This window comes from Micromonospora sp. NPDC050980, assembly GCF_040653835.1.
Classification (GTDB): domain Bacteria; phylum Actinomycetota; class Actinomycetes; order Mycobacteriales; family Micromonosporaceae; genus Micromonospora.
Map to the genome: position 1 here is coordinate 55,196 of NZ_JBFAGS010000018.1, position 55,199 is coordinate 110,394.

The 55,199-nt window shown below is 75.0% G+C and carries 55 protein-coding genes (1 of these 55 cut by a window edge); 17 read left to right on the forward strand and 38 right to left on the reverse strand.

The annotated features are described in order from the left end of the window. Positions 1-50: 50 nt before the first annotated feature. Entirely contained in the window at positions 51-1,049 is a 999-nt protein-coding gene (cydB, locus tag AB0H28_RS23535) for a cytochrome d ubiquinol oxidase subunit II (RefSeq protein WP_358043953.1), read from the reverse strand. Positions 1,050-1,064: 15 nt separating this feature from the next. Beyond that, positions 1,065-2,477, reverse strand: a complete 1,413-nt coding sequence (locus AB0H28_RS23540; protein WP_358043956.1) for a cytochrome ubiquinol oxidase subunit I — start codon at positions 2,475-2,477, stop codon at positions 1,065-1,067. A 159-nt stretch (positions 2,478-2,636) separates the two neighbouring features. On the opposite strand from AB0H28_RS23540, the gene AB0H28_RS23545 reads away from it, so the two are divergent. Next, on the forward strand, positions 2,637-3,407 hold the full coding sequence (locus AB0H28_RS23545; RefSeq protein ID WP_358043959.1) for a lysophospholipid acyltransferase family protein: 771 nt from the start codon (positions 2,637-2,639) through the stop codon (positions 3,405-3,407). Positions 3,408-3,424: 17 nt separating this feature from the next. Here AB0H28_RS23545 and AB0H28_RS23550 read toward each other — a convergent pair whose 3' ends face one another. Together AB0H28_RS23550 and AB0H28_RS23555 are read right to left on the reverse strand one after the other, a co-directional pair. Next, the gene (locus AB0H28_RS23550; protein WP_358043962.1) at positions 3,425-3,793 is read right to left on the reverse strand and encodes a DUF4180 domain-containing protein; all 369 of its coding nucleotides are present in this window, start codon (positions 3,791-3,793) and stop codon (positions 3,425-3,427) included. After that, positions 3,786-4,232 (reverse strand): helix-turn-helix domain-containing protein, encoded by a 447-nt coding sequence (locus tag AB0H28_RS23555; protein ID WP_358043965.1) that lies wholly within the window; start codon positions 4,230-4,232, stop codon positions 3,786-3,788. The genes AB0H28_RS23550 and AB0H28_RS23555 overlap by 8 nt, the downstream gene beginning before the upstream one ends. Before the next feature lie 88 nt (positions 4,233-4,320). Between AB0H28_RS23555 and AB0H28_RS23560 the strand changes: the two genes are divergently transcribed. The 3 genes from AB0H28_RS23560 to AB0H28_RS23570 all read left to right on the forward strand — a co-directional run bounded on the left by AB0H28_RS23560 (position 4,321) and on the right by AB0H28_RS23570 (position 7,281). Continuing rightward, positions 4,321-5,088, forward strand: a complete 768-nt coding sequence (locus AB0H28_RS23560) for a glycerophosphodiester phosphodiesterase (RefSeq protein WP_358043967.1) — start codon at positions 4,321-4,323, stop codon at positions 5,086-5,088. Positions 5,089-5,107: 19 nt separating this feature from the next. Beyond that, a complete protein-coding gene (locus AB0H28_RS23565) occupies positions 5,108-6,499 on the forward strand; it encodes an MFS transporter (RefSeq protein WP_358043970.1) in 1,392 nt (463 codons plus the stop codon). A gap of 107 nt (positions 6,500-6,606) precedes the next feature. Continuing rightward, the gene (locus AB0H28_RS23570; protein ID WP_246412247.1) at positions 6,607-7,281 is read left to right on the forward strand and encodes a thymidine kinase; all 675 of its coding nucleotides are present in this window, start codon (positions 6,607-6,609) and stop codon (positions 7,279-7,281) included. Between the two features lie 3 nt (positions 7,282-7,284). Here AB0H28_RS23570 and AB0H28_RS23575 read toward each other — a convergent pair whose 3' ends face one another. Then, complete coding sequence (locus AB0H28_RS23575; RefSeq protein ID WP_358043972.1) at positions 7,285-7,743, reverse strand: hypothetical protein; 459 nt, start codon at positions 7,741-7,743, stop codon at positions 7,285-7,287. A 108-nt stretch (positions 7,744-7,851) separates the two neighbouring features. On the opposite strand from AB0H28_RS23575, the gene AB0H28_RS23580 reads away from it, so the two are divergent. Together AB0H28_RS23580 and AB0H28_RS23585 are read left to right on the forward strand one after the other, a co-directional pair. Next, positions 7,852-8,976 carry a PQQ-binding-like beta-propeller repeat protein gene (locus tag AB0H28_RS23580; protein ID WP_358043975.1) on the forward strand — a complete coding sequence of 375 codons (1,125 nt, stop codon included), beginning with the start codon at positions 7,852-7,854 and terminating at the stop codon, positions 8,974-8,976. Between the two features lie 36 nt (positions 8,977-9,012). Beyond that, the gene (locus AB0H28_RS23585; protein WP_358043977.1) at positions 9,013-9,384 is read left to right on the forward strand and encodes a VOC family protein; all 372 of its coding nucleotides are present in this window, start codon (positions 9,013-9,015) and stop codon (positions 9,382-9,384) included. Between the two features lie 163 nt (positions 9,385-9,547). Here AB0H28_RS23585 and AB0H28_RS23590 read toward each other — a convergent pair whose 3' ends face one another. Next, positions 9,548-10,534, reverse strand: a complete 987-nt coding sequence (locus AB0H28_RS23590; RefSeq protein ID WP_358043979.1) for a tyrosine-type recombinase/integrase — start codon at positions 10,532-10,534, stop codon at positions 9,548-9,550. Between the two features lie 82 nt (positions 10,535-10,616). Between AB0H28_RS23590 and AB0H28_RS23595 the strand changes: the two genes are divergently transcribed. Beyond that, entirely contained in the window at positions 10,617-11,642 is a 1,026-nt protein-coding gene (locus AB0H28_RS23595) for a YafY family protein (RefSeq protein WP_358043982.1), read from the forward strand. 7 nt (positions 11,643-11,649) lie between these two features. Here AB0H28_RS23595 and AB0H28_RS23600 read toward each other — a convergent pair whose 3' ends face one another. The 5 genes from AB0H28_RS23600 to AB0H28_RS23620 all read right to left on the reverse strand — a co-directional run bounded on the left by AB0H28_RS23600 (position 11,650) and on the right by AB0H28_RS23620 (position 14,381). Then, positions 11,650-12,084 (reverse strand): Hsp20/alpha crystallin family protein, encoded by a 435-nt coding sequence (locus tag AB0H28_RS23600; protein WP_358043985.1) that lies wholly within the window; start codon positions 12,082-12,084, stop codon positions 11,650-11,652. Between the two features lie 74 nt (positions 12,085-12,158). Further along, positions 12,159-12,668, reverse strand: a complete 510-nt coding sequence (locus AB0H28_RS23605) for a GNAT family N-acetyltransferase (protein ID WP_358043988.1) — start codon at positions 12,666-12,668, stop codon at positions 12,159-12,161. Then, positions 12,665-13,195: a DUF2087 domain-containing protein gene (locus AB0H28_RS23610; RefSeq protein WP_358043991.1), complete on the reverse strand. Its 531-nt coding sequence runs from the start codon at positions 13,193-13,195 to the stop codon at positions 12,665-12,667. The genes AB0H28_RS23605 and AB0H28_RS23610 overlap by 4 nt, the downstream gene beginning before the upstream one ends. A 155-nt stretch (positions 13,196-13,350) precedes the next feature. Continuing rightward, positions 13,351-13,917 (reverse strand): isochorismatase family protein, encoded by a 567-nt coding sequence (locus AB0H28_RS23615; protein ID WP_358043994.1) that lies wholly within the window; start codon positions 13,915-13,917, stop codon positions 13,351-13,353. Positions 13,918-13,985: 68 nt separating this feature from the next. After that, positions 13,986-14,381, reverse strand: coding sequence for a cupin domain-containing protein (locus AB0H28_RS23620; protein ID WP_358043997.1), 396 nt, complete (start codon positions 14,379-14,381; stop codon positions 13,986-13,988). A 121-nt stretch (positions 14,382-14,502) separates the two neighbouring features. On the opposite strand from AB0H28_RS23620, the gene AB0H28_RS23625 reads away from it, so the two are divergent. After that, positions 14,503-15,321 carry a TIGR04222 domain-containing membrane protein gene (locus AB0H28_RS23625; protein WP_358044000.1) on the forward strand — a complete coding sequence of 273 codons (819 nt, stop codon included), beginning with the start codon at positions 14,503-14,505 and terminating at the stop codon, positions 15,319-15,321. Positions 15,322-15,337: 16 nt separating this feature from the next. On the opposite strand, the gene AB0H28_RS23630 is transcribed toward AB0H28_RS23625, so the two are convergent. Beyond that, the gene (locus AB0H28_RS23630; RefSeq protein WP_358044003.1) at positions 15,338-16,138 is read right to left on the reverse strand and encodes a hypothetical protein; all 801 of its coding nucleotides are present in this window, start codon (positions 16,136-16,138) and stop codon (positions 15,338-15,340) included. A gap of 397 nt (positions 16,139-16,535) precedes the next feature. Here AB0H28_RS23630 and AB0H28_RS23635 point away from each other — a divergent pair, with 397 nt between their 5' ends. Both AB0H28_RS23635 and AB0H28_RS23640 read left to right on the forward strand, forming a co-directional pair. Beyond that, complete coding sequence (locus AB0H28_RS23635) at positions 16,536-19,292, forward strand: LuxR C-terminal-related transcriptional regulator (protein ID WP_358044006.1); 2,757 nt, start codon at positions 16,536-16,538, stop codon at positions 19,290-19,292. A 184-nt stretch (positions 19,293-19,476) separates the two neighbouring features. After that, a complete protein-coding gene (locus AB0H28_RS23640) occupies positions 19,477-20,028 on the forward strand; it encodes a hypothetical protein (RefSeq protein ID WP_358044009.1) in 552 nt (183 codons plus the stop codon). Positions 20,029-20,044: 16 nt separating this feature from the next. On the opposite strand, the gene AB0H28_RS23645 is transcribed toward AB0H28_RS23640, so the two are convergent. From AB0H28_RS23645 to AB0H28_RS23730, 18 genes are read right to left on the reverse strand one after another with little or no spacing between them, the layout of a single operon-like run. Beyond that, positions 20,045-20,596: an NAD(P)H-dependent oxidoreductase gene (locus tag AB0H28_RS23645; RefSeq protein ID WP_358044012.1), complete on the reverse strand. Its 552-nt coding sequence runs from the start codon at positions 20,594-20,596 to the stop codon at positions 20,045-20,047. Then, positions 20,596-21,723 carry an LLM class flavin-dependent oxidoreductase gene (locus tag AB0H28_RS23650; protein ID WP_358044015.1) on the reverse strand — a complete coding sequence of 376 codons (1,128 nt, stop codon included), beginning with the start codon at positions 21,721-21,723 and terminating at the stop codon, positions 20,596-20,598. The genes AB0H28_RS23645 and AB0H28_RS23650 overlap by 1 nt, the downstream gene beginning before the upstream one ends. 4 nt (positions 21,724-21,727) lie before the next feature. Then, on the reverse strand, positions 21,728-24,508 hold the full coding sequence (locus tag AB0H28_RS23655; RefSeq protein ID WP_358044018.1) for a cytochrome P450: 2,781 nt from the start codon (positions 24,506-24,508) through the stop codon (positions 21,728-21,730). A gap of 24 nt (positions 24,509-24,532) precedes the next feature. Continuing rightward, positions 24,533-25,270, reverse strand: a complete 738-nt coding sequence (locus AB0H28_RS23660) for a class II aldolase/adducin family protein (RefSeq protein WP_358044021.1) — start codon at positions 25,268-25,270, stop codon at positions 24,533-24,535. Continuing rightward, positions 25,263-25,958, reverse strand: a complete 696-nt coding sequence (locus tag AB0H28_RS23665) for a DsbA family protein (protein ID WP_358044024.1) — start codon at positions 25,956-25,958, stop codon at positions 25,263-25,265. Before AB0H28_RS23665 ends, AB0H28_RS23660 begins: the two co-directional genes overlap by 8 nt. Then, positions 25,958-26,863, reverse strand: a complete 906-nt coding sequence (locus AB0H28_RS23670; protein WP_358044026.1) for a thioesterase family protein — start codon at positions 26,861-26,863, stop codon at positions 25,958-25,960. The genes AB0H28_RS23665 and AB0H28_RS23670 overlap by 1 nt, the downstream gene beginning before the upstream one ends. Next, positions 26,860-27,669 carry an alpha/beta hydrolase gene (locus AB0H28_RS23675; RefSeq protein WP_358044029.1) on the reverse strand — a complete coding sequence of 270 codons (810 nt, stop codon included), beginning with the start codon at positions 27,667-27,669 and terminating at the stop codon, positions 26,860-26,862. The genes AB0H28_RS23670 and AB0H28_RS23675 overlap by 4 nt, the downstream gene beginning before the upstream one ends. After that, positions 27,666-28,691, reverse strand: coding sequence for a beta-ketoacyl synthase N-terminal-like domain-containing protein (locus AB0H28_RS23680; RefSeq protein WP_358044032.1), 1,026 nt, complete (start codon positions 28,689-28,691; stop codon positions 27,666-27,668). Before AB0H28_RS23680 ends, AB0H28_RS23675 begins: the two co-directional genes overlap by 4 nt. Next, positions 28,688-29,800, reverse strand: a complete 1,113-nt coding sequence (locus AB0H28_RS23685; protein WP_358044035.1) for a beta-ketoacyl synthase N-terminal-like domain-containing protein — start codon at positions 29,798-29,800, stop codon at positions 28,688-28,690. Before AB0H28_RS23685 ends, AB0H28_RS23680 begins: the two co-directional genes overlap by 4 nt. Continuing rightward, positions 29,778-30,830, reverse strand: coding sequence for a beta-ketoacyl synthase N-terminal-like domain-containing protein (locus AB0H28_RS23690; RefSeq protein ID WP_358044038.1), 1,053 nt, complete (start codon positions 30,828-30,830; stop codon positions 29,778-29,780). The genes AB0H28_RS23685 and AB0H28_RS23690 overlap by 23 nt, the downstream gene beginning before the upstream one ends. Beyond that, positions 30,827-32,032 (reverse strand): beta-ketoacyl-[acyl-carrier-protein] synthase family protein, encoded by a 1,206-nt coding sequence (locus AB0H28_RS23695; RefSeq protein WP_358044041.1) that lies wholly within the window; start codon positions 32,030-32,032, stop codon positions 30,827-30,829. The genes AB0H28_RS23690 and AB0H28_RS23695 overlap by 4 nt, the downstream gene beginning before the upstream one ends. A gap of 3 nt (positions 32,033-32,035) precedes the next feature. Then, entirely contained in the window at positions 32,036-32,290 is a 255-nt protein-coding gene (locus AB0H28_RS23700) for an acyl carrier protein (protein ID WP_358044044.1), read from the reverse strand. A gap of 15 nt (positions 32,291-32,305) precedes the next feature. Beyond that, positions 32,306-32,779 (reverse strand): 3-hydroxyacyl-ACP dehydratase FabZ family protein, encoded by a 474-nt coding sequence (locus AB0H28_RS23705; protein ID WP_358044047.1) that lies wholly within the window; start codon positions 32,777-32,779, stop codon positions 32,306-32,308. Continuing rightward, positions 32,776-33,252 (reverse strand): hypothetical protein, encoded by a 477-nt coding sequence (locus AB0H28_RS23710; protein ID WP_358044050.1) that lies wholly within the window; start codon positions 33,250-33,252, stop codon positions 32,776-32,778. The genes AB0H28_RS23705 and AB0H28_RS23710 overlap by 4 nt, the downstream gene beginning before the upstream one ends. After that, on the reverse strand, positions 33,249-34,001 hold the full coding sequence (gene fabG, locus AB0H28_RS23715) for a 3-oxoacyl-[acyl-carrier-protein] reductase (RefSeq protein WP_358044052.1): 753 nt from the start codon (positions 33,999-34,001) through the stop codon (positions 33,249-33,251). Before fabG ends, AB0H28_RS23710 begins: the two co-directional genes overlap by 4 nt. Positions 34,002-34,012: 11 nt before the next feature. After that, on the reverse strand, positions 34,013-35,257 hold the full coding sequence (locus AB0H28_RS23720) for a CoA transferase (RefSeq protein ID WP_358044055.1): 1,245 nt from the start codon (positions 35,255-35,257) through the stop codon (positions 34,013-34,015). Positions 35,258-35,263: 6 nt separating this feature from the next. After that, a complete protein-coding gene (locus tag AB0H28_RS23725; protein ID WP_358044058.1) occupies positions 35,264-36,403 on the reverse strand; it encodes a steroid 3-ketoacyl-CoA thiolase in 1,140 nt (379 codons plus the stop codon). A 45-nt stretch (positions 36,404-36,448) separates the two neighbouring features. Next, positions 36,449-37,723: a cytochrome P450 gene (locus tag AB0H28_RS23730; protein ID WP_358044060.1), complete on the reverse strand. Its 1,275-nt coding sequence runs from the start codon at positions 37,721-37,723 to the stop codon at positions 36,449-36,451. Positions 37,724-37,801: 78 nt separating this feature from the next. Here AB0H28_RS23730 and AB0H28_RS23735 point away from each other — a divergent pair, with 78 nt between their 5' ends. The 3 genes from AB0H28_RS23735 to AB0H28_RS23745 are packed head-to-tail and all read left to right on the forward strand — an operon-like array spanning position 37,802 to position 42,486. Then, positions 37,802-39,013 (forward strand): cytochrome P450, encoded by a 1,212-nt coding sequence (locus AB0H28_RS23735; protein WP_358044063.1) that lies wholly within the window; start codon positions 37,802-37,804, stop codon positions 39,011-39,013. Next, positions 39,010-40,218, forward strand: a complete 1,209-nt coding sequence (locus AB0H28_RS23740; RefSeq protein ID WP_358044066.1) for a cytochrome P450 — start codon at positions 39,010-39,012, stop codon at positions 40,216-40,218. Before AB0H28_RS23735 ends, AB0H28_RS23740 begins: the two co-directional genes overlap by 4 nt. A 24-nt stretch (positions 40,219-40,242) precedes the next feature. Further along, complete coding sequence (locus AB0H28_RS23745; RefSeq protein WP_358044069.1) at positions 40,243-42,486, forward strand: xanthine dehydrogenase family protein molybdopterin-binding subunit; 2,244 nt, start codon at positions 40,243-40,245, stop codon at positions 42,484-42,486. A 48-nt stretch (positions 42,487-42,534) separates the two neighbouring features. On the opposite strand, the gene AB0H28_RS23750 is transcribed toward AB0H28_RS23745, so the two are convergent. The 3 genes from AB0H28_RS23750 to AB0H28_RS23760 are packed head-to-tail and all read right to left on the reverse strand — an operon-like array spanning position 42,535 to position 44,806. Beyond that, on the reverse strand, positions 42,535-42,729 hold the full coding sequence (locus AB0H28_RS23750) for a ferredoxin (protein ID WP_358044072.1): 195 nt from the start codon (positions 42,727-42,729) through the stop codon (positions 42,535-42,537). Between the two features lie 3 nt (positions 42,730-42,732). Next, positions 42,733-43,758 (reverse strand): methyltransferase, encoded by a 1,026-nt coding sequence (locus AB0H28_RS23755; protein ID WP_358044075.1) that lies wholly within the window; start codon positions 43,756-43,758, stop codon positions 42,733-42,735. Positions 43,759-43,768: 10 nt separating this feature from the next. Further along, the gene (locus AB0H28_RS23760; RefSeq protein WP_358044078.1) at positions 43,769-44,806 is read right to left on the reverse strand and encodes a methyltransferase; all 1,038 of its coding nucleotides are present in this window, start codon (positions 44,804-44,806) and stop codon (positions 43,769-43,771) included. Positions 44,807-44,897: 91 nt separating this feature from the next. On the opposite strand from AB0H28_RS23760, the gene AB0H28_RS23765 reads away from it, so the two are divergent. Then, positions 44,898-46,490 (forward strand): AMP-binding protein, encoded by a 1,593-nt coding sequence (locus AB0H28_RS23765; RefSeq protein ID WP_358044129.1) that lies wholly within the window; start codon positions 44,898-44,900, stop codon positions 46,488-46,490. A gap of 43 nt (positions 46,491-46,533) precedes the next feature. Here AB0H28_RS23765 and AB0H28_RS23770 read toward each other — a convergent pair whose 3' ends face one another. From AB0H28_RS23770 to AB0H28_RS23780, 3 genes are read right to left on the reverse strand one after another with little or no spacing between them, the layout of a single operon-like run. Further along, positions 46,534-47,667, reverse strand: a complete 1,134-nt coding sequence (locus tag AB0H28_RS23770) for a class I SAM-dependent methyltransferase (RefSeq protein ID WP_358044081.1) — start codon at positions 47,665-47,667, stop codon at positions 46,534-46,536. Continuing rightward, positions 47,664-47,969, reverse strand: coding sequence for a phosphopantetheine-binding protein (locus tag AB0H28_RS23775; protein WP_358044084.1), 306 nt, complete (start codon positions 47,967-47,969; stop codon positions 47,664-47,666). Before AB0H28_RS23775 ends, AB0H28_RS23770 begins: the two co-directional genes overlap by 4 nt. A gap of 24 nt (positions 47,970-47,993) precedes the next feature. Then, entirely contained in the window at positions 47,994-49,721 is a 1,728-nt protein-coding gene (locus AB0H28_RS23780) for an AMP-binding protein (RefSeq protein ID WP_358044087.1), read from the reverse strand. Between the two features lie 91 nt (positions 49,722-49,812). Here AB0H28_RS23780 and AB0H28_RS23785 point away from each other — a divergent pair, with 91 nt between their 5' ends. Beyond that, complete coding sequence (locus tag AB0H28_RS23785) at positions 49,813-50,964, forward strand: acyl-CoA dehydrogenase family protein (protein WP_358044090.1); 1,152 nt, start codon at positions 49,813-49,815, stop codon at positions 50,962-50,964. A 32-nt stretch (positions 50,965-50,996) separates the two neighbouring features. Here AB0H28_RS23785 and AB0H28_RS23790 read toward each other — a convergent pair whose 3' ends face one another. Further along, on the reverse strand, positions 50,997-52,370 hold the full coding sequence (locus AB0H28_RS23790) for an LLM class flavin-dependent oxidoreductase (protein ID WP_358044092.1): 1,374 nt from the start codon (positions 52,368-52,370) through the stop codon (positions 50,997-50,999). 59 nt (positions 52,371-52,429) lie between these two features. Between AB0H28_RS23790 and AB0H28_RS23795 the strand changes: the two genes are divergently transcribed. Both AB0H28_RS23795 and AB0H28_RS23800 read left to right on the forward strand, forming a co-directional pair. After that, entirely contained in the window at positions 52,430-53,488 is a 1,059-nt protein-coding gene (locus AB0H28_RS23795) for a methyltransferase (protein ID WP_358044095.1), read from the forward strand. 10 nt (positions 53,489-53,498) lie between these two features. Beyond that, on the forward strand, positions 53,499-53,975 hold the full coding sequence (locus AB0H28_RS23800) for a VOC family protein (protein WP_358044098.1): 477 nt from the start codon (positions 53,499-53,501) through the stop codon (positions 53,973-53,975). 45 nt (positions 53,976-54,020) lie between these two features. Here the strand turns inward: AB0H28_RS23800 and AB0H28_RS23805 are convergent, their stop codons facing one another. Further along, positions 54,021-55,199, reverse strand: partial view of a carbamoyltransferase C-terminal domain-containing protein gene (locus tag AB0H28_RS23805; protein WP_358044101.1) — the 3' portion only. Its footprint extends 510 nt past the window's final position; 1,179 of the gene's 1,689 nt are visible here — the last part of the coding sequence; the start codon falls outside the window, past its right edge — the gene reads right to left on this strand; the stop codon is at positions 54,021-54,023.

Genomic DNA, 55,199 nt, shown 5'->3' on the forward strand with positions numbered 1-55,199 from the left:
GGTGCGACCCCCTCGCACCGGCCCCGCGCACCCCTGCGCCCACAGGTCCATCAGTGTTGCGGAATGTTCTGTACCCCGATCCGGCGGCGGAAAACCCAGTAGGTCCAGCCTTGGTAGGCGAGCACGATCGGGGTGAACACCACCGCCACCCAGGTCATGATCTTCAGGGTGTAGGGGGTGGACGCGGCGTTGGTGGCCGTCAGCGTGCCGGCCGCGTCGAGGGTGGACGGCAGCACGTTCGGGAACAGCGCGGCGAACAGGGTGGCCACGGCCAGGGCGATGGCCGCCGCGGTGCCGGTGAACGCCCAGCCCTCCCGGCGTACCTTCGCCGCGGCGAGGCCGCCGAGCAGGGCGAGGGCGGCGCCGGCGGCGAGCACGACGGCGGCGGCGCTGGCGCGGATGGTCAGCGACCAGCCGAGGAACGTCACCGCGGCCACGGCGGTGCCGGCGCCGAGCTTGACCGCGAGGGCGCCGGCGCGTTCGCGGATGTCGCCGGTGGTCTTGAGGGCGAGGAACACCGCGCCGTGGGTGAGGAACAGTCCCAGCGTGGTCAGGCCGCCGAGCAGCGCGTACGGGTGCAGCAGGTCGAGCAGGCCGCCGACGTACTCGTGGTCGGCATCCAGCGGCACGCCGCGGAAGATGTTGGCGAAGGCGACGCCCCACAGCACGGCCGGGATGGCTGAGCCCCAGAAGATGGCGGCGTCCCAGCGGCGTTTCCAGGACGCCTCGGTGCGCTTGTGCCGGTATTCGAAGGCCACGCCGCGGGCGATCAGGGCGAGCAGGATGAGCAGCAGCGGCAGGTAGAAGCCGGAGAACAGGGTGGCGTACCACTCGGGGAACGCGGCGAACATGGCGCCGCCAGCGGTGATCAGCCACACCTCGTTGCCGTCCCACACCGGGCCGATGGTGTTGATCAGGACGCGGCGTTGCCGGTCGTCGCGGCCGAGCACGGGCAGCAGCATCCCGACGCCGAAGTCGAAGCCTTCGAGGATGAAGTAGCCGGTGAACAGCACGGCGACGAGGAGAAACCAGACGGTCGTCAGTTCCACGGTCGGCTCTTTCGGTCAGTAGGCGAACGCGAGCGGGCGCTCGGCGTCGTCGGTGTCGTCGTCGGCGGGCTCGGGGGTGAGGTCGGGTACGCCGGCGCGGGCGTAGCGGACCAGCAGCTTGAACTCGATCACCGCGAGGGTGGCGTAGATGAGGGTGAAGGCGGTGAAGGAGGTGAGCACCTCGGTCAGGGAGACGCTGCGGGACACGCCGTTGCGGGTGAGCATCTCGCCGAAGACGATCCACGGCTGGCGGCCCATCTCGGTGAAGATCCAGCCGAAGGAGTTGGCCAGCAGCGGCAGCACCGGCATGACCAGGCCGGCGCGCAGCAGCCAGCGGCTGGTGGGGGTGCGGCCGTTGCGCTGGCTGAGGAGCACCAGCAGGGCGATCGCGGCGGCGGCCAGCCCGAAGCCGATCATGAAGCGGAAGCTCCAGTAGGTGACCGGGATGATCGGGGCGTAGTTGCCGGGGCCGTACTGGCTGGCGTACTGGGCCTGTAGGTCGTTGATGCCCTGTACGGTGCCGTTGGGGTCGCCGGTGCCGAGGAACGACAGCAGGTAGGGGATCTTGAGGGCGAAGATCTCGCGGCTGCCGTCGAGGCTGCCGACGGTGAGCACGGAGAACGAGGCGGGGCTCTCGGTGGTGTAGAGGCCCTCGGCGGCGGCCATCTTCATCGGCTGCACCTCGGTCATGATCTTGCCCTGGATGTCGCCGGTGAGGACCACCAGGGCCGAGGAGACCAGGACCACCCAGGAGCCGAACTTCGTGGCGAAGCGGTAGGCGCCGGTGTCGGCGCTGCCGCGGTTGCGCATCACGTGCCACAGCCCGACGGTGACCACGAGGGAGCCGGCGACCAGGAACGACCCGGCGAGGGTGTGCGGGAAGGTGACCAGGGCGACCTTGTTGGTGAGCACGGCGACGAAGTCGGTCAGCTCGGCCCGGCCGCTGTCGGGGTTGATCCGGAAGCCGACCGGGTTCTGCATGAACGAGTTCGCGGCGAGGATGAAGTAGGCCGACAGGTTGGTGCCGATGGCGGCGGCCCAGATCGCGGTCAGGTGCAGCCGCTTGGGCAACCGGTCCCAGCCGAAGATCCACAGGCCGATGAACGTGGACTCCAGGAAGAACGCCACCAGGGCCTCGATGGCCAGGGGCGCGCCGAAGATGTCGCCGACGAAGCGGGAGTAGTCGCTCCAGTTCATGCCGAACTGGAACTCCTGCACGATGCCGGTGACCACGCCCATCGCGAAGTTGATCAAGAATAGTTTGCCGTAGAACTTGGTGAGTTTGAGATAGCGCTCGTTGCCGGTGCGGTGCCACATCGTCTGCAGGATGGCGACCAGCACGGACAGGCCGATGGTCAGCGGCACGAACAAGAAGTGGTAGACGGTGGTGACACCGAACTGCCAGCGGGCGACGTCCAACGCGTCCACCTGAAACCCCCAGCCTTCATACTACGAAACGTAGTAAATACTACTCGTCGTCGTAGAGAAAACGTGAGGGTCGCACGACCCGAACCGACCCGGGACCAATGACCCTGATCACCTGCCGCAGGGCCCGTCCCGGCCCCCGGGATCTACCATCCACCACTGATGGACACCTCCCCCTGGCGCGCGCCGCTGCTGTGGCGCGGCGCGCAGACGCTCGCCCGCGCCGTCGTCGGGCTGGTCGGCCGCCTCGAGGTCACCGGCGACGTGCCGGCGGACCTGCGCCGCGGGCCGCTGATCCTGGCCGCCAACCACATCAGCCCGTTCGACCCGGTGGTGCTCGCCACTGCCTGCCGCGCCCGGCGGATCGCCCCCCGGATCATGGCCACCGGCGGGCTGTTCCGCGCCCCGGTGATCGGGGCGCTGATGCGACGCGCCGGGCACATCCGCGTCGACCGCGGCACCACCGGCGTGCACCGCTCGCTGGAGATCGCCGCCGCCGCGGTGTCCGGCGGCTCGGTGGTGCTGGTCTATCCCGAGGGGCGCATCGGCCTCGCCCCCGGCATGTGGCCCGAGCGGGGCAAGACCGGCACCGCCCGGCTCGCGTTCGCCAGCGGCGCAGCCGTCGTCCCGGTCGCCCAGTGGGGCTCGCACGAGGTGCTGCCCTACCGCGCCCCGAAGGGGATGCTGCGCGGCCTGGCCCGGGCGCTGCGCCGCCGGCCGGTGATCCGGGTGCACTTCGGCGCCCCGGTGACATTGCACGACCTGCGCCCCGGCACGCCCGGCGCGGCGCGGCACGCCACCGACCGGATCATCGACGCGATCACCGACACCCTGGCCCCGCTGCGCCCGTACGAGCCGGACCTGCCGCGCCACGTCGACCCGGGCCGCCCGGTGGATGCCAGCCGCGCGCACCGGCGGCACCGCGGCGGTTGAACGCGGCGCCGTGCCGGTCAGCCGGCGGCCGTCAGGCGTTCGTCGAGCGCGGCCAGGTCCGGCACGAACCACACCTGGTCGTGCCGGTTGGACTCGGCGACCAGCGCGCGCAGCGCGCCGCTGGCGGCCAGGTGCGCGGAGATGTCGCCGACGACCACCAGGCGCAACCGGTAGGTGGCGAACTTCTGCATGACCTCCCCGGCGAAGCGGGTGCCCAGCGCGAAGAAGCTCGGGTCGAGCCGCCCGGCGGGCACCGCCACCACCGACGCGCCGAGGAACGCCGCGCCGATGAGGTCCAGCGCGTCGGCCTCGGTGGCGATCGGCGGGCCGGCCGGATCGCAGATCAGCACCGTCGCGCCGGCCCGCTCGCGCAACTCGTCAGCCACCGTCGACCTCCCCGGTGAGCAGGCCGTTGTCGCCGTCGAGCACGGCGTCGAGCAGGCGTAGCACCTCGGCGGTGGCGGCCAGGTCGCCCAGGATCACGATCGTCATGCGGTGACGCTCCTCGTCGTGGACCGTCTGCACCCGCAGCGGACGGTCCGGGTCGTGGTGGGTGTTGACGCCGGCCAGCACCAGCGTGGCGAGCCGGTCGGCGGCGGCCCGGTCGACACCGTCGAGCGCCACGATGCTCGACGCCTCCGCCGCCGCGCCGGGCGGCGACCCCGGTCGGCCGGTGAGGGCGTCGAGATCAGCGCGGGCGATCCGATACTGCTTGCCGATCCGCGTCGCGCGCAGCCGGCCGGCGCGGATGTAGCCGCGCACGGTGCGCACGTGCAGCCCGAGCAGCTCCGCCACCTGCTCCACCGAGTACATGTCGTTACCCATCGTGCCGCATGTTAGCGGAGACAAGTAAGGATTGGGAAGTTTACCGACCGGTCACCCGGAGGTCGTTTCCGCCCGGCATACTGCCGGCGTGCAGCCCCGTCACGGCTACCTCGACGCGCCCGCGCCGCTGGCCTTCGCCCACCGCGGCGGCGCGGGCGACGGCGACGAGAACACCGCCGCCGCGTTCGCCCGCGCCGTCGCCCTGGGCTACCGGTACGTGGAGACCGACGTGCACGCCACCGCCGACGGGGTGCCGGTGGTCTTCCACGACCCCACCCTGCGCCGGGTGACCGGCCAGGCCGGCCGCATCGCCGAGCTGCGCTGGGCCGACCTCGCCTCGGTGCGCGTCGGCGGCGCCGCCGTGGTGCCCCGCCTCGACGACGTCCTCGCCGCCTGGCCACAGATCAGGTTCAACGTCGACGTCAAGGCCGACGGGGCGGTCGCGCCCACCGTCGCCGCGCTCGAGCGGGTCGGCGCCGCCGACCGGGTGCTGCTGGCGTCGTTCAGCGACGCCCGGCTGACCCGGTTGCGCGCGTTGGCCGGCCCGCAGGTCGCCACCAGCCTCGGCATGCGCGGCGTGGCCCGGCTGCGGATGGCCTCGCTGCACGGGCGCGCGCTGCGGCTGCCGCCGTCCGTGGTCGCCGCCCAGGTCCCGGTCTCCTACGGACGGATCCCGGTGGTCGACCGGCGGTTCCTCGCCTACTGCCACCGGATCGGGTTGCAGGTGCACGTCTGGACGATCGACGAACCCGCCCGGATGCACCACTTACTTGACCTCGGTGTGGATGGCATCATGACCGATCACGTCGGCGTGCTCCGCGACGTCTACCGCAGCCGCGGCCACTGGGCCGCCTGAGCCACCCGAGGACCGCCCGATGGCCGATCCGGTCACCCCCGCCGTCGCCGAGCCCGCGCCGCCGGGCAGCACCCGCCGCGAACGCACCGGCTGGTACTTCTACGACTGGGCGAACTCCGCGTTCCAGACCACGGTCATCACGGTGTTCCTCGGGCCGTTCCTGACCACCGTCGCCGAGCTGGCCGCCGGCTGCGAACTGGGCGCCGAGCGCTGCGACGGCGTGGTGCACCCGCTGGGCATCCGCGTCGCCGCCGGCTCCTACTACCCGTACCTGATCTCGCTGTCGGTCTTCCTCACCGTGTTCGTGCTGCCCGTCGTCGGCGCGATCGCCGACCGGTCGGCGCACAAGAAGCGGCTGCTCGCCGCCGCCGCGTTCACCGGCGCCGGCGCGACCATCGCCTTCGCGTTCGTCACCGGCGAGCGCTACCTGCTCGGCGGCGCGCTGTTCCTGATCGCCAACATCTCCTTCGGCGCCGCCGTGGTGGTCTACAACTCGTTCCTGCCGCAGCTCGGCGGCCCGGACGACCGCGACGGCATCTCCAGCCGCGGCTGGGCCATCGGCTACCTCGGCGGCGGGCTGCTGCTCGCGCTCAACCTGGTCGCCGTCACCGCGCTCAGCGAGGAGGGCAACGCCCAGCGCACCCTCGACCTGGCCCGCTGGTCGATCGTCTCGGCCGGCGTGTGGTGGGCGGCGTTCACCCTGTTGCCGCTGCGCTGGCTGCGCGAACACCCCACCGCCGCCGCCCTGCAGGCCGGCGGCAACGTGCTCACCGACGGGTTCCGGCAGCTCGGGCGCACCCTGCGCGAGATCAAGGCGTACCCGCTGACGCTGTTCTTCCTGCTCGCCTTCCTGGTCTTCAACGACGGCATTCAGACCGTCATCACGCTGGCCAGCCAGTACGGCACCGAGGAACTGCGCCTGGAGCAGAGCACGCTGATCGTGACCATCCTGCTGGTGCAGTTCCTCGCCTTCGGCGGCGCGCTCGCCCTGGGCGCGCTCGCCCGGCGCATCGGCGCCTGGAAGACCGTGCTGCTGTCGCTGGTGCTCTGGACCGGCGTGATCATCGCGGCGTTCCGGTTGCCCGCCGAGGCCCCGGTGCCGTTCATGATCCTCGGCGGGTGCATCGGCCTGGTCCTCGGCGGCAGCCAGGCGCTGAGCCGGTCGCTGTTCAGCCAGCTCATCCCCGCCGGCAAGGAGGGCGAATACTACGGCTTCTACGAGATCAGCGACAAGGGCACGAGCTGGCTCGGCCCGCTCGCCTTCGGCCTGGTCTTCCAGCTCACCTCGTCCTACCGGGTCGGCCTGGTCTCCCTGCTGATCTTCTTCGTGGTCGGCTTCGCGCTGCTGGCCGCCGTGCCGATGCGCCGGGCCATCCTCGCCGCCGGCAACACCCCGCCCCGGGTGCTCTGAGCCCGGCCGGTCGATCATCGCGGCCGGTATGCGGCGGCGTCGATCGGCTAGGCTGCCCCGACGTGACCGACGACGCCGCTGCCGCCCCGACCTGCCTGGCCCGCCCCCTGCCGGGGCCCGGCGACGACCGCGCCGGCGGCTGCGCCGCCGCCCGGGGCGTCGACGGCCGGCCGCTGCACGCCGCCGCGCTGAAGTTCTTCTGGGGCCCGATGGACTGCGGCAAGTCCACCATGGCGTTGCAGATGAACTACAACCACGCCCGGCAGGGCCGCCGCGGCCTGGTCACCACCCGCATCGACCGCTCGCTGGGCCCGCAGGTCACCACCCGCATCGGCCTGGCCCACGAGGCCATCGAGGTCACCGACGGCCTCGACCTGCGCGACCTGGTCCGCTCCGCGTGGGCCGAGGGGGTACGCGTGGACTACCTGATCTGCGACGAGGCGTCCTTCTACGACCTGGAGCACGTCGAGCAGATGGCCGAGCTGGTCGACCGGTTCGACGTCGACGTCTACGCCTTCGGCCTGGCCACCGACTTCCGCTCCTGCCTGTTCCCGGCCGCGCAGCGGCTGTTCGAACTGGCCGACGAGGTGGCCCGCATCCAGGTCGAGGTGCTCTGCTGGTGCGGCCGGGAAGGGCTGCTCAACGCCCGGGTGGTGCAGGGCCGGGTGGTCCGCGAGGGCGCGCAGGTCGTCATCGGCGACACCGTCGACACCGCCGACGTGCGCTACCAGGTGCTGTGCCGGCGACACTACCGCTCCGGCGACCTCGGCCCGCGCGCCTGAGCCTCAGAACGGATCCCCGCACACCCGCCACGAGCCGTTCTCCGACACCACCGACAGCTCCCGCTCCTCGCTGCCGCCGCCGTCGCGGTTCAGGCGCACCACCACCGTGCCGCGCGGACGGCCGGCCCGGGTCGACACCGACACGTCGACGATCTCGTAGCCGCTGACCAGCGGCGGCGTGCGCACCCAACTGCCGAACCCGGCCCGGCTCCACCGGCCGCGCGCCTCGGCGCACAACCGCTCGTACGCCCGGTCGGTGTCCCCCGCCGCCACCTCCCGGAAGAACCCGTCGGCGGTCTCCCGCACCGGCCCGCCGGCCTGCAACACCACCTGCGCGTTCCACGCCGCGAGGCCGGCCACCCCGATCAGGCAGGTGCCCGACCCGAGCACGGCGATCAGCACACCGGCGCGCATCGGCCGGCGACGCCGGGCCGGTCGGTGCCATTCCCGCTGCCTGCCCATCACCACCGACGGTAGGCAACCGGCGACCGACCCGCAGCCGGTTGCGCCGCAGTCGCCCCCGCGGCGGCGGATCGTCTACCGTCGGGACACCAGTCGCGAGGAGCCCGGATGACGCCTGACCGTCTTGCCCCGGCGACGATCGAGCTGGACCGGGCGGCGGCGCGACGCGCGTCACCGCGGCGGTGGCGGCTGGTGCCGGTGCTCGCCGGTTGCCTGCTGCTGGGCGCCGCCGCCGCGCCGGCGCCACGAACGATCACCGGGCCGCCGCTGCCGGACCGGGCCGTCCTGCTGGCCGCCGGCGGGCTGCTGCTGGTCGCCGACCCGGCGACGCTGACCGGCTACCCCCCGACCGGCCGGGCGACCTGGCGCGTCCCGGCACCCGACGGTGCGTGGTCCGCCGCGTCCGTCGGGGACCTGGTGCTGGTCGTCACGCGCGACACCGCCCGCCGGGTGACCGGCACCTCGGCGTACGCGGCCGACACCGGGCAACTGCGCTGGCGCCGCCCCGACCGCGTGCAGCCCGCCGGCGCCGCCGCGGTGGCGGTCACCGAGGTACGCAGCGTCGTCGACCCGGGTCAGCGGATCGAGGGCGCGGTGCGCGGCGTCGACCTCGCCACCGGCGCGGACCGCTGGTCGACGCCGGTGCCGTCGACCGCCGTGCTGGCGGCCTCGCCCGGCCGGATCGTCGTGGTGCACGACAGCGGACTGGCCCGGGTGCACGACACCCGCCACGGCGCGGCGATCGCCGAGACCCGCCTGCCGCCGGCCGGGTACGCGCCGGACAACCCGCTCGTCGTCGGCGACCACCTGGTGCTGCGGCACCCGGCGCCCGGCGGGACCGCGCTCAGCGGATACGACCTGCCGGCGTTGACCCCGCGCTGGCGGCGGCTGCTGCCGGTCGGGGAGACGCTCGCGCCCGGCTGCCCCCGGGTGCTCTGCCTGGTAGGGGTGGCGGACCGGCGGGCGCTCGATGCGGGCACCGGCGCGCAGCTGTGGCGGTGGCCGGGCGGCGCCGGCTGGCGACCGGTGCCGGGCGGGCCCGACGCGACGCGGCAGGTGCTGCTGCGCCCGGGCGGCGACGGCCGCACCCCGGTCGTCGACGTCGGGCCCGACGGCCCGCGCCCGGGCGGCACGCTTCCCGCCGGCACCGGCGACTGCCACCTGGTCGCCGGCGCGTTGGCCTGCCGGGGCCCCGACGACCGGTTGGTCGTGCGACCCGCCGGACGTACCTGACAGCAGATGGCAGGTACCGGCGGCAGGCTTCCCGGCATGACGACACACGCCGACCTCGCGATGGTCAACCTGGACAGCTCCGACCCGGCCGCCCACGCGGCCTTCTACGCCCACGCCCTCGGCTGGGAGATCACCCACAGCGAGGCCGAGTACGCCATGATCACCTCGGGTGGCACGTCCGTCGGCTTCGGCCTGGTGCCCGGGTACACGCCGCCGGCCTGGCCGGACGAGAGCGGCGCCAAGCGCTACCACCTCGATCTGGTCGTCGACGACGTGGCGCTGGCGGAGAAGGACCTGCTGGCCGCCGGCGCGACCCGGCCGGAGCACCAGCCCGGCGGCGAGGGCTGGACCGTGCTGCTCGACCCGATCGGGCAGCCGTTCTGCCTGTGCCCGCGCCGCGAGGGCTGACTCAGCACGGCGGGCCGCGGACCGCATCGCAGCCCGGGTCACCTGAGCGGCGGTGACCGGGGCGTCGTCGACGGCGACGCGCAGTGAGCCCGCCACCGCCACAGCCCTGTGAGAAGGGGCCCCTTCTCGACGCCAGGCGTTAAGAAGGGGCCCCTTCTTGCCGCTATCCGCGGCGGCGGGCGCGGGCGGCCCAGATCGCGTACGCCGGGTCGCGGTCCAGGTTGTGCCGGTCCCGGTCGTAGCGGCGGGTGGTGCGCGGATCGGCGTGACCCATCGCGTCCTGCACGTCCTCCAGCGGCACCCCCTCGGAGCGGGCCGTGGTGGCGAACGCGTGCCGCAACGAGTGCGGCGACAGCCGCGCCCAGGCGGCGATCCCGGCGCTCTGCGCGAGCCGGCGCACCAGCCGGAACACGGCGTGCCGGTCCAGCCGCCCACCGGTGGCGGTGACCAGCAGCGGGCCGGTCAGCTCCGGCACCGTCACGCCCCGGGCGGCGGCCCGCTCGGCCAGGTAGGCGTCGAGCGCGTACGCGGTGCCGGGGGTGAGCGCGCGGCGGCGTACCTTGCCCCCCTTGCCGACGAAGCGGACGCTGCGGTGACCGCGCTCCGCGCCCAGGTCGGCCAGGTTCAGCGAGACCAGCTCGCCGACCCGCAGCCCCAGGTCGGCCAGGAGCGCCAGCGCGGCCCGGTTGCGGGCCGCGGTCGGGCCGGTGTCCGCCTCGGCGGCGGCCAGCAGCGCGTCGACCTCCTCCGGGCTGAGCCCGACGGTCGCGGAGTGGTCCCGGTCGACCCGGGGCCGGTCCGCCGCGGCGACCGGGTTGGCCGGCACCGCGCCCAGCTTCACCAGGAAGTCGTACCAGCTCGACAGCGCGGAGAGCCGGCGGGCCACGGTGGCCGGGGTGAGCGGACGCCCGTCGCGCCCGCGCGGGGTGGACTCCAACTCCCGGCCGTACGCGTTGACGTCGAGGAAGGTGACCCGCAGCGGCTCCACGCCGTGCTCGGCGCACCAGCGCAACCAGCCGGTGACGTCACGTCGGTAGGCGTCGCGGGTGTGCTCGGACAGGCGCCGGTTGCGCAGCCACGCCTCGGTGAAGTCGGCCGGGCCGCCGGGCAGGGCGGGACGCGCGCGGGGCAGCACCTCGGGACGCGGCATGTGAGAAAGGTTCTCAGCCGGTGGCGTGTTTCGCGACGAGGCGCGCCCGGGAAGGATTTCCGGCAGGGGTTACCGTCACCTGATGCGCGCCAGTCGGCTGGTCTCCCTGCTGCTGCTCCTGCAGACCCGGGGGCGGATGACCGCCGGGGAACTCGCCGACGCCCTGGAGGTGTCGGTGCGGACCGTCTACCGCGACGTCGAATCGCTCGGCGCCGCCGGCGTCCCGGTGTACGCCGACCGGGGTCCGGCCGGCGGCTACCGGCTGTTGGCCGGCTGGCGCACCCGGCTCACCGGGCTGACCGGGCCGGAGGCCGACGCGCTGTTCCTCGCCGGGCTGCCCGGGCCGGCCGCCGAGCTGGGCCTGGCCTCCGTGGTGGCCGCCGCCGAGCTGAAGGTGCGCGCCGCGCTGCCCGGGGAACTCGCCGACCGCAGCGGCCGGGTGCGGCAGCGGTTCCACCTGGACGCGCCCGGCTGGTTCCGCCACCCCGAGCCCGTGCCGCACCTGGAGACGCTGGCCGGCGCCGTCTGGGAGGACCGGCTGGTGCGGTTGCGCTACCGGCGCTGGCGGGCCCCGCGCGAGGTGACCCGGCTGGTCGCCCCGCTGGGCGTGGTGCTCAAGGCCGGACGGTGGTATCTGGTGGCCTGGTGCGACGACGAGGTGCGCACCTACCGGGTCGGCGCGGTGCTCGACGCGGCGGTCACCGACGAGCGCTTCGACCGGCCCGACGGATTCGACCTGGCCGCCTACTGGCGGGAGTGGACCGCCCGCTACGAGCGCGACGTCTACCGGGGGCAGGCGCGGATCCGGCTCACCGTCGCCGCGCTGGAGTTCATGCCGTACGTCTTCCCGCCGGAGATGAGCCGGGCGGCGCGGGCGGCGGCCGGCGAACCCGGCCCGGACGGCTGGCTGGAGACGACCGTGCCGATCGAGTCGGTCCGCCACGCGCACACCGAACTGCTCAAGCTCGGCGCCGAGGTGGAGGTGCTGGCACCGGCGGAGCTGCGCGAGCGGTTCACCGCGACCGCCCACGCGCTGACCCGGCTGTACCCGGCGGGGGACGCCGACGCGGGACCGGCCGGGGCACCGGCCTCCCCCGCGTCGGCGTGAGGCGCGCTCAGGCGGTGGCGAGCTGCCGGCGGCCGTCGGCCTCGGCGGTCGTGGCCACCGCGATGCGGCGCGGCTTGGCGCGCTCGGCGATCGGGATGCGCAGGGTCAGCACGCCGTTGTCGTAGCCGGCCTCCAGCCGGTCGGTGTCCAGCGTGTCGCCGAGAAAGAGCTGCCGGGTGAACGTGCCCATCGGCCGCTCGGCGGCGACCAGCTCGACCTGCTCGCCGGTGGGCCGGCGACGCTCGGCGCGGACGGTGAGCACGTTGCGCTCGACCGTGCAGTCGATGCTGTCCGGGTCGACGCCGGGCAGGTCGAACGCGGCGTAGAAGTGGTCGCCGTCGCGGTAGGCGTCCAGGTGCATCACCGCCGGCCGGGCGGTGGTGCCGAAGAACTGCTCGGCGATCCGGTCGATCTCGCGGAACGGGTCGGTACGCATCAGCATGGCCCCTGCCTCCTCGGTTCTCCTGGTCCAAGGCCTTTTGTTGAGTCGGGGTGACTCAACTTCCGGTTTCTGTTTTAGCGCGCCGCCGACGGGTCGTCAACTCGCGCCGGCAGTGACTTCTCGAACCAGTGCTGCGCGTACGGGCCGGCGGTGAACGCCGGGATCTCCCGGTAGCCGTGCCGGGCATAGAGGGCGCGCGCCTCGACCAGGTCGGCGCGGGTGTCCAGCCGGATCCGGTCCGCCCCGACGTCGCCCGCGTACGCCTCGACGGCGGCGAGCAGGGCGGCCCCGCCGCCGGTGCCCCGGCGCGCCGGACGCACGTAGACCCGGGTCAGCTCCGCCCAGCCCAGGCGCCACCGCAACCCGGCGCAGCCGGCGAGCCGGCCATGGTGCCGGGCCAGCACCAGCAGCCCGGTCGGCGGGGCCAGATCGTCGCTGGGCAACTCCGCCAGCGCGGCGTCGACCTCGCCGGGCCGCTCCGGGCGGCGGTACCAGCGACGGACCATCTCCGACATGTACTCGCGCAGCAGCACGGCCGCGTCCGGGGCGTCGGCCCGGGCGAGGTGGGTCGTCCAGCCGGTCACGGGCCGGTCCGCCAGTAGACGCCGTGCTCGCGGGTGAGCAGCAGGTCGTCGATCAGATAGCGGCGCAGCGTGACGTGGTCGGCCTCGCCGCCGGCGCACCAGTGGCGCAGGGCGTCGTCCACCGCCCGCTCCGGATAGCGCACACCCGGCTCGAAGGTGCGCTCGGTGATGTGCTCCAGCACCACCCGCCGCCGGCCACGCTGCGCCGGCAGCCGGATCAGCGCGCCGTCGCGCAGGAACGTGCGCCGGATCGCCTCGCGCGGGTCGGCCGCCGGAGCCGACGCCGGAGCCGACGCGGCGGCCCGGGCGAACTCACGCAGCCGGTCGGCGTCGACACGCAACCCGGCGCCGTCGTCGGCCAGCACACCCGCGTCGGTGAGCCGCCGCACGGCGGTCGCGGCGTCCCGGGCGGACAGGCCGGTGCGGGCCACCACGGCGGACACGTCCCGGGCGCCGAGCACGATCGCGGCGAACACGACACGGCGACGCTCGTCGGCGAGCGCCCCCGCGAGAGCTTGTGCGGTCATGGCCGGCAGCCTGCCAGCGGCACGGCGGGGCAGCCAGGCGTTTTCGCCTTCCACCTCGCCGCTCCGCCCACACGCGGGCGGCTCCCGCCCCGCCGCCGGACCCACGCCGAGCGCACGGGCGGCTGCCCACCGGGACGGGTCACCGGCGCGCCGACTCAGGCCGCGACGACCGTGGTGAAGTCGACGCCGGCGGTCTCGACGGTGCCGGCGGTGCGGCCCGGGGCGCTCTGGAACCGCCAGTAGAGGTTGGTGTGCGCGACGACCTGCGCCGGCGGCGGCGCCCCGTAGGCGGACAGGTCCTCGGTGGTGTGCGCATCGGCGACAAGCGTGGTGTCGTAGCCGCGGGTGAAGCCGCCGTGCAACGTCGAGCGCACGCAGGCGTCGGTCTGCGCGCCGGCCACGATCAGGTGGCCCACCCGGGCGGCGGCGAGCACCTGCTCCAGGTCGGTGTCCTCGAACGAGTCGCCGTAGGCCTTGTGCACCAGCGGCTCGTCGGCGCGGCGCGTCAGCTCCGGCACGAGCTGCCACGCCGCGCTGCCGACGGGCAGGTCGTCGGCGTGGTGCTGCACCCAGACCACGGGGACGCCGGCGGCGCGGGCGCGCTCGACCAGGGCGGCGATGTTGGCCACCACGCGGTCGCGGTCGTGGGCGTCGCGCACCACGCCGTTCTGCACGTCGACGACGATCAGGGCGGTGCGCGGGCGGTCGGCGAGGGTGCTCATGACGGGACTCCTTCGGCGGCTGTCGTCGAGACGAACCTAACCCTGGCCCCCGACACTTCCGCGCCGGCTCAAAGGCGGTGCCCGGTGGTGGCGTCCACGTGCCCGGGCACCGTGTCGTGCCGGTCGCCGACACTTGACGTGCCGGACGGCTCGAACATCAGGATCGACGCGCCGTCCGGCGCGTACGGCCGGTGCGGCACCCCGCGCGGCACCACGAACACCGCGCCGCGCGGCAGCGTGACCTCGCGCTGCCCGCCGTCGGCGCCGTCGCGCAGCGCGATGCGCAGCTCACCGTCGAGCACCAGGAAGAACTCGTCGGTGTGGTCGTGGCTGTGCCAGACGTGCTCGCCGGCCACCTTCGCGATCCGCACGTCGTAGTCGTTGACCGTGGTGACTATCCGTGGACTCCACAGTTGGTCGAAGCGGGCCAGGGCGGCGGCCAGCTCGATCGGTTCGGCGCTCATCCGGCCATCCTCGCGCACCGCCGCGCGTCACCGGAAGCGGCGCATGACGGCGTCGACCACCGTGCGGCCGAGCCGCCGCCGATAGGGCGCCACGGCCGCACGGCCGGCCATACTTGTCGCCATGCTCTGGGGTGTCAGCGGACCGCTCTTCCTCCTCGACTACCTGGGCGCGGTGACCGTGGCCGTCGCGGTCGCGGTGGCGGTGCGGGAGCTGACCGGGCACCGGGCCCGCGGCGCCCCGCCCGACCTGGTCGAGCTGGCCTACCTCACCGACCGGGCACTGCTGGCCTGCCAGGTCGGGGTGGCCGCGCTGCGCCGCGCCGGCGGGGTGACCGTCGGCGAACTGACCACCCTGCGGGCCGAGGGCCCGCCGCCGGCCCGGTCCCCCGCGCTGGTGCGCGCCCTGCACACCGCGCTGCGCCGCCCGCAGACCTGGGCCGCGGTGCTCGCCGACCCCGACGTCGCTCGGGCGTTGCGCCGTGGCGTCGGCCGGCTGGCCCGCGACGGCTGGCTGCTCACCACCGCGCAACGGCGGCGGGTCGCCCTCGGCACCCTGCCCCTGTTCGCGGTCGCCGCCGTCGGCGTGGCCCGGCTGGTGGACAGCGCGGTCGAGGGGCGCGCCGCCGGCGGGCCCGCCTCCGTGGCCGGGCTGCTGCTCTGCTGCCTGGCCACCGCGCTGGGCGGCTGGTGGCTGACCGAGGTGCCCGAGACCGGCGCCGCCGCCCGCCGGCTGCTGCGCCGGCTGCGTCACGAACACGCCGACCTGGATCCCGAGCGCCGCCCGCGCTGGCAGGGCCGCGACACCGACGCGCTGCTGACCGCCATGGCGCTGTTCGGGCCCCGGCCGTTGCTCGCCGTCGACCCGGCCTTCGCCGTGCAGGTCGGCGTCGACCCGGAGCGCGGACGCCCCCGCCCCGAGCGCCGGCCCGCCCGCCGCTGAGCCCGCCCGGCGGCGATCAGCCGCGCCGGCCGACGGTTCCCGGAGGTACGACGCCCTGGTGCCAACGCGACGCGCGGCGCGGGCCACCGGAGCGCCGGGACATCGACCGGATCAACCCGGCGTGCACCCGCTGCTCGTCGCGTTCGGTGAGCCCGAGCTGGTTGTGCAGCAGGTGCACCATGCCGAACGCCGCGGCGCCGTCGTCGCCGGACGCGTGCCGGTGCGTCTCCAGCAGCCGGGACCAGCAGGTCAGCGGGTGCTGCTCGGTGGCCAGCGCGGCGGTGATCCGCCGCCACCTCGCCGGCGGCACCACCGCGGCCTCCCGGGCGCCGGCCACCACAGGTGCGTCGTCGACCCGCAGCGCGGGACAGGTGCGCACGGCCGCCACCATGGTCAGGTCCACGGCGGCGCCGAGGCGGGCCGGCCGGCTCGGCGTCATCCCGATCAGCCCCACCGCCACGTCGACCAGCCGCAGATCCGGCGTCGGCGGCCCGGCGAGCTGTGGCAGGCGCGTCGGGCCGTGCGCGCCGACCGCCGCGCAGAGGCCGGCCAGCCGTGCCGCCAGCAGCCCCGGCGCGCCACCGAGCAGGTGGATGTCGACCACCCGCGGCGACTGGCGGGTGAACGACCAGCCGGACAGCTCCCCGACGCTCTGCAACTCGCGCAGCAGCGGGCCGATCCCCCGCGTCACGAACGCGTCAGCCACCGCGGCGCGCGGCGGCAGCAGGCATCGGAACACCTGCCAGCGACCGGGCGTGCCCCCCTCGGCCCCGATCTCCGGTGGAGTGTCCGGACAGGATCGATCACGCGTCGTCATGAACGGTTTCCCCCAACGTAGGCGTCGCACCCGCCGCAGTCGACGGTAGGCGACACCACCCGATGCGACAGTAGGGAAAACCCGACAGTGAGGTGAACTGAACGCCGGTCGGGTGACGCGCCGCGGGCGGGCCCGCGGCCGACGTGGTCGTTGACCACGGCCGATTCCTCTTCCAAGCCGACAAGATCGAGCCGGTCTCGCGATCGTGCCGGTGGTGTGCCGATCGTACAGTGGGACCGGGCGCTCGCCCCGACGCCGGCGACGTTCCCGTGCGGCCCGGGCCCGGCCGCACGGTCCACAATGGGCGAACCTGGGGGCGGCTGATGCGGGACCGGACCATGCCACCCGGCGTCGCCCGACCTGACCGCGTCGACGCGGACCGGCCCGCGGTGTGTCGGTGACCGTCGTCGAGCCGGCGTCGCCCGGCAGCCCCCTGGAGCCGATGATCGGTCGAAACTGCGCGCTCGACCTGTTCGACCGGGCGTTGTGCGCAGCGCGCGCCGGGCAGCCGTCGTTGCTGGAGTTCGCCGGCGACCCGGGCTGCGGCAAGACCCGACTGCTGCGCGAACTGGCCGTTCGGGCCGGGCAGGCGGCCGTGCCCGTGCTCGCCGCCGCCGGCCGCGACGGCGACCGGATGCTCGACGCGCTGGGCGACCCGGCCGCCGCGGTCACCCAGGCGGCACGCCGGCCCGGTCCGGTCGCGGGCGCCCGGGTGCTGCTCCTGGACGACCTGCACCTCGCGCCACCGGCGGTGGCGGCGCTGCTCGCCCGGTTCGCGCAGGCCCCGCCGGCCGGGCTGCTGCTGGTCGTCGCGTACCGGCCGCGCCAGATGCCCGGCTGGGCCACCGCCGCGCTCGGCGGCGTCGTCCAGCTGAACCGTCGCACGTTCACCCTGTCGCCGCTGGACCCGGACGGCGTGGCGGCGCTGCTCGGCGTGCCGGACGGCCGGGCCGGGCAGCGCGTGCACCGCCTCTCCGGCGGCGTGCCCCGCTACGTGCTGGCCTACCGTCCCGAGGCGCTCGACGGCGCGGTGGCCGCCCTGCGGGGCCTGCCCGCGGAGCTGCCGTTCGAGGTCACCGCCGCGGTCCAGCTCGACGTGGACGCGCTCGAGGCCGACCAGCGAGAGATGCTGGAGGCCGTCTCGGTGTGCGCGGAGGGGTTCGAGCCGAACCTCGCCGGCGCGCTCGCCTGCCGGGACCCCGCCGCCACCAGCGACCTGCTGGACGGGCTGGTCGCCGCCGACCTGCTGCGCACCGACCCGGCGCTCGCGCCGACCCTGCGGTTCCGGCACGAGGTCGACCGGGCCGTGGTGTACCGCTCGCTCTCCCCCGGCCGGCGACGCCGCCTGCACGCCGTCGCCGCCGACCTTCTGCGCGACCTGGGCCACCCGGTGACCCGCTACGCCGAGCACCTCTCGGCCGGCGGGCAGTGCGCCGATCCGACGGCTGCCGACGCGCTGATCGAGGCGGCGGAGGACCCGCAGACCCCGCGGCTGGACGCCATCCGGTGGTTGACCGGGGTACGCTGGCGGCTGCCCGACGCCGGGCCGGTCGACCCGCGCCGGATCCGCCTGGACTTCGCCTCCGCCGACGCCCTGGTCGGCGCCGGCCGCCTGCGGCAGGCCCGGACCCTGTTGCAGGACCTCAGTCGCCGGGCACTGCCGCACGAGGACCAGCGGGTGCGGGCGCTGGTCGCCCGGGCCCGCGTCGAGCGTCTGCTGGGGCGGCCGTTCGACGCGTACGCCCTGCTGCTGCCGCGGCTCGACGCCCCGGCCGGGCCGCGTGCGCGCTTCGAGATGACCGTGGAGGCGGCCGTGGCGGGCGCGCTCTGCGGCGCGGCCGGCGCCGGGCAGCACGCGCGCGACCTGGACCGGCTCGCCGACCAGCTCGGCGAGCCGGGGTGCCGGACCACCGCGACGGTGGTCCGCTGCTTCGTCGCCGCGCACGTCGACTGTGGTTTCCCGGCCGAGGAGGCGCTGGGTCGCGTGTCGTCCGAGGTGGACGCGCTCGCCGACGACGAACTGGCCCGGCACCCCGACCTGCTGGCGCTGCTGGCCTGGGCCGAGCACCTGCTGGAGCGGGACCGGTCGGCGTTGCACCACCTCGACCGGGCATTGGACATCTGTTGCCGCGCCGGCCTGGTCGCGCTGACCCCGTGGCTGTTGATCGGCCGGTGCGCGGTGACGTGCCGGCTGGGCAGCCTCGACCGGGCCCTCAGCGAGGGCGAGGACGCCGAGGAGGTGGCCGTCGCAATGGGGGTCGAACCGATGGTCGGGCTGGCTCGGGCGTACCGCGCCATCGCGCTCGCGTGGCGGCGCGGCCCCGCGGCGGCCCGCCAGCTCGCCGAGACCGCCGTCCTGGATGCCGCCACCCGGCGGCCCAACTGGTACGACGGCGTGAGCCAGCGGGTGGCGGTGCGGCTGCGGTTCCTGGCCGGCGACCGCGTCGGTGCGGCGTCGGCGTTGTTGCGTGCCTGCGGCGGCGGGGAACTCGATCAGGTGGAGGTGTCCGGCCGGGCCTGCTGGGCCTCGTCCCTGGCCGAGATGACCCACCGTGCCGGCCGGCGGGACGAGGCGCTGCGCTGGCTGGCGGTGGCCGGGCGGCACGCGCAGCGGCTGCGGCTGCGCGGGCAGAGCGCCATGGTGCGCATCAGCCGGGCGCGGCTGACCCTCGACACCGATCCACGTGGCGCGGCGGAGCTGGCCGGCGCCGCCGCTGACAGCTTCGCGGACATCGGCTGGCGGTTGGACGAGGCGTCGGCCCGACTGGTCCGGGCCCGGGCGTTGTGCGACGTGCGGGAGTGGACGGCCGCCGAGGTGGAGCTGGCCGAGGCCCGCCGGATCGCCGATCTGGTCGGCTCGCCGCCGCTGCGGCGCACGGTGGCCGGCGTGCAGAGCCGGGCGGCCGGTGCCGCGGGCCGCAGCCCCGACGGCGCGTCCCGCGGCGAGCTGACGCTGACCCGGCGGGAGTGGGACATCGCCCGGCTGGTCGCGGCGGGGGCGAGCAACGCGGAGGCCGCGGAGCAGGTGTACGTGACGGTGAAGACGGTGGAGGCCCACCTGACCCGGATCTTTCGCAAGACCGGAGTTTCCTCCCGGGCGGCGTTGGCGGCACTGTTGGCCAGTGGCGCGGTCAACTACCGGGGGCCCGGCTAGCTGCCCGTTCCGCGCGGGCGGGCGGAAGAGAGATGAAGGATAGGGGACCGCATGGTGGTGTCGGACATCTAGGTTCCTGTCATACTGAGATCCGATATCTTGTCTCCCACCATCCGGCACCCGTTCCAGCAGATCGGACGGCCTCGCTGCCCCACCGGACGGACATGCGCAGGAAGGCATCGCCGTGAGCCAATACATCATCACCATCGTCCCGGTGGAGGACGACGGCGAGCAGATCAGCGGCCCGGTGGCCCAGACCGTCGTCCGGCTGGACACCGGCGACGGACACCCGGTCGTCCGGGAACTCACCGTCCGCGCTCCGCAGAGCGCCGGGCTGACCGGCGAGCTGCCGTACGTCGACTTCGACGCCCTGCTGCGCGCCTTCGTCCCCCCGCAGGACCGCGAGCGCGCCCGGAGCACCGGTGCCGGCGACCGCCCCGAGCCGGGTGTCGGACCGGTCCCCACGGCCACCGCCGTCACCAGCGCCGTCACCCCCCCGGCCATCCCCGGCCCGCCGCGTCCGGCCCGCCGGGCGACCGAGCCGGAGCGGGTCAGCCGGCTCAAGAGCGGGCGGGCCTACCGCCGGGCGCCCGACCCGGCCGACCTGGAGGCGGTCTACGAGCAGGTCGGCACCATCAGCCGGGTGGCCGAGCACTTCGACGTGCCGGTGCACACGGCGCAGGGCTGGATCAGCCGGCTGCGCCGCCGGCACGGCTCCGAGGTGAGCGCGGGCTGACCGCCCGCGGCTCCGCTCAGCCCGCGCCAACCAACGCCTCGACGACCGCCGGTGCCGCCTCGTCCAGCCACCGCCCGATACCCACCTCGGCCGTGTCGAGTTCGCGTTCGAGCACGCACAGCCCGGGCGCCGGCACGCAGGCGCCCACCTCGGCCAGCAGCGCGCCCAGGTGGGTGTCGACGACGCGGCGGTGACCGGCCCGGGCCGCGGTCATCAGCGGCACCGCCACCACGCCGGTCAGCGCGCCGCGGGGCAGCACGTCCACGAAGAGCTTCAACAGACCGCTGTACGCCGCCTTGAAGGTGGGGCTGGCCACCAGCAGCAGCCCTGGGCGGCGGACCGACTCCAACGCCTCGTCCAGCACCTCCGGTCGGCTGCCCTGACCGACCAGCTCCGCGGTCAGCTCGGACAGGTCGATCACGCCCGGCCGGCCGACCGGCGTGGGGCCGGCGGCCAGCCGCTGGTGCAGCGCCACCGCGGCGCTCAGGGCAACGGCCCGGGTGCGGGAGTGCGGCTTCGGATTGCCGATCACCACGGTCATCGGCAGGTGCCGCGCGGACGCCGACATCACCGCGCCGCCAGCTCGGGCGCCCGGCCGGCGTCCGCGGCGAGCAGGCCGTCGTGCCGGAGCAACGGCAGCACCCCCTCACCGACCCAGTACGCCTCCTCCAGGTGCGGCTGCCCGGAGAGGATCAGGTGGTCGACGCCCGCGGCGTGGTACTCGGCGATCCGTTCGGCGACCTCCTCGTGGCTGCCCACCAGCGCCGCGCCGGCCCCCGGGCGGACCAGCGAGTAACCGGCCCACACGTTCGGATGGACCTCCATCCGGGCGTTGCCGCCGGCATGCAGTGCCGCCGCCCGGCGCTGCCCTTCCGACTCGGTACGGGAGAACCGTTTGAGCGCCGCGTCGATGCGCGCCTGGTCGACGCCCGCGAGCAGCCGCTCCGCCTCGGCCCAGGCATCCCGCGCGGTGTCCCGGCTGATCACGTGCAGCCGGCTGCCGGTGCGCAGCGTCCGGCCCGCCTCCGCCGCCCGGTCGCGGGCCCGTTTCAGCAGGTCGCCGAGGAGGGCGGGGGTCTCACCCCAGGCGAGGTAGACGTCCGCGTGGCGGGCGGCGGCCTGCTGGGCGGCGGGCGACGAACCACCGAGGAACACCGACGGTGCGGTCTCCGGTGGCCGGGCCAGCAGCGCGCCGCGTACCCGGTAGTGCTCGCCGGTGTGGTCCACCGGCTGACCCGACCAGAGCCGGTTCACGATCGCCAGGAACTCCTCGGCCCGGGCGTAGCGGGCGTCGTGATCCAGCCAGTCGCCGTAGCGGTGCTGTTCGTCCGGGTCGCTGCCGGCGACGATGTTGAGCAGGACCCGGCCGCCGGTGACCCGGTCCAGGGTCGCGGCCATCTGGGCGACGAGCGTGGGTGAGACGAGCCCCGGCCGCAGCGCGATCATGAACTTGAGCCGTTCGGTCTGCGCGGCCAGCGCGGACGCCATGATCCACGGGTCCTCGCAGAACAACCCCGCCGGGGTGAGCACACTGGCGAAGCCGAGCCGGTCGGCGGCCTGGGCCACCTGGGCGAGATAACCGACGTCCGGGCGGCGGCGGGTGATCCGCGCCGGGCGGGCGCCGTTGCGCGGCGGCTCGGCCAGGTCCCGGCCGTCGCCGTGCGAGGGCAGGAACCAGTGCAGTTCCAGTGGCATCGGGTCACTCCCCCCTCGGCGCGGTGTCGAAGCGCGCGGGCATGGCGGTGATCGCGTTCATGAAGTTGGTCCGCATCCGGCGCACCGGTCCGGTCAGCCGCAGGCCGGCCAGGTGCGGGCGGATCGCGGTGAGGAAGGCCGCCATCTCCAGCCGGGCCAGGTGCGCGCCGAGACAGAAGTGCGGTCCGATGCCGAACGCCAGATGCGGGTTGGGGTCGCGGCCCAGGTCCAGCCGGTCCGCCTCGGCGAACGCCTCCGGGTCCCGGTTGGCCGAGCTGTAGAAGACGACAACCTTGTCGCCGGCGGCGATCCGGGCGCCGTCGAGCACGGTGTCGCGGGTGGCGGTGCGGCGGAACTGCATGATCGGGGTGACCCAGCGCAGCAGCTCCTCCACCGCCGGCCCGGTCAGGTCCGCCTCGGCGATCAGCCGGTCCCGTTGCGCGGGGTGCGCCAGCAGCGCCTGCACCCCGCCCGAGATCAGGTGCCGGGTGGTCTCGTTGCCGGCGATGACCAGCAGCAGCCACAGCTGGCACAACTGCGCGTCGGTCAGCCCCCGGCCGTCGGACTCGGCGTGCACGAGCAGGCTCATCAGGTCCTCGGTGGGCCGGGCCCGCCGCTGGGCGGCGAGCTGCCGGACGTACGCGAAGGCCGCCGCGAAGGTGTCCCGGTAACGCGGCACGCTGCCGCCGCCGTGCTCCGGGTCGTCGAAACCGACCAGGTTGTTGCTCCACTCGAACAGCAGCTTGCGGTCGGTGGCCGGCATGCCCAGCAGGTCGGTGAGGACCAGCAGCGGCAGCTCGGCCGCCAAATCGGCCACCACGTCGACGTCACCGGCGGCCACCGCCCGGCCGACCACCTCCTCGGCGTGCCGGGTGACCAGCTCATGCAGGCGTCCCACGGCGCGGGGGGTGAACGCGCCGGCCACCAGGCGCCGCACCCAGGCGTGCTCCGGGGCGTCCATGTTGATCAGAAGCTGCCGGTTGCGGTCCAGATCCTGCGGCGTACGCGGGTCGGCGAGGAACGCGCCGCCGGCGGCCGAGGAGAACAGCGCCGGGTCACGCGAGACCGCCGACACGGCGGCGTAGCGGGTGACCGCCCAGAAGCCGCGCCCCCGCGACGTCGTCTCACCGTCCTGGTCGGTACGGGTCAGCGCGACCTCGTCGACCCAGGCGACCGGCGCCTCCCGGCGCCGCCGGGCGAACTCGGCGTGCGGCACGCCGGTCAGGTACGTCGCCGGGTCGGCGAGCAGCCCCGGCGGGGCCGGCGCGTGCCGGTGGCGGTCCCGCAGCGCCGCGCGCGGCACCTTGCCGGTGGGTTCCCGGGGGATCCGGTCGACCAGCTCGTAGGAGCGCGGCACCTTGAACCCGGCCAGCCCGGCGCGGCAGTGCGCGTCCAGGATCGCCTCGACGCCCTCGACCGGCCAGGCCGGGTCGAGCTGCACCAACGCCCGGACCTGTTCGCCGAACTCGGCGTCCGGCACCCCGACGACCACCCCGTCGGACACCGCCGGATGGGTCAGCAGCACGGCCTCCACCTCGGCCGGATACACGTTGACCCCGCCGGAGACGATCAGTTCCGCCGAGCGTCCGGTGAGGTACAGGTAACCGTCGTCGTCGAGCCGGCCGAGGTCGCCGAGGGTGAAGGTGTGCGGGGCGACGTGCGCCTGTTCGGTCTGCTCGGGGGCGTTGTGGTAGTGGAAACCGCGACCCGGGGGGCGCCGCACGGCGACCCTGCCCTCCTGCCCGGTCGGGACCGGGCGGCCCTCGTCGTCGACCACCAGGACCTCGGTCGGCGGCGCCGCCCGCCCCACCGTGCCGGGGCGGGCCAGCCAGGTGTGCGAGTCGGCGAGGGTGACGATGCCGGCCTCGGTGGCGGCGTAGTACTCGACGAAAACCGGACCCCACCAGTCGATCATCGCGCGCTTGGTCTCCGGCGGACACGGACCGCCGCCGTGCCAGATGCGGGCGAGGCTGGCACCGGAGAACGCGGCCCGGGTGGCCTCGTCGACCCGCAGCAGCCGGATGAACTGCGTCGGCACCAGGTGACTGATGGTGATCTTCTCGTCGTCGATCACGCGCAGCGTCTCGACCGGGTCGAACCGCCGGCGCATCACCAGGGTGCAGCCGCGCAGCAGCGGGAACTGGGCGAAGAACAGTTGGGCCGAGTGGTACCAGGGGCCCACCAGCAGCGCCCGCCCACTCGTCGGGATGCCCAGCCCGCCGCCGAGCGCGGCCGTCGTGCCGGCCACCCGCTCGAGCGGCGCGCCGACGGTGAGCAGCGGGTTGACCACGCCCTTGGGCCGGCCGCTGGTGCCCGAGGTATAGAGCAGGACCCCGCCGGAGACCGCCGGCCCCGCGTCGCCGGCGGGCAGCTCGGCGAGCGGGGTGAAGCCGTCCCCGCCGTCCACGGTGACCAGCACCTCGGGCGCCTGCGGCACCCGGTCCACGGCGGCGCGCACGCTCGCGGCGTAGCCGGCCTCGGTGAGCACCGCGCGGGCACCCGAGTCCGTCAGGATGTGGGCGATCTCCGGTGCGGTCAGGTGCCAGTTGACCGGCACCGCCACCAGTCCGGCGTGCACGCACGCGAGCAGCGCCTCGAAGGTCTCGTGCCGGTTGCCGAGCACGAACGCCACCCGGTCGCCGACGGTGAGGCCGGCGCCGCGCAGCGCCCCGATCCACCGGTCGACGCCGCGGTCCAGCTCCGCCCACGTGCGTGTGCCGTCCTCGTCGACCAGCGCGGCGTCGCCGCCCCGCTCCCGCACCATGTTCTCCAGCAGCTCGGCCACTCGAACCTCCTGTCTGTGCGTGGTTCAGGCCGTCAGGTCCGGGCTGACGGCCAGGACGTGCTCGGCCACCGGCCGGAAGTTGAGCCGGGCGATCCCGGCGGTGCCGATGTCCGCGCGCGCCGCCCGGGCCGCCCCGTCGGGGATCAGGACCAGCTCGCCGGCCGCCTGCGCGAGCAGTTGCACCTGGCAGCAGCGGTCCATGGCGAGAAACCACCAGGCCGCCTCGGCCACCGACCCGCCGACCGTGAGCAGGCCGTGGTTGCGCAGCACCACCGCCTTGCCGGCGCCCAGGGTCGCGGCGATCCGGTCACCCTCCGCGCCGTCGAGCACCACCCCGCCGTACTCGTCGTAAACCTCGTGGTCCTCGAAGAAGGCACAGGCGTCCTGGGTGATCGGCGCGAGCAGCCGGCCCAGCGCGGAGAACGCCCGGCCGTGGATCGAGTGGGTGTGCGCGGCGGCGTCCACGTCCGGACGCGCCTTGTGGATCGCCGAGTGGATGGCGTAGCCGGCGGGGTTGATCCGGCCCGCTCCGTCGACCACCCGGCCCGCGTGGTCGACCCGCAGCAGGTCGTCGTCGCGGACGTGGCCGAAGTGCCGGCCGAACGGATTGATCCAGAAGGTGTCCGGTTCGATCGGGTCGCGCGCGGTCACGTGACCGCCGGCGCCCTCGTCGAAGCCGGCCAGCGCGAACGCGCGCACGGCCAGCACCAGGTGCCGACGCCGGTACGCCCGCTCCTGCTCCGGGGTGCGTCGCTCAGCCACAGCCACCTCCGGTGTCGGTGTCGTACCCGCCGGCGCCGGCCGGCACCGGTTCCGGCGGCGGCCCGGGCGTGCCGGCGCGGTCGGCGTAGGCGGCGAGGAAGTCGTCGACCCGGTCGAACCCCCAGAACCGGTGCGGGCCGAGCCGCAGGTACGGGATGCCGAAGATGTCGTCGTGGTAGGCGCGCATCAGGCAGTCCACCCCGGCGGCCCGGATCGCGTCGTCGTCGACGGCGCCGAGCACCACCGCCGGGTCGACGCCGGCCCGCCCGGCGACCTCGGTGAGCACCTCCGGCGTGCAGACGTCCTCGCCGCGCTGCCAGCGCGCCGCGATCACCTCCCGGTAGAACGCCTCCCCCGCGCCCCGTTGCCGGGCCGCGAGGAAACCCAGGTGCGGCAGCTCCCACCACGGGTCGATGTCGATCGGCCAGCGCATCGGCAGGTCCAGCCGCCGGGCCTGGCGCTTGGCGTCCTGCAACAGGTAGAGATGCTTCGGCTTGCTCATCTGCACGTAGTGGAAGGTGCCGCCGGCGGCGGTCAACGCCGCCTCGGTACGCGGGTCCGGGTCCCAGTAGGGGATGAACTCCAGCACCTCCTGCGGGCGGTGCAGCGCCCGGGTCAGCCGCTCCACCGCCAGCCAGCTGTACGGGCTGCGGAAGGAGAAGTACAGGCGGGGCGGACGGGGGGCCATCACCGGCTCCCGGCGGTGAGCGCGGCCACGGTCTCCGGGTCGAGGGTGGCCAGCCGGCCCGCCTCCGGCCCTCGGCTGGCCGCGTAGCCGTGCAGGATCGTGGCGGTCGCCACCTGCGTCAACCGGCCGTCGCGGACCACGTGACAGGTCATCCGGGCGTCGTAGGTGACGTCCTTGAGCACGTCGGTGACCGTGAAGGTGATCCACATCGGCTCCTCGATGCGCGCGTCGCCGAGCACCTCGACGCGGGCCCGGGAGACCACCGGGATCCAGCCCCGCTCGCGCAGCATCCGCCCGACCGACACCCCCCGGTCGGCGAGGTAGCGGTCCACCACCTCCTCCAGCAGCCGGACGTAGCCGGCGTGCTGCATGCGCTGCGAGTACTGGCAGTAGAAGTAGGGCACCCGCCAGGCCCAGACGAAGCCGGCGCCGGCGCCGCGCAGGGTGGCGGCCGGGTCGGCGCCGGCGGCCGGGCCGGACTCGCCGGCGGCCGGCTCCTCCAGCAGGCCGGCCAGTTCGTCCGGCAACGGCGCCGACGCCGGCGCGTCCGGCTCGCGGACCAGCGCCACCCGGACCCGGGCCCGGCAGGCGGTGACCGAGCCGCCCGCGCGCGCGATCCGCACCGAGAACCGTCCGGCCGCGCCCGGGGTGGCCGTCACGCTCACCTCGTCGTCGACCTCCAGGACCGCCGGCAGCAGCAGCGAACAGTCCCGCACCGACAACCCCACGCCGTGCTCCAGGTAGAGCCGGCCCGGGCCGTGGCCGCCCTCCCGGAACCACTGCAGGACGCCCTGCTCCACGAGGTACGCGAAGTGTTTGAACCCGATCCAGGTGCGGATGTTGGCCCCCTCGAACCCGGGCCGGGCGGGCAGGGTCACGGGTTCGTGCTGGACCGCCGTGGTCACGGCTTACCTCCTCGGATCGCGGGATCGGGGCAGACCTGCTCGACGAAGACCGTGACGTGCCGGGCCACCTCGACCGCGCGGTCGAGGTGACAGAAGTGGTGGAACTCCGGCTCGAAGACGATGTCGGCGTCGGGCAGTTGGGCGCGTAGGGCGCCCGCGCAGGGGCCGTCCAGGCTGGGGTCCCGCCCGCCGGTGAGCACCTTGGTCGGCACGGACACCGCGTGCAGCGGCAGGCCGGCCGTCGCGGTGAAGTGGTCGAACAGCGCGGTGAACCCGACCGGGCCGATCCGGTCGACCATGATGTCGCGCATCGACGCCAGCGTGGCCGCGTCCAGCCCGGCCAGGCGCGGGCCGAGCCGGTTGCGCAGCCCCTCGTCGATGATCCGGACGAAGTTGGCCTGGGCCCGTTCGTGCACCGCCCAGGTGATCGGCAGGTCGGGTGGGCAGTAGAAGGGCGCGATGAGCATCGCGCCGCGCGGCGTCACCGCCGTCTCGGTGGCCAGCATCTCCAGCACCGCGTTGGCGCCGAGCGAATGACCGACCACGATGTCCGGCGGCGCGGTCATCGCTTCGACGGTCGCGGCGAGCCAGGCCCCGGGGGTGCCGCGACGCCGCCAGTGGTGGTCGGTGCCGGCCTTCCACGGCAGCTCGGCCGCGAGCAGCCGCCAGGTGCGCGGCAGCCGCGCCGCCAGGTGCCGCCAGCTCTGCCAGGTGTCGGACATGCCGTGCACCAGCAACACGGTCGGCGCGCCGGAGTCCGGGCCGGCGACCGGGTGCACGGGGGTGGCGGATGCGGTCCGGGTCATTGCGGCACCGCCCGGACGGTCAGCTCGCGTACCCCGTCGAGCGGGTCGCCGCAGCGCACCCGCACGGCCGGCGTGCCGGCGGTCAGCCGGACGGCGAGCGCGGTGTGCACGACCCCGGCGGCGCCGTAGTGGTCGCCGCCCAGCCGGGCCTCGTCAACCAGCTCGCCGCCGCCGGACGTGCCGTCGCGGACCGGCCCGAGCAGCGCCAGCGGCCGGTCCGTGGAGTCGGCCGGGCCGAGCAGCAGGCAGGCGGCACCGGCGCGCAGCGGCCGCCCGGGCGTGGCGCCGCGCCGGGCCGCGTGCAGGGCCGCGGCCTGCGGGTCGTCCGGTTCGGCGCCGACCACCACCACCCGGTCGGCGCGGCCGGCCCGCAGCAGCAGGCCGGCGAGCCAGATCGCGTCCAGGCCGGCGGTGGCCCCGGAGCAGACGGTGAGGTTCGGGCCGCCGAACCGGAACCAGATCGCTAGCGCGCCGGCGATGACGTTGCTGGAGGCGTTCGGGGCCTCCAGCGGGCCGACCTCCCGCGGCCCGCCGTCGCGCAGCCGGGCGGCGATGTCGCCCACCGTGGCGACGTTGCCCAGGTTGGAGCTCACCACCACGGCGGTACGCGGGTCCGCCGCCCCGGCGCGGCGGGGCGCCTTCGGCGGCAGCCCCAGCGCCCGGTGCACGGCGCACAGGGCGAGCCGGGTGGCCGGCTCCTTGGCCAGCAGGCCCTTGCGGCCGAGCAGCTCGGCGGCCCGCTCCGGCGGCCAGCCCGGCTCGTCGGCGGCGCGGCCGTGCGCCGCGCCGGCCGGCGCACCGCCTCCGCTGGTGCCGCCCGTGCCGGAGGTCGGGCCGACGGTCAGACCGCCGGCCGTGTCGGGACTCGCGGCGCCGGGGTGGAGTCCGGTGCCGGCCAGCAACGTCGGCACGTCGGCCCCGGGCACGTTCAGCGCCGCGCTCAGCACCGCGGCCAGCGGCCGGTCCCGGTCGTTCGTCGCCGTAGCCGGCGGGCGCGCCGCGACGGGATGCCCGGTCGTCACGACGCCTCCAGGAGGGTGACCGCGTTGAGGCCGCCGAAGCCGAACGCGTCGACCTGGGCGACGCGCGGCGCCGCCGCCACCGCCCGGTCGCGGACCAGCCGCAGCCCCGCCGCCTCGCTCGCGAGCCGGCTCAACCCGACCACCGGGGGAACCTGCCCGGTGCGCAGCGCCTCGATCGCGACGGCGACGCTGAGCAGCGCCGACCCGCCGGAGGTGTGGCCCACCGCGCCTTTGAGCGCGGTCACCAGCGGTCCGGGCGCGCAGCCGGCGAAGACCTCGGCGAGCACCCGGGCCTCGGTCTCGTCGTTGAGCGCGGTGCCGGTGCCGTGGGCCAGCACCAGGTCGACCTGCTCGGGTCGGCGGCCGGCCCGGCGGTGGGCGTCGTGCACGGCCCGCAGGATGCCGTCGCGGTCCGGCGCGGTCTCGTGCCCGGCGTCGCAGGACAGCCCGGTGCCCAGCAGCCGGGCCAGGCCCGCGCCCGGCCGGTCCGCCTCGACGACCAGCACGACCGCGCCGTCACCCAACAGCACGCCGGTGCGGTCGGCGTCGAACGGCCGGATCCGCTCGGTCGGCCGGGCGGCGACCCGACCGATCATCGCCAGCATCGACGCGGTGCTGCCGTCGGTGCCGCCGACCAGCACCGCGTCCGCCTCGCCGGTCTCCACCAGATCTTGGGCCAGCGCGAGCGCGTGCCCGCCGGCGCTGCACGCGTTGGCCAGCGTGACCACCCGGTCCACGCCGGGCGCGGCGCCGGTGACGGCCGGGCCGAAGTGCAGCCGCTCGGCGGGAAAGTCGACCCTGCCGGCCAGCGCGGCCCGCTCCACCTCGGCCGACTCGCGCAGCCCGGTGCCGACCAGGCTGACGACGCGGCGGCGCAGCGGGTCGACGCCGGCGGCGGCGAGCGCCTCGGTGACGCAGTCGGCGAGCCAGCGACCGGGACCGAACGGCCGGTCGTCGGCGATCGGGTAGCCGTGGCTCACCCCGACGCGCCGCGGGTCCACCCGCCGCATCGGCGCGGCGCCGCAGTCGCCCCGCAGCAGCGCGTCCCAGGTGGCCGGTCCGTCGCCGAAGCAGGTGCGGACGGCGCTAGCGGTGATCGTCGCCGCCACCGGCCCACCCCCTCACCACGGCCGCCGCCACCCCGCCGTCGCGGGAGCGGGCCGTCACCAGCGCCGGTCGTCCGGCCGCGCCGGGCTCCTCGGCGTGCCGCGCCAGCAGCGCGCCGAAGGCCAGGGCGCCGGCGGCGGCCTGGCAGTCGCCGAGCGCGGGACGGACCGGCAGCCGTTCCACGGCGGCGGGCACCACGTCGGACAGCCCGTCGGAGTCGTCGCCGGCGAGCGCCCAGACGTCGGCGGCGCGGACGTCGGCGGCGGCCAGCGCCCGGCGGGCGCAGCCGGCGAGCCCCGCGTCGGTCGAGTCCGGCGCGAAGCCGGTGGCCACCGAGAGCACCTCGGCGCGGGCGCCGGCCGCCTCGGCGTCGCGGCGGCGCAGCAGGTAGACCGCCGACGCCTCGCCGGCCGGTCCGGCGTCGGTGAGCCGGGCCGCCCAGGCCGTGTTCGGCGTGTACTCCTCCACGCCGCCGACCAGCAGCGCGTCGGCGTAGCCGCGGCGGATGGCGTTGAGCGCGTAGCGCAGCGCGTACAGGAAGGCCAGCGGGCCGCCGGCCACTGTGGCGTTGACGCCGCGCAAGCCGTAGCGGATCGCCGCCTGACCGGCCGCGCAGTTCATCACCGTGTTGGGGAACAGCACCGGGTTGACCAGGTAGGGCTTGTCCTGCACCAGCGTCTCGCGGGAGAAGTCCATGGTGGACTTCAGGCTGCCGGTGGTGGTGCCCAGCACCACCCCGATGCGGTGCCGGTTGTCGTCGTCGGGGGTCAGGTCCCCGTCGGCGAGGGCACGCCCGCACGCCACCATCGCCAGCGCGGTCGCCCGGTCCAGGAAGCTGGTGCCCTTGCGGCCGAGCAGGCCGCGCACGTCGAAACCGGCGATCGCCGGCGCCTCGGCCTCCGGCAGCGGCTCCGCGAACCGGTCCCGCACGTCGCTGCGTACGCCCGTGCCGGCGCGGATCGCGGCGAGCACGTCGGCGACGCAGTCCCCGGCGGCGGACACCACCCCGCAACCGGTCACCACCCCGCTCACCGGATCGCCCCGAAGATCGTGATGGCGTTGTTGCCGCCGAACGCGAACCCGTTGTTCTGCGCCACCCGTACCGTCGCCGGCCGGGCGACGTTGGGCACCGGATCGATCCACGGCAGCTCCGGATCCGGATGGGCCCAGTTGATCGTCGGGGGCAGGAAACCGTGCCGGATGGCGAGGGTGGTGGCGATCGCGCCGAAGCCGCTGGCCGCGCCCATGGTGTGACCGAGCATCGACTTGATCGAGCTGACCGGCGGCACCCGGTCGCCGAAGACCGCCCGGATCGCCCGCGCCTCGCACAGGTCGTTGGCCGGCGTGCCGGTGCCGTGGGTGCTCACGTAGTCGACGTCCGCCGGCTTGATCCCGGCGTTGTCCAGGGCCAGCCGCATGCACGCGGCGACGCTGTCCTCGTTCGGCGCGACCATGTGGTGGGCGTCGCAGTTGAGGCCGTGCCCGAGCACCTCGGCGTAGATCCGGGCGCCCCGGTCACGGGCGTGCTCCAACGTCTCCAGCACCAGCGCCGCGCCGCCCTCACCGGTGAGGATGCCCGAACGGTCCCGGTCGAACGGGCGGCACTGCCGTTCGGTGAGCGCGCCGAGCCGGAAGAAGCCGGCGTGCGCCCAGCGGCACACCGAGTCCGCCCCGCCGGCCACCATCACGTCCGCCTCCCCGGTGTGCAGCAGGTCGTAGGCGTAGCCGATGGCGTAGTTGCTGGCCGAGCAGGCGGTGGTGAGCGTGACCGACTCGCCGGCCAGCCCCAGCTCGGCGCTGACCGCGTAGGCCAACCGCTCGGCGGGCGCCTGGCGCAGCGAGGCCGCCGACATGCTCGGGTAGCCGCCGGTGACTGCTTCCGCCACGAGCTGCTCCACCACCGTCGACTCGCCGCTGGTGGTGCCGATGACCGCGCCGGAGCGCCCCGGGTCGGCCAGCGGCAGCGGCAGGCGCGCGTCGGTCACGGCCAGCCGGGCGGCCGCCGCGGCGAACAACGCCGACCGGCCCCAGTCCTCGACCCGCAACCGGCGCAGCACCTCCGCCGGCCGGAACGCGGGCACCTCACCGGCATACCGGTGCGGGAAGCCGGACGCGTCGAAGCTGGTGATGGGCGCGGCGGCGGAGCGGCCACGACGCAGCCCGTCGGTGAACTCGTCGACCCCGATGCCGATGCCCGACACCGGGCCGAGCCCGGTGACGACTACCCGGTGCACGTCTCAGTCCTGCCAACCGGCGTACCGCGCCACCACCTCGTGCACGGCCTTGAGACTGCGCATCTCGTTCAGTTCGGCCTGCGGGATCTCCACCTTGTAGGTCTTCTCGATCCGGGCCAGGATCTCGATCGCCCGCAGCGAGTCCGCCTCGTACTCCTCGACGAAGTCGGCCGTGTCGGCCACCTCCTCCGGCTCCATCTCGAGCACCTCGGCGACGATCTCCCGAAGCTGCTCCATGTGCTGGTCGCGGTCACTCATCGCGGTTCCTCCCTCTCATTTCGCGGGCTCGGCGATGGCGTCGGCCGCCCGGACGACGGCCATCATCGAGTCGAACTCGGCCACCCGCTGCTCCCCGACCCAGCTGGATCCGGAGGCGAACGCGGCGCCGTCGACGACCTGCTCCAGCCGGACCCGGTGGTGGATCACGTCGCCCGGGTGCACCGGACGCAGCAGGGTGACGTCGCGGGCGGCGGTGAACATCGGCAGCCCCGCCGTGTCCGGCCGCCGCGACAGCAGCCAGAGCACCGCCGCGCCCTGGCCGAACGACTCGATCAGCAGCGAGGCCGGGTAGGCGTACCGGTCGGCGGGCTGCCCCTCGGCGATCCCCCGGTAGCAGGGCTCGCAGCCGCTGACCGCCTTGACGCCGGTCAGGCTCTCGCCCGGCGCGACGTCCTCGACCCGGTCGAGCAGCAGCATCGGGTAGCGGTGCGGCAGCAGGGCGCGCAGCGCGGCGTGGTCCAGTCTCATCGGCTGTCGTCCCCGTCCTCGACCGGCCAGCGGAACTCCGCCCGCACGGTCGCGGCCCGCACCCCGTCGCCGCGTACGCACCGCGCGGTGACCTCGAAGGACTGGTCCTGCGAGACCGGGCCGAGCGACGCCTCGACGGTCAGCGTGTCGCCGGCCAGCAGCGGGGCGAGGAAGCGGGCCGAGCGCAGCCGGTGCAACTCGGGCAGCCGGCCGGCGCAGTGGCCCACCGCGGCGGTGACCGCCTGCCGGACGGTCTCCAGGGTGAACACTCCCGGATAGACGGTCAGCTCGGGGAAGTGCCCGGTCAGATAGACGTCGTCCGGGTCGACGGTGGTGCCGGCGCGCAGGTTGATCCCCCCGCGCGGGCCGGCGGCGACCTCCACCCAGGCGACGGCCGGCAGCGGCGCGGCCGCCTCGGCGTACGTCTGGGCGGGGGTGCGGTCCGGGGCGAAGGCGGGCGCGACGGCGGTCACAGCACGATCCCCCCGTCCACCCGCACGACCTGCCCGGTGAGGTAGGCGGCCCGGTCGGAGAGCAGGAACTCGACCAGCTCGGCGACGTCCTCGCCGGTGCCGAAGCGGCCCAGCGGGATCTGCGTCAACGCCTGGTCGCGCTGCTTCGCCGACAGCGCCGCGGTCATGTCGGTCTCGATGAAGCCGGGGGCGACCACGTTGACCCGGATGCCGTGCCTGGCGACCTCCTTGGCCAGCGAGCGGCTGAGCCCGATGATGCCGGCCTTGCTGGCGGCGTAGTTGGTCTGCCCGGCGTTGCCGGTGACCCCGGCGACCGAGGAGAGGTTGACCACGGCGCCGCGGCGGCGCTTGAGGAAGCGGAACGCGACCGAGCGGCAGGTGTTCCAGGTGCCGGTCAGGTTGGTGTCGATGACGTCGTGCCAGTCGTCGGGGCCCATCAGCACCATCGGCCGGTCCCGGGTGATGCCGGCGTTGTTGACCAGCGCGGTGAGCGGGCCGAGGCGTTTCTCGGCGGCGGCGACGAAGTCGTCGACCGCGGCGCGGTCGGTGACGTCGCAGCTGGCGAACCAGGTCGGCACCCCGTACGCCTCGACCTCCGCCCGGGTCTTCTCGGCAGCCTCGCCGCCGGTGCTGAAGCACCCCGCGACCGCGTAGCCCTCGGCCGCCAGCCGCAGCGCGACCGCCCGCCCGATGCCCCGCGACGCGCCGGTCACCAGCGCGCAGCGCGGCGTCTCACCCGCCGTGTCCATGCCACCTCCGGTCATCCGATCGCCCGTTCCGCCCGCAGCCGCGCCCGGGTGGCCGCGTCCACCTTCAGCTCGTCGAGGATCCGTTCGGTGTCGGCGCCCGGTTCGGGAGCGCCGGACCGCACCGCCGTCGGGGTGCGGGAGAACTTGACCGCCGGCCCGGTCAGCGGCGCGGTGCTGCCGTTGGCCAACTCGGTCTGCTGCACCATCGCGCGGGCCCGCACGTGCGGGTCGGCCGCCGCGTCGGCGAAGGTCTTGACCTTCTCGGCGGTGATCCCGGCGGCGTCGAGGGCGGCGACCACGTCGGCACAGGTCCGCTCGGCGCACCAGCGGGCGAGGACGGCGTTGACCTCGCAGCGGTTGCCCCGGCGCTCCTCGTTGGTGGCGTAGCCGGGCGCCCGGGCCAGCTCCGGCCGGCCGATCACCTCGGCGAGGCTGCGCCAGGAGCGGTCCAGCGCGACGGCGACGTAGACGTGCCCGTCGGCGCAGCGGAAGCAGCCGGCCGGCACCACGAAGTCGGCCTGGTCGCCCCACCGGCGCAGCGGGACCCCGGTCGCGCCGAGGGTCAGGTAGCCGTTGCTGGAGAACAGCAGCGCGTCGAGCATGCTCACGTCGACGTGCTGGCCCTCGCCGGTGCGGTCGCGGTGCCGCAGGGCGGCGAGCGCGCCGATGACCGCGTGCAGGCCGGCGATGTCGTCGGCCAGGAAGGTGGGCGCCTTGAGCGGGGCACCGTCAGGTTCGCCGTTGAGCGACATCCAGCCGGCCGCAGCCTGGGTGGTCGGGTCGTAGCCGGGGCGTCCGGCGTCCGGGCCGTACTGCCCGTAGCCGGAGATGGAGACCAGCACGACGTCGGGTCGCACCTGGCGGCAGGCGCGGTAGCCGACGCCCCAGGCGTCCAGGGTGCCGGGCTTGTAGTTCTCCACCACCACGTCGGCGGTGGCGACGAGCCGCAGGAACACCTCGGCCGCGCCGGGGCGCCGCAGGTCCAGCCCGATGCTGCGCTTGTTGCGGTGCACGCTCTGCCGGAACCAGGACAGGCCGGTGCCGGGGATCCGCGGTGGCATCAGCCCTTCCCGGTTGCCGGGCATCTCCACCCGCAGCACGTCGGCGCCGAGGTCGGCCAGCACGCAGCTGGCGACCGGGCCGGACCAGACCTTCGTCACGTCGAGCACGCGCACGCCGTGCAGCGGTCCGGGCAGGTCGGCGCGCGCGTCGGCGTAGAACGCGGCGGCGTCGGTGGCGGTGCGGTCGGTGTCCATGCCCGCCTACTCCCGCACCAGCAGCGAGGCGGTGCCCAGCGAGCCGCCGCAGCACATGGTGACCAGCGCGCTGTGCCGGTCGCGGCGCTCCAGTTCGTGCAGCGCGGTGACCAGCAGCCGGGCGCCGCTGCTGCCCAGCGGGTGCCCGAGCGAGATCGCGCCGCCGTTGACGTTGACCCGGTCCAGGTCGGCGTCGTGGTGCGCGGCCCAGGACAGCACGACCGCCGCGAACGCCTCGTTGACCTCCACCAGGTCGATGTCGGCCAGGCTCATGCCGGCGCGTTTGAGCAGCTTGCGGGTGGCGACGGTGGGCCCGTCGAGCAGGTAGTAGGGGTCCGCGCCGGTGACCACCTGATGGGCCAGCCGGGCTCGGGGCCGCAGCCCGAGAGCGGTGGCGCGTTCGCGGGACATCCACAGCAGCGCCGACGCGCCGTCGGAGATCTGCGAGGTGGTGGCGGCGGTGTGCCGGCCGTCGGGGACCACCGGTCGCAGCGCGGCCAGGCCCTCGGCGGTGCTGTCGCGGATGCCCTCGTCGGCGGTGACCAGCGTGCCGTCGGGCAGCGGCACCGGGCTGATCTCCCGGTCGAAGCGGCCCTCGTCGCGGGCCCGGGCGGCGAGCCGCTGCGAGCGCAGCCCGTAGGCGTCCAGGTCGGCGCGGGTCAGCCCCTGCCGGGCGGCGATGCGTTCGGCGCCGCCGAACTGCGCCCGCGGCGGGTCGTCGTACGGGTAGTCGGGGGTCTTGTAGTGGCCGGGCCCCTGGTAGAGGTTGGTCCCGACCGGGACCCGGCTCATCGACTCCACCCCGCAGGCGATGCCCACGTCGATCGCGCCGGCGGTGATCAGCGCGGCGATCAGGTGGTTGGCCTGCTGGGCCGAGCCGCACGACGTGTCCACGGTGCTGGCGGCGACCTCGTGGTCGAGTCCGCTGTTGAGCCACGCGTTGCGGGTGACGTTCAGGCTCTGTTCGCCGACCTGGGTGACGCAGCCGCCGATGATCTGGTCGACGTCGCCCGGTTCCATCCGGGCGCGGCGCAGCACCTCGACCTGCACGTGCCGCAGCAGTTCCACGGCCTTCAGGCCGGACAACGCCCCGTCCCGGCGGCCGATCGGGGTGCGGACCGCTTCGACGATCACCGCCTCCGGCATCTGTCCCCCCTTCTCGGCTGTCGGCGCGTGCTGGTGGTGGTCTTCTCAGGCGGGCACGAGCCGTACGCGCAGCTCCTCCAGCCCGCGGAAGGTGCTGCTGTGCCGCCACTCCAGGTCGATCTCGTCGATGTCCGGGTCGGCCAGCTCGACCACCGCGAACCGGTCCACCAGGCGGCGGAAGGCGATCTGCCCCTCGGCGCGGGCGAGCTGGGCGCCGAGGCAGTGGTGCGGGCCCCAGGCGAACGACAGCGGCGTCTCCGGCGGTTCCGCGCCGGCGAAGCGGGCGATGTCGAGGGTGTCCGGGTCGGGGTAGCGGGCCGGGTCCCGGTTGGCCGCGCCGATCAGCGTGATCACGTGTTCGCCGGCGCTCAGCGGGGTGCCGTCGAGGAACGTGGTGTCCTCGACCGCGGCCCGGCCCAGCACGTGCACCGGCGAGTCGTAGCGCAGCAGCTCCTCGATCGCCGAGCGGGTCAGGTCCGGCTCGGCGCGCAGGCGTTCGAGCTGGTCGGGGTTGCGGCACAGGGCGTGGGTGCCGAGGCCGATCAGGTCGGTCATGGTCTGGAACCCGGCGCCGAAGAGCAGCACGATGACCTGGATCAGCTCGTCGAGGCCGAGCCGGTCACCCTCGATCTCGACCTGCCCCAGCGCGGAGGCGAGGTCGTCGCGGGGGTTCTCGCGGCGCTTGCGGACCAGGTCGGTGAAGTATTCCTCCATCTCACCGAGGGCCTGGTCGGAGGCCTTGAGCACCTCTTCGGGTGCGAAGATCTCCAGTCCGGCGGAGGCGGCGCGGGTGAGCCGGCGCAGCAGCGGCCAGTCCTCCGGGGGCACGCCGACCAGCTCGCCGATCACCATCACCGGCAGCGGGAAGCCGAACGAGCCGACGATGTCGACCTCGCCGCCGGCCGGGCCGACCTGGCGGGCGACGTCGTCGAGCAGCGTGTCGACGAAGCCGGCGAGCCGGGGGCGCAGCGTCTCCACCCGCCGGGGGGTGAACACCCGGCTGACCAGCCCGCGCAGCCGGGTGTGTTCCGGCCCGTCGAGGAAGAGCAGCGTGCGGGCGCCCTGCCGGCCGCGGGAGTCGCCCATGCGGGGGCGTTGCGCCGACTTGTCCAGCGCCGGGTTGCGCAGTTGGGCGCGGCACTCGTCGTAGCCGGTGAGCACCCAGCCGACTCCCTGGCCGGGCTGCTCCATCCGGTACTTCGACGCCGCGGCCCGCAGCGCGTGGTAGTGCGGGTAGGGGCTGCTGACGGTCGCCGGGGCCTTCATCAGCAACTCCATCGCGATGATCGAAGGATCAGCGCTCGCCACGGTCTCGGTCATGACACCGAAGCCTAATCGCGTTTCCCGTATCTCGGAAGCACTTGTTTCTCGTATCTTTGGTTGAGCATACTGGCGGGCATGACGTCGGCCCGTACCCGCATGCCGCCGAGATTCGACGCGCGCGACCCGGCCGTGGTCGCCGATCCCTACCCCACCTACGCCGCCCTGCGCGCGGCCGGTCCACTGTGCCGGATGGGACCCGGAAGCTGGGGCGTCACCCGCTACGCCGACGTCGCCCGGCTGGTCCGCGACCCCCGCCTGGGCAGTGAATTCCCGCCCGACTACCACCGGATGTCGGCCGGGGACGGCCCGGCCGGGTCGTTCTTCGGCAGCATCATCCTCTATCGCGACCCGCCCGAACACGGGCGGCTGCGCCGGCTCATGGCCCGGGCGTTCAGCCCCGCCCTGGTCCGCCGGCTGCGCCCCCGGATCGCGGCCATGGTCACCGAACTGCTCGACCCGGCGGCCCGCACCGGCCGGTTCGACGCGGTCTCGGATCTCGCCTTTCCGCTACCGGTGATGGTGGTCTGCGCGCTGATGGGCATCCCGCCGGCCGACCACGAGAAGATCCGGCCGCACGCGCTCGACCTCAGCAAGGCGTTCGCCGCGATCGTGCCCGAGTCCGACCGGCCGGCCGCCGACCGGGCCGTCGAATGGCTGCGCGGCTACCTCGGGGAGATCCTCGACCGGCGCCGCGCCGAACCCGGCGACGACCTGCTGTCCCGGATGCTCACCGCCACCGACGACGACGGCGCGGTGCTCGCCGCCGACGAGATCGTGGACAACGCGGTGTTCGCGTTCTTCGCCGGCTTCGAAACCACCACCAACCTGCTCGCCACCGGGGTCGCCGCGCTGCTGGAGCACCCCGACCAGCAGGCCCTGCTGCGGGCCGAGCCGACGTTGATCCCCCGGGCGGTGGAGGAGTTCCTCCGCTATGACGGCCCGATCCAGGGCGTCGCCCGGCTGGCCCGCGAGGACATCACCGTCGGCGACCGCACCATCCGCGCCGGGCGGGTGCTGATCCTGCTGCTGGGCAGCGCCAACCGCGACCCCGAGCAGTTCGCCGAGCCGGACCGGCTGGACGTCACCCGCGAGGAGAACCCGCACCTGTCCTTCGGCGGCGGCATCCACCACTGCCTCGGCGGCTACCTGGCTCGCGTCGAGGCACAGGTGACGTTCGAGACGCTGCTGCGCCGGTTCCCCACGCTGAGCGCCGCCGGCCCGGCACGCCGGCAGACCGACGGGACGCTGCGCTCGTACGCCAGCGTCCCGGTGGCGGTCGGGCGGTGACGCCCGCCGGCCGGGTCCTGCCGGCGCGGATGGACCCGCTCTCCCCCGAGGTCGTCGCCGACCCCTACCCGACGTACGCGCGGGTGCGCGCCGCCGGCCCGCTGTGCCGCTTCGGCCCGGCGAGCTGGGGTGTCACCCGCCACCGCGACGTGGCCGCCCTGCTGCGCGACCGCCGGCTGAGCAACACCTTCCCGGAGGACGACCCGCAGTTCCGGATGGCGCCGGACCTGTCCCGCGACGTGTTCCGGCGGATCATCCCGACCCGCGACCCCGACGACCACAGCCGGCTGCACCAGCAGATGGTGCGTGCCTTCAGCCCCGGCGTGGCCCGGCGCAGCGCACAGCGCATCGGCGCGATGGTGGACGAACTGCTGGCGCCCGCCTGTGACACCGGCCGCCTCGACGCGGTGGCCGACCTGGCGTTCCCGGTCGCCGCGAGCGTGGTCTGCGAGCTGATCGGACTGCCGGTGGCGCGGACCCGCGCCGAGGTGTGGCCGCGCGCGGCGGCGCTCGGCCGCGCGTTCACCCCGTTCCTGCCCGCCGCCGACCGGCCGGCCGCCGACGCCGCGCTGAGCTGGCTGCGCGGCTACGTGCGTGACGTGCTCGCCGAGCGGCGCGCGGACCCCGACGGCGACCTGCTCGACCGGATGCTCGCCGTGGCCGACCCGGCCGAGGGCGTCGAGGAGGTCGTCGACAACATCGTCTTCCTCTGCTTCACCGGCTACGAGACCACGATGAACATGGTCTGCACCGGCACCGTCGCGCTGGCGCGGCAGCCGGACGAGTGGCGGCGGCTGCGCGCGGACCCGTCGCTGGCCGCCACCGCCGCCGAGGAGTTCGTCCGGTTCGACGCCCCGATCCAGTACACCGCGCGGCTGGCGCTGGAGCCGGTGCCGGTCGGTGACCGGGTGATCCGCCCCGGCCGGTCGGTGTTCCTGCTGCTCGGCTGCGCCAACCACGACGAGGAGGTGTTCGCCGACCCCGGCCGGATCGACATCGGTCGGCGGCCCAACCCGCACGTCGGGTTCGGCGGCGGCGTCCGGGGCTGCCTGGGCGCGGCGCTGGCCCGTATCGAAGGAGCGGTGATCTTCGACCGGCTCGCCCGGCGGCTCGCCGGCGTGGAGCTGGCCGCGACGCCGGAGCGGGAGCCCAGCGCCCTGTTCCGGGCCTACGCGTCGATCCCGCTCGCCGTCACCCCGGCCTGAGCCGGCCTCGCGAGGAGTCGCCAGATGTCCCTGATCGGCCGCCCGGTCCGGCGCACCGAGGACCGTGTCCTGCTCACCACCGGCGGGACGTACGTCGACGACGTCGTCGTGCCCGGCTGCCTGGAACTGGTCTTCGTCCGCTCCGCCGTGGCGCACGGCCGGCTGCGCGGGATCGACACCTCGGCCGCGCGCCGGGCGCCCGGCGTGGTCGCCGTGTTCACCGCCGCAGACGTCGACCTGCCGCCGCTGCCACCCGAGGCCGGCGTGCTCAACCAGAAGATGACCACACCGCTGCTGGCCGACGGCGTGGTCCGGTTCGTCGGCGAACCGGTCGCCGCGGTGGTGGCGACCGGCCGGGCCGAGGCGGTCGACGCCGCCGCGCTGGTCGAGGTCGCCGTCGAGGCGTTGCCGCCGCTTGTCGACCCGCACGAGGCGCTCACCGACGCGCTGGTGCTGCACCCGGAGGCCGGCACCAACATGGTGCTCAAGCTCGGTTTCCGCCGCCCGGCCGGCCGGGCCGAACTGCACGAGGGCGCCGAGGTGGTGATCCGGCAACGGATGACCAACCAGCGGGTCGCGCCGTGCCCCCTGGAGGCGCGGGCCGGGCAGGCCGAGTGGGGCCCGGACGGGCTGCGCTACCGGGCCGGCAGCCAGGCGGTGCACCTGTGGCGGGCGCAGCTCGCGGCGGCGCTGGGCGAGCCGGAGGAACGCGTCCGGGTGGTCAACGGCGACGTCGGTGGGGCGTTCGGCTCCAAGGCGTTCGCCAGCCGCGAGGACGTGCTGCTCGCCTGGGCGGCCCGGCGGCTGGACCGGCCGGTGCGCTGGGCGGAGACCCGCAGCGAGAGCATGGTCGCCGCCGGGCACGGCCGGGCGCAGCAGCAGAGCGCCGAGCTGGGCGGCACCCACGACGGGCGGATCGTGTCGTACGCGCTGGACGTGGTGCAGGACGCCGGCGCCTATCCGCGCATCGGGGCGATCCTGCCGTTCTGGACCAGGACCATGCTGACCGGCCCGTACCGGATCGACCGGGCCCGGTTCTCCTCGGCCAGCGTCACCACGACCACCACGCCTGTGGTGTCCTACCGGGGCGCGGGGCAGCCCGAGGCGGTGGCCGCGCTGGAGCGGATGATCGACCTGTACGCCGCCGAGATCGGCCTGGACCCGGCCGAGGTGCGCCGGCGCAACCTGCTGCCGCCGGAGAGCTTCCCGGTCACCACCGTCACCCGCGCGCGCTACGACAACGGCGACTATCCGGCGGCCCTGCGCCGGGTGCTCGCCGAGGCCGACTATCCGGCGCTGCGCGCCGAGCAGCGGGCCCGCCGGGACCGCGGCGACGTGTGCCAGCTCGGCGTCGGCCTGTCCACGTTCGTCGAACTCACCGGCGCGGACACCCGCAGCGAGTACGCCTCGGCGCGCCTGGGCCCGGACGGTCGGGTGACGGTCCGCTCCGGCACCTGCCCGCACGGTCAGGGGCACGGCACCGCGTGGGCGATGCTCGCCGCCGACGTGCTCGGCGTGCCGGTGCAGCGGGTCGACGTGGTGTTCTCCGACACCGGCGCGGTCCCGGCCGGCGGCGGCACCGGCGGGTCCCGCTCGTTGCAGACCGGCGGGATGGCGGTCCGGGAGGCGGCGCTGGCGCTCGTCGAGCGGGGCCGGGACGCGGCGGCCGGCCGGCTGGGTGTGCCCGGCGAGGCGGTCGAGTTCGCCGACGGCCGGTTCCGCACCACGTCCGGCGGTGACGTTGGCTGGGCCGACCTGGCTGACGGCGACGGCCTGTACGCCGAGGCGACGTTCCAGCCGTCGGCGGCCACCTGCCCGTACGGGGCGCACCTGGCGGTCGTCGAGGTGGACGTGGAGACCGGCCGGGTGACCCTGCTGCGGGTGGTGGCGGTCGACGACGCGGGGGTGCTGCTCAACCCGCTGCTGGCCGAGGGGCAGGTGCACGGCGGATTGGCCCAGGGTGCCGGGCAGGCGCTGGTGGAGGAGGTCCGGTTCGCCCCCGACGGCACGCCGCTGCACGGTGACCTGCACCGCTACGCGGTCGTGGGGGCCGCCGAGCTGCCCTCCTTCGACACGGTGGCGATGCAGACGCCGACGCCGGTGAATCCGCTCGGCGTCAAGGGCCTGGGCGAGTCCGGCGCGGTGGGTCTGCCCCCGGCGGTGCAGAACGCGGTGGTCGACGCCGTGCGCCACCTGGGCGTGCGGCACGTCGACATGCCGCTGACCGCGGAGCGGGTCTGGTCGGCGATCCGGGCCGCGACCGCCTGAGAAGCGAGCGTGCCCGGACCGCGGTGGCCCGGGCACGCTCGACGGTGCTCAGTCGTCGACGACGGAGAGGGCCTGCTTCGGGCACCGGCGGGCGGCCTCGCGTACCCGCTTGCCCAGCGATCCCTCCAGCGGCTGCTCGGTGACGTGCAGCAGGTCGTCCTCACCGACGTCGAACACCTCGGGGGCCTGCCCCACGCACACGGCGTTGCTCTCGCAGCGGGAGTAGTCCACGACCAGTCGCATTGCTCACGCCTCCGTCTTCGGCACGATCTCGAGGATGGGGAACATCATGGTCGGCAGGCTGCGGTTCAGCCGCAGTCCGGCGGCGTCCAGCAGTCGTTCGATGTGCTCGCGGGACCGGGCGCCGCCGCCGACCATGGCCAGCAGCAGCAGGTCGTAGAGGCGGCCGACGTCGAACCGGTCGCCGGGCTCGACCACCGGTTCCAGCACCAGCAGCCGGCTGTCCGGCCGCATCGCCGCCCGCACGGCGCGCAGCAGCCGGACGGCGTTGTCGTCGTCCCAGCCGTAGAGGATGCGCTTGAGCATGTAGGCGTCCGCGCCGGCCGGGACCGTCTCGAAGAAGCTGCCGCCGGTGACCGTGCAACGCTGCGCGACGTCGAGCTTCTGCAGCACCGGCTCGGCCTCGGCGACCACGTGCGGCAGGTCGAACAGGGTGCCCCGCAGGTCCGGGAAGCGGGCCATGATGCCGCCGAGGAAGGCGCCGTTGCCGCCGCCCACGTCGACCATCGTCGCCAGGTCTCCCCACGGGTACGCCGGCAGCGCGGCGCGCAGCTCCAGCCGGGTCGCCGCCTGCTGGGAGGCGTCGAAGCGGGCGCTGTCGCGCGGGTGCGCGGCCATGTAGGACCAGTAGCCCTCCGGGTACACCTGGTCGAAGGCGGCCTCGCCGGTGCGGATGCTGTGGTCGAAGTGCGCCCACGCCTCGATGTCGGGTGCCAGCAGCGGGTAGGCGTCGCGCAGCGACAGCGGGTGGTCGGTGCGCAGCGGCTCGGCCAGCGGGGTGAGGCCGAACACCTCGGGTTCGACCTCGGTGAAGATGCCCTTGCCGGCCAGCGCGCGCAGGGCCCGCAGCAGCGAGGGCGCGTGCGCGCCGGTGGCCTCGGCGAGGTCGTCGACCGGGCGGGGGCCGTCGACGAGCTCGTCGGCGACGCCGAGGTCGGCGACGGCGCGCACGGTGAACGGCACGATGTAGTCGGCCAGTTCGGTCAGTCGGAACACCGACTCGATGTCGATCCGGGGTCGGCTCGGGGCCATCGATTACCTCCTAGGGGGCGGTCGGCCGCGCCCCGGCGGGCCCGGCGGCGATCACGGTGAGCGTGGGGGTGCCGACGACGCGGTCGAGCCGCAGGCCGGCGTCGGAGAGCAGGCCGACAAGTTCCGCCTGGGTGCGGTGCCGGCCGCCGGTGAGCACCAGGGTGTGCACGTCGACGAGCTTCGCGACGTCGAACGCGTCGCCGGTCGGGATGATCGCCTCCAGCAGCAGCAGTCGGCTGTCCGGCCGCATCGCCTCGGCGACGCGGCGCAGGATCGTGGTGGCCTGGGCGTCGTCCCAGCCGGGCAGGATCGTCTTGAGCACGTAGAGGTCGGCGCCGGCCGGCAGCGGGTCGAAGAAGCTGCCGGGCACGATCCGGCAGCGGTCGGTCACCGCCGCGCGGTCGAGCAGCGCCGGCGCGGCGGCCACCACGTGGGGCAGGTCGAGCAGGACGCCGCGTAGCTGCCGGTAGCGGGTGAGCAGCCCGGCGAGGAACGCGCCGTCGCCGCCGCCGACGTCGACCACCTCGCGCGCCCGGTCCCACGGCCACGCCGGCAGCACGGTGCGCAGGTGCAGCTTGGTCAGGCTGGACATCCACCTGTCGACGGCCAGGCTGTCGGCGGGGTGCCGCTGCAGGTGCGTCCAGTAGTCGGCGCCGTGCACGCGCGGGAAGGCGGCCTCGCCGGTGCGCAGGCAGCGGTCGAGCCCGGCCCAGGCGCGCACGTCGGCGGTGAGCAGCGGGTAGGCGTCGCGCAGCGACAGCGGGTGGTCGGTGCGCAGCGGCTCGGCCAGCGGGGTGAGGCCGAACACCTCGGGTTCGACCTCGGTGAAGATGCCCTTGCCGGCCAGCGCGCGCAGGGCCCGCAGCAGCGAGGGCGCGTGCGCGCCGGTGGCCTCGGCCAGCTCGGTGACCGGGCGGGGGCCGCCGGCGAGCTCGTCGGCGACGCCGAGGTCGGCGACGACGCGCACGGTGAACGGCACGATGTAGTCGGCCAGTTCGGTGAGCCGGGTGAGGGCACCGAGATCGGCGCGGGGCCGGGCCACCAGCATCAACCGCCTCCACTATCACGTGTCTTGTATCTCGTGTATGTGCACACTAGCTTGTGTGGGGATCGCTGTCACCGTCGTCTCGGGAGGCGTCGTGCTGGACGGATGTGTGGGCTGGCCCGAGGAACTCGCCGCGCGCTACCGCGCCGAGGGCTACTGGCGCGGCGAGGTGCTCGGTGACCTGGGCCGGGAGCTGGCCCGGTCGGACCCGGACCGGACCGCGCTGGTCGCCGGCGACCAGCGGGTCGGCTACGGCGAACTGGACCGCCGCGCCGACCGGCTCGCCGCCGGCCTGCGTGCGCGCGGCATCGGCCGGCACGACCGGGTCGTCGTCCAACTGCCCAACTCGGTCGAGTTCGTGGTGGTGTGCCTGGCGCTGTTCCGCCTCGGCGCGCTGCCGGTGCTGGCGTTGCCCGCGCACCGGCGCGCCGAGATCGGCCACCTGTGCGCGCACACCGAGGCGGTGGCCTACCTGACCGTCGACCAGACGCAGGGCTTCGACCTGCGCAAGCTGGCCGCCGAGGTGCGCGCCGAGACGCCGTCGCTGCGGGAGGTGTTCGTCGTCGGCGACCCCGGCGAGTTCACCGCCCTGGCGCAGGTCGACGCAGACCCGGTGCCACTGCCCCGCCCGGACCCGGCGGAGGTGGCGTTCTTCCTGCTCTCCGGCGGGTCGACGGGCGTGCCGAAGCTGATCCCGCGCACCCACGACGACTACGCCTACCAGTTGCGCGCGACCGCCGCGGCGATGGGTTTCGGCGCCGACGGGGTCTACCTGGCGGCGCTGCCGGCCGCGCACAACGCGGCGCTGGGCTGCCCGGGCGTGCTCGGCGCGTTGCACGCCGGCGGCACCGCGGTGCTGGCCGGCAGCCCCAGCCCCGACGAGGCGTTCCGGCTGATCGCCCGCGAGAAGGTCACCCTGACCACGCTGATGCCGGCGTTCCTGCCGCTGTGGGCCGACCTCGCGCCGCTGCTCGGTGCCGACCTCTCCGGCCTGGTGGTCGAGGTGGGCGGCGCCAACCTGAGCCCCGAGGTGGCCACCCGGGCGGTAGACGAGCTGGGCATCCGGTTGACCCACTTCTTCGGCATGGCGGAGGGCCCGATCGCGTGCACCCGGCCGGACGACCCGCCGGAGCGCGCCGCGCACACCCAGGGACGGCCGCTGTCGGCCGCCGACGAGTTCCGGGTGGTCGACAGCACCGGGGCGCAGGTGGCCGCCGGCGAGGTGGGCGAGCTGGTCGTCGGCGGCCCGACCACGCTGCGCGGCTACTACCGGGCCGCCGACTACAACGCCCACGCGTTCACCCCGGACGGCCTGCTGCGCACCGGTGACCTGGTCCGGTGGACCCCGACCGGCGAGCTGGTCGTGGTCGGCCGGATCAAGGAGGTGGTGAACCGCGGCGGCGAGAAGGTCCCGGCCGGTGAGGTGGAGGAGCACCTGCTCGCCCACCCCGGCGTCCGCGAGGTGGCGGTGCTCGCGGTGCCCGACCGGGCGCTCGGCGAGAAGACCTGCGCGGTGGTGGTGCCGCACGACGCCGCGCCCACGCTGGGCGAGCTGCGCGAGTTCCTCACCGGGCGGGGCCTGGCCGGGTTCAAGCTGCCCGACCGGCTCCAGGTGCGCGCGGCGCTGCCGTACACCGGGGTGGGCAAGGTGGACAAGCGGGCGCTGAGCGCCGAGCTGACGACCTGAGCAGGTCGGGGCCGCCGGGCGTGCCCGGCGGCCCCGAGCAGTCTCAGCCGGTGAGGTGGTAGAGCCGGTGGAACCGGTCGTCCACCGGCACGATCTGCATGTCGGCGAAGCCGGCGTCGGTGGCGAACCGCCGCACCTGGGCCGGGCGCAGCGCCGTCCCGCTGGCCGACGAGTCCGGCCCGGCCAGGCCCGCCGGCAGGCAGTGCAGCACGCTCGTGGCGTACTGGAACCGCTCCACCTCGTCGCCGGGCGCCACGAAGCGGTGGGCCACCTTGGCGTCGAGCACCAGCACCGCGCCGGACCCGGCGCGCAGCCGGCGGCAGGCCCGCAGCACCGGCACCGGCCGGCTCATCTCGTGCAGCGCGTCGAAGACGCAGACCAGGTCGTAGCCGCCGGCCGGCTCCGCCTCGGCCGCGTCGCGACGGTGGAACCGGACCCGGTCGGCCACCTGAGCCGCGGCGGCGTTCTCCGCCGCCGCGGCCAGCGTCGCCGCGTCCAGGTCGAAGCCGTCGACCTCGGCGAGCGGGTACGCGCGGGCCAGCGCGACGGCCGCCCAGCCGGCCCCGCAGCCCACGTCGGCGATCCGGCTCGGCCCGGCGGAGAGCCGTGCGTGGATCTCCGGCAGGAACGCGGCCAGCCACCCGGGCAGCGCGTGGGTGAACAGCGCCCGGTTGGCGCCGGAATGCCCATGGCGCCAGTCGTCGCCGAACGCCTCGTCCGGCACCCCCGCCCCGGTCCGGTACGCCTCCAGCAGCGCCGGCAGCGCCCCGGCCACCCCGCCCAGCGGCAGCATGGTCAGCGACACCAGCGACAGCGGGCTGTCCGAGGCGAGCAGCACCTCGGCGTGCCCCTCCGGGAGCCGGTAGACCCGCCGCTCCGGCGCCGCGGTGACGTCGTCCACGTCGAGGAAACCGGCCACCGCCTGCTGCTCCAGCCACTCGCGCGCGTACCGGGGAGCGATCCCGGCACGCGCGCACAGCTCCGCGGGGTCGGCCGGGCCCGCCCGCAGCGCCTCGTACAGCCCCAGCCGGGTGCCCAGGTAGCCGGCGAGCAGCTCCTGGGTGTGCAGCATGGCGAGGAACAACCGCAGCGACAGCGCCCGGGCGCGACGCTGCGCCTCGTCGGCCGGCGCACCGGACGCCGCCGGTTCCGGTGCGCGCCCGGTGCGGGTGGTCAACTGGCCATCTCGCCGCGCTCGCGCAGGATGCCGCTCACGTGCTCGACGACCGCGTCGATCGTGACGATCTTGCGGGCCGTCGTCTCGTCGATCGGCGGCAGCTCGAACTCGTCCTCCAGCGTGAACGCCAGCTCCAGCAGGGCCAGCGAGTGGAACCCGAGATCCTCGACCAGCCGCGAGTCACCCGCCCCCTCGATCTGCTCCGGGTTCGGTGCCAGTTCGGTGACGATCGCGGTCACCGACTCGCGGACGTCCTCCTCGGTACGCACCTCGGTCGGGGTCGACCTGGTCGCCTCGGTCATTGCCGCCTCCTGTCCGGACATCCCTCAGGACGCCGTCGTGTGTTCGGTGGTCTGCTGCCGCTGCCCGGTGGTCGGGGTGACCACGGTGCCGGGCAGCCGGTCGTCGACGAACGCCTGCCACATCTGGCGCCGCCGAGGTTTGCCGCTCGAGGTGCGGGCGATCGTGCCGCGCGGGGCGTCCACGATGACCACCTGCGCGCCCTCCGCCCGCCGGCGCAGCTCCTGCGACGCCTGCGCCAGCCATTCGGGGCGCGCCTGCTCGAAGACCGCGACCACGGTCGCCGTCCCGGCCCGGTGGCCCAGCAGGGCGGCCATCCGCTGCGCCGGCACGCCGGGCCGGCAGATCGCCCACTCCAGGTCCTCGGCGAAGACCGCCCGGCCGCGCACCTTCATGCTGTCGCCGAGGCGGCCGAGCACGTGCAACTGGCCCTCGTGCAGGAAGCCGGCGTCGGCGGTGCGCAGCACGCCGCCGCCGAGCGCGGTCTGCGACGCCGACTCGGCCTCGTTGACGTATCCCTGGGCGACCGACGGCCCGCGCACCTCGATCTCGCCGACCACGCCGTCGGGCACCGGCGCGCCGTCGGTGTCCAGGATCCGCACCTGCACCCCGGCCAGCGGCCGTCCGCAGCCGACCACCGGCTGCGTCGGCCCGTCGTCGGCGGGGGCGGGCCCGTCGGGGCCGGCCACCGCCCGCGCGCCCGGGCGTAGCCGGTCCGGGCGCAGGTCGACGGCGGCGTACAGCTCGTCCAGCGGCAGCCCGGTCACCGCCAGGGTCGCCTCGGCCAGCCCGTACGCGGGCAGCAGCGCCCGCGGGTCGAAGCCGTGCGGGACGAGCAGGTCGCAGAACCGGCGTAGCGCGTCGACGTCGATGCGTTCGGCGCCGACGATCACCGCCCGCCAGGCGGAGAAGTCCATCCCGGCCAGCGCGGCCGGGCGCACCCGCCGGGCGATGTACTCCAGCCCGAAGTTCGGCATGGAGGTCAGCCGCGCCCCGTGCCGGCCGAAGCAGCGCAGGTAGCGGGCGGGGTCGCGGACGAACTCCTCGGACGGCATCAGCCACAGGTCGCTGGTGTTGACCACCGGGGTCACCAGGCAGCCGATCAGGCCCATGTCGTGGTGCACCGGCAGCCAGGAGGCGGTCGGGTCGTCGGGAGTCATGGCCAGCCACTGCCGGATCGCCGCGACGTTGGCGGCGAGCGCGGCGTGCGGCACGCGTACGCCCCGGGCGCGTCCACTGGAGCCGGAGGTGAACTGCAGCAGGGCCAGCGGGCCGGGCTCGACGACCGCGCCCCGGGCGTCGCCGCCGGCCTCGACGAGTTCCTCGGCGCCGAGCACCCGGGGCACGCCGGCGGTCGCGGCCAGCGGCCCGATCGTCGCGGTGAGCCGCGGCGCGCAGACCAGCACGCGGGGCGCGGCGGCGCGCAGCAACCCGAGCACGTGCTCGCGGTAGACGTCGCGGTCGCCGAAGGTCAGCGGCGGGGCGATCGGCGAGGGCGCCGCCCCGGCGGCCATCGCGGCGAACAACGTGGCGACGAAGTCCGGTCCGGCCGGCTCGACGACGGACACCACGTCGCCCGGACCCACCCCGCAGGCTCGCAGTCCGGCGAGGATCGCCCGGGTGCGGTCGGCGAGTTCGGCGTAGGAGCGGAAGTCCCAGTCGTCGCCGGCGGCGGCGAAGTGCACACCCCGGTCCGAACGGGGCCGTTCCAGCCAGCTCAGCAACGGTGAGCCCGACGTGGCGTCTGCGGTCATCGGCCCGTCACCTCCTCCCCAGTACATGTATCGGAGATTGATAGCAGATACAAGGCTAAACAAGATACGAGTAAGCCGATAGAGTGCATCCGTGACCAGTACGCTGCCCCGGGTCGACGGACTGCTTCCCGACCTGGCGGAACGGGCGCCGGAGATCGACCGCACCGGCCGGATCCCGGACGACGTCATCGCCGGCCTCGCCGCGGCCGGCTGCCTGCGCATGCTGGTGCCGGCCGAACACGGCGGCGCCGACCTGCCGCTGGTCGAGGCGCTGCGGGTGGTCGAGCAGCTCTCCGTCGCCGACTCGTCCACCGGCTGGCTCATCGGCCAGGTCGGGCTGGCGCACCTGCTGTTCGCCTGCTTCCCCGAGACCGCCCGCCGGGAGATCTACGCGGCCGGCCCGGACGTGCTCGGCGCCGGCGCGGTCGCGCCCAAGGGCCGGGCCGCCCCGGACGGCGCGGGCGGCTGGCAGGTCAACGGCCGGTGGCCGTTCGTCACCGGCGCGCCGCAGGCGAGCTGGATCTACCTGAACTGCCTGGTGCTCGACGGGCGCACCCCGCGCACCCTGCCCAACGGCGCCCCGCTGACCCGGATGGTGCTCTTCCCCGCCGCCGAGCTGGAGCTGGTCGACACCTGGCAGGTGCTCGGCCTGCGCGGCACCGCCAGCCAGGACGTCCGGGCGGCGAACCGGAGCTGCCCGGAGCATCGCGGCTTCAGCCTGGTCGGCGGCGGCGACGAGGTGCACCGCACGGTGTTCCGGATCGCCCAGGCCGGGCTGCTCATCGCCGCGGTCGACCTCGGCATCGCCCAGGGCGCCGTGTCCGACGCCGCCGCCCAGGCCGCCGCCGGCCGCCGGCGCACCTTCAGCACCCGTTCGCTCGCCGACTCCCCCGTCTTCCACGACCGGCTCGGCGAGGCCCACGTGGCGCTGCGCGCGGCCCGCGCGCTGTTGCACGCCGAGGCCGAGAACGCCTGGGCGACCGCCCGCCGGGGCGAGGTGCTCAGCCCGCTGGAGCGGGCCTGCCTGCGGGCCACCGCCGCACAGGTCACCAGCGTCGCCCACCAGGCCGTGCAGGCGGCGTACGCGCTCGCCGGCGCGTCGACCGTGTTCGACGGCTCGCCGCTGCAACGCCGGCTGCGCGACATCAACACCGCGACCCAGCACTTCGTCAACGGCCGCGACAGCTTTGCCACGGTGGGCGCGCTGCTGGCCGGCGCGCCGGTCGACACCACCATGTTCTGACCCCCCCCGGATCGCCCGGCCCGCCGCACCGGTCAGGCCGGCGCGGGCGCCAGCGCCGGCACCCGGGGCGGCACCGGGGCGCCGGCGCCGAAGTAGCGCTCCCGCAGCGTCCGCTGCGCCGGGTCGTACGCGGTGCGGAACAGCCCGCGGCGTTGCAGCTCCGGCACCAGCAGGTCGCAGATGTCGGCGATGCCCTGGGTGGTCGGGCAGGGGATGAGGTTGAAGCCGTCCACGTCGGCGACCTCCATCCACTGCTCCATCCGGTCGGCGACCTGCTCCACGGTGCCGAACAGGGTGACCGGCGCGTTGGTGCGCGGGCGGCGCGCGGTCGCCACCAGGTAGCGCACGTCGCCGACGGTCCAGTCGCGCTCCGGGCCGAGGCGGCGCAGGAAGCCCAGGAAGCTGTGACTGCCCTGCCCGGCGATCTCGCCCACCGGCGTCTCGTCCGGGTACGCGCCCAGGTCGACGTCCATCCAGCCGCACCACTTCGCCAACTGGCCCTCCCCGCTCCACAGCGCCACGTACTCCTCGGCGCGGCGGCGGGCCTCCTGGCGGGTCGGCGCGACCATCACCATGCTGCCCTGCAACGCCTTGACCGACCGCGGGTCGCGCCCGTGCGCGGCGACCAGCGAGCGCAGCCTCGCCACCTGCGGCGCGCCGTCGGCCGGCTCGGCCATGGTCAGGAACACCACCTCGGCGTGCCGGGCCGCGAACGTGAGCCCCCGCCCGGACGCCCCGGCCTGGTAGAGCACCGGCGTACGCTGCGGCGACGGCTCGCACTGGTGCGGCCCCCGCACGTCGAAGAACCGCCCCCGGAGGTCGATCTGGTGGACCCGGTCCGGGTCGGTGAACACGTTCGCGGCGGCGTCGCGCACCACCGCGTCGTCGTCCCAACTGTCCTCCCACAGCCGGCGCGCGACCTCGACGTACTCGTCGGCGCGGTCGTAGCGCTCGTCGTGGTCCAGGTGCTCGCCCAGGCCGTTCGCCGAGGCCGAGCGGAGATACGAGGTGACGATGTTCCAGGCGACCCGGCCGCCGGTGAGGTGGTCCAGCGAGCTGAACACCCGGGCGCACTCGTACGGTGCGTGGTAGGTGGTCGAGTAGGTGACCGCCAGGCCGAGCCGGGAGGTGGTGGCCGCGATGGCCGGCAGCACCAGCAGCGGGTCGATCGACGGAATCTGCACCGCGTGCCGCACCGCGGCCCGCCAACTGCCCTGGTAGACGTCGTAGACGCCGTGCACGTCGGCGAAGAAGAGCGCGTCCAGGCAGGCGGCCTCCAGCTTGCGGCCGAGCTCCACCCAGTAGCCGAGGTCGCGGTAGCCGGTGGCGCTGCGGTCGGCCGGATGCCGCCAGAAGCCCTTGAACTGCGGGGACGGCGAGCACTGGGTGAACAGATTCAGATGCACGTATCAAGCATCTCGCATCGTATCTGGTATGGCAACGGCCGAGCCGATACGGTGTCGTCATGCCCGTGACGCCCCGCATCGACCTCGCCTCGGTCACCCGGCTCACCGAGCTGGCCGACTACATCGTCCCGTTCACCATCCGGGTCATGTGCGACCTCGCCGTCGCCGACCAGCTCACCGACGGCCCGCTGCCGGTGCGCGAGCTGGCCGACCGCGTCGGCGCGCACCCCGGCGCGCTGACCCGCGGCCTGCGCGCCCTGGCCGGGCGCGGCATCTTCACCGAGACCGAGCCGGAGGTCTTCGGGCTCACCCCGCTGGCCGAGCCGCTGCGCAGCGACCACCCGTTCTCGGTACGCGAGTGCTTCCCGCTCATGCCGCCCGACATCTACTCGTGGGCGCGGCTGACCCACAGCATCCGCACCGGGGAGACCGCGTTCGGCCACGTCCACGACGGCGCGCGCTACTACGACCACTTCGCCGACCACCCCTACGAGTGCGTCCGGTTCGAGCGCTCGGCGGAGAGCGTCAACCCGTTCGTGCTGCGCACCGTGCTGCCCGTGCTCGACCTCGCCGACGCCGCGACGCTGGTGGACGTCGGCAGCGGGCACGGCACCTTCACCGCCGGGCTGCTCGCCCGCCACCGGCGGTTGCGCGCCGTCCTGGTCGACCTGCCGCACGTGGTGGCCGAGGCGCCGGCCGTGCTGGCTCGCGCCGGGGTGTCGGACCGGTGCGAGCTCCGCCCCGGCTCGTTCTTCGACCCGCTGCCGGAAGGCGCCGACGTCTACCTGCTCAAGACGATCATCCACGACTGGCCCGACGAACAGGCCGCGCGGATCCTGCGATCGGTACGCGCCGCCGCCCGGCCGGACAGCCGGGTGGTCATCGTCGAGTCGGTCAGCCGGTACGGCAACCACGACGACACCGGCAAGGTGATGGACGTCAAGGCGCTGGCCCTGTTCGGCGGGCACACCCGCACCACCGACGAGTTCCGCGCGCTGCTCGGCGACGCCGGCTTCCACCTCGTGCGCACCACCCCGACCTCGTCGATGTCCGTCCTGGAGGCGGCGCCCACCGCTCATTCCCCGGTGGCCGCCGCGCCGGCCGGCCGGGCCGGTTGAGGAGGACCCGATGCCCCGCCTGGACGGCCGCAACCACATCAACCTCACCGTCGTCGACCTCGACCGCAGCACCGAGTTCTACCAGGCGGTCTTCGAGATGGTGGTGGTCAACGACGTCACCCCGCCCGAGTCCGGGTTCCGGTTCCGCACCCTGGTGCACCCCGGGTCGTTCGCCTCGGTGGTGCTCGGGCGGGCCGAACCGCCCGGCGACCCGAGCGTGCCGGACCGCTTCGACGAGCGCCGCCCCGGCCTGCACCACCTGGCCTACCACGTGCCCGAGCGGGGTGACCTCGACGACTGGGTCACCCACCTCGACGCGCTCGGCGTGACCCACTCCGGCATCACCACCTCCAAACACGAGGCGGGCTCGCAGATCTGGCTACGTGACCCGGACCACATCTGGCTGGAGTTCTACTGGGTCAACCGCGACTTCTTCGTCGACCGGCTGCGGCAGGTGTGGCGGCGCGAGCGCCGCCGCGCCGCCTGACCGGCCGGGCGGGGCGGACCGGGAACCCGGCCCGCCCCGCACCGATCAGGCCGGCAGCTCGTCGGCGCCGCGGGCCACCACCGTGTCGCCGAGCACCAGCAGGTCGATCTCCTTGGCCCGGGTGAACGTGTCCACCGCGTCGGCCGCCGAGTCGACGATCGGGTCACCGGCCAGGTTGAACGACGTGTTGACCACCGCCGGCACGCCGGTGAGCTGCCGGAACTGCTCGATCAGCGCCCAGTAGCCGGGGTTGGTGTCGCGGTGCACCGTCTGCGGGCGCGCCGAGCCGTCCACGTGCGTCACCGCCGGGATCCGCCGCCGGGCGTCCGGGCGCACCGACGCGGCGGCCAGCATGAACCTCGACGGGTCGTCGAGGCGGCCCTCGATCAGCTCGTGCGCGTGCTCGGCGAGCATGCTCGGCGCCACCGGGCGCCACATCTCCCGCCCCTTGACCACGTTGAGCCGCTCCAGGCTGCGCCGGTCGCGCGGGTCGGCGAGCAGGCTGCGGGCGCCCAGCGCGCGTTGCCCGATCTCACCGCGGCCCCGGGCCCAGCCGACGATGCGTCCCCGGGCGATCTCACCGGCCACGAACCGGGCCAGCGCGTCGTCGCCGAGGCGCCGGAACGGCAGGCCGGCCTGGGCGGCGGCGGCCTCCCCCGCCTCCGTCGTGACCGGCCGCCCCCAGTAGGCGTGGTCGATGCGGGTGGGCGTGAACGCCCCGCACTCGCGCGCGGACACCAGCGCGGCGCCCAGCGACACCCCGGCGTCGGTGGGCACCGGCGGCACGTAGACGCGGTCGAACAGCCCGCTGCGGACCAGGACGCCCACCATCGTGCAGTTCATCGCCACGCCGCCGGCCAGCGCCAGCACCGGCGTGTCCACCCGCCGACGCAGCTCGGTGGCCAGCGACAGCACCGCCTCCTCCAACCCCTGCTGGACGGTGGCGGCGAAGTCCGCGTACGCGATCGGCTCCTCCGCCTCGCGCGGCGCGTACGGGAAGAACCCGCCGAATCCCGGGCGCAGCGACTCGGCGACCGCCGGGTAGTAGGCCATCAGCGGGCCGAGCGAGGCGATCCGCCGCGCCGGCACCTGCGCGGCGGGCGCCCGGACCAGCTCGTATCCGCCCGGCACGGCCCGCACCGGCGCGCCCGGGGCGGGCCGCCCGTACGCGGCGAGCCCCATCAACTTCCCGGTGCCCCAGTAGCCAAGGCCGGCCCACTCGGC

What these genes read in the sequence shown, in the direction of transcription:
- AB0H28_RS23545 (WP_358043959.1), top strand. Translation starts at nt 2,637, where the DNA reads ATGGACACCTCCCCCTGGCGCGCGCCGCTGCTGTGGCGCGGCGCGCAG.
- AB0H28_RS23555 (WP_358043965.1), bottom strand. Translation starts at nt 4,232, where the DNA reads ATGGGTAACGACATGTACTCGGTGGAGCAGGTGGCGGAGCTGCTCGGG.
- AB0H28_RS23565 (WP_358043970.1), top strand. Translation starts at nt 5,108, where the DNA reads ATGGCCGATCCGGTCACCCCCGCCGTCGCCGAGCCCGCGCCGCCGGGC.
- AB0H28_RS23575 (WP_358043972.1), bottom strand. Translation starts at nt 7,743, where the DNA reads ATGGGCAGGCAGCGGGAATGGCACCGACCGGCCCGGCGTCGCCGGCCG.
- AB0H28_RS23580 (WP_358043975.1), top strand. Translation starts at nt 7,852, where the DNA reads ATGACGCCTGACCGTCTTGCCCCGGCGACGATCGAGCTGGACCGGGCG.
- AB0H28_RS23585 (WP_358043977.1), top strand. Translation starts at nt 9,013, where the DNA reads ATGACGACACACGCCGACCTCGCGATGGTCAACCTGGACAGCTCCGAC.
- AB0H28_RS23590 (WP_358043979.1), bottom strand. Translation starts at nt 10,534, where the DNA reads ATGCCGCGTCCCGAGGTGCTGCCCCGCGCGCGTCCCGCCCTGCCCGGC.
- AB0H28_RS23595 (WP_358043982.1), top strand. Translation starts at nt 10,617, where the DNA reads ATGCGCGCCAGTCGGCTGGTCTCCCTGCTGCTGCTCCTGCAGACCCGG.
- AB0H28_RS23600 (WP_358043985.1), bottom strand. Translation starts at nt 12,084, where the DNA reads ATGCTGATGCGTACCGACCCGTTCCGCGAGATCGACCGGATCGCCGAG.
- AB0H28_RS23610 (WP_358043991.1), bottom strand. Translation starts at nt 13,195, where the DNA reads ATGACCGCACAAGCTCTCGCGGGGGCGCTCGCCGACGAGCGTCGCCGT.
- AB0H28_RS23615 (WP_358043994.1), bottom strand. Translation starts at nt 13,917, where the DNA reads ATGAGCACCCTCGCCGACCGCCCGCGCACCGCCCTGATCGTCGTCGAC.
- AB0H28_RS23620 (WP_358043997.1), bottom strand. Translation starts at nt 14,381, where the DNA reads ATGAGCGCCGAACCGATCGAGCTGGCCGCCGCCCTGGCCCGCTTCGAC.
- AB0H28_RS23625 (WP_358044000.1), top strand. Translation starts at nt 14,503, where the DNA reads ATGCTCTGGGGTGTCAGCGGACCGCTCTTCCTCCTCGACTACCTGGGC.
- AB0H28_RS23630 (WP_358044003.1), bottom strand. Translation starts at nt 16,138, where the DNA reads ATGACGACGCGTGATCGATCCTGTCCGGACACTCCACCGGAGATCGGG.
- AB0H28_RS23645 (WP_358044012.1), bottom strand. Translation starts at nt 20,596, where the DNA reads ATGTCGGCGTCCGCGCGGCACCTGCCGATGACCGTGGTGATCGGCAAT.
- AB0H28_RS23650 (WP_358044015.1), bottom strand. Translation starts at nt 21,723, where the DNA reads ATGCCACTGGAACTGCACTGGTTCCTGCCCTCGCACGGCGACGGCCGG.
- AB0H28_RS23665 (WP_358044024.1), bottom strand. Translation starts at nt 25,958, where the DNA reads ATGGCCCCCCGTCCGCCCCGCCTGTACTTCTCCTTCCGCAGCCCGTAC.
- AB0H28_RS23675 (WP_358044029.1), bottom strand. Translation starts at nt 27,669, where the DNA reads ATGACCCGGACCGCATCCGCCACCCCCGTGCACCCGGTCGCCGGCCCG.
- AB0H28_RS23700 (WP_358044044.1), bottom strand. Translation starts at nt 32,290, where the DNA reads ATGAGTGACCGCGACCAGCACATGGAGCAGCTTCGGGAGATCGTCGCC.
- AB0H28_RS23705 (WP_358044047.1), bottom strand. Translation starts at nt 32,779, where the DNA reads ATGAGACTGGACCACGCCGCGCTGCGCGCCCTGCTGCCGCACCGCTAC.
- fabG (WP_358044052.1), bottom strand. Translation starts at nt 34,001, where the DNA reads ATGGACACGGCGGGTGAGACGCCGCGCTGCGCGCTGGTGACCGGCGCG.
- AB0H28_RS23720 (WP_358044055.1), bottom strand. Translation starts at nt 35,257, where the DNA reads ATGGACACCGACCGCACCGCCACCGACGCCGCCGCGTTCTACGCCGAC.
- AB0H28_RS23725 (WP_358044058.1), bottom strand. Translation starts at nt 36,403, where the DNA reads ATGCCGGAGGCGGTGATCGTCGAAGCGGTCCGCACCCCGATCGGCCGC.
- AB0H28_RS23730 (WP_358044060.1), bottom strand. Translation starts at nt 37,723, where the DNA reads ATGACCGAGACCGTGGCGAGCGCTGATCCTTCGATCATCGCGATGGAG.
- AB0H28_RS23735 (WP_358044063.1), top strand. Translation starts at nt 37,802, where the DNA reads ATGACGTCGGCCCGTACCCGCATGCCGCCGAGATTCGACGCGCGCGAC.
- AB0H28_RS23745 (WP_358044069.1), top strand. Translation starts at nt 40,243, where the DNA reads ATGTCCCTGATCGGCCGCCCGGTCCGGCGCACCGAGGACCGTGTCCTG.
- AB0H28_RS23750 (WP_358044072.1), bottom strand. Translation starts at nt 42,729, where the DNA reads ATGCGACTGGTCGTGGACTACTCCCGCTGCGAGAGCAACGCCGTGTGC.
- AB0H28_RS23755 (WP_358044075.1), bottom strand. Translation starts at nt 43,758, where the DNA reads ATGGCCCCGAGCCGACCCCGGATCGACATCGAGTCGGTGTTCCGACTG.
- AB0H28_RS23760 (WP_358044078.1), bottom strand. Translation starts at nt 44,806, where the DNA reads ATGCTGGTGGCCCGGCCCCGCGCCGATCTCGGTGCCCTCACCCGGCTC.
- AB0H28_RS23775 (WP_358044084.1), bottom strand. Translation starts at nt 47,969, where the DNA reads ATGACCGAGGCGACCAGGTCGACCCCGACCGAGGTGCGTACCGAGGAG.
- AB0H28_RS23780 (WP_358044087.1), bottom strand. Translation starts at nt 49,721, where the DNA reads ATGACCGCAGACGCCACGTCGGGCTCACCGTTGCTGAGCTGGCTGGAA.
- AB0H28_RS23795 (WP_358044095.1), top strand. Translation starts at nt 52,430, where the DNA reads ATGCCCGTGACGCCCCGCATCGACCTCGCCTCGGTCACCCGGCTCACC.
- AB0H28_RS23800 (WP_358044098.1), top strand. Translation starts at nt 53,499, where the DNA reads ATGCCCCGCCTGGACGGCCGCAACCACATCAACCTCACCGTCGTCGAC.